The organism is Pseudomonas sp. NPDC087804 (genome assembly GCF_044742965.1).
GTDB lineage: Bacteria > Pseudomonadota > Gammaproteobacteria > Pseudomonadales > Pseudomonadaceae > Aquipseudomonas > Aquipseudomonas rustica.
This window is the reverse complement of record NZ_JBIUVN010000002.1, coordinates 73317-129510: the sequence shown is the minus strand read 5'-3', so window position 1 is coordinate 129510 and position 56194 is coordinate 73317. Positions and strand designations below refer to the sequence as shown.

General features: G+C 56.5%; 59 protein-coding genes and 1 pseudogene. 34 read left to right on the top strand and 26 right to left on the bottom strand.

Annotated features, from left to right (window positions below; genetic code table 11):
* Positions 1-632 precede the first annotated feature (632 nt).
* The gene (locus tag ACIOMO_RS07700) at positions 633-1574 is read left to right on the top strand and encodes a hypothetical protein (protein WP_401239656.1); all 942 of its coding nucleotides are present in this window, start codon (positions 633-635) and stop codon (positions 1572-1574) included.
* A 54-nt stretch (positions 1575-1628) separates the two neighbouring features.
* Here ACIOMO_RS07700 and ACIOMO_RS07695 read toward each other — a convergent pair whose 3' ends face one another.
* Both ACIOMO_RS07695 and ACIOMO_RS07690 read right to left on the bottom strand, forming a co-directional pair.
* A complete protein-coding gene (locus ACIOMO_RS07695; protein ID WP_401239654.1) occupies positions 1629-2672 on the bottom strand; it encodes a phage portal protein in 1044 nt (347 codons plus the stop codon).
* The gene (locus tag ACIOMO_RS07690) at positions 2672-4426 is read right to left on the bottom strand and encodes a terminase ATPase subunit family protein (protein ID WP_401239651.1); all 1755 of its coding nucleotides are present in this window, start codon (positions 4424-4426) and stop codon (positions 2672-2674) included. The genes ACIOMO_RS07695 and ACIOMO_RS07690 overlap by 1 nt, the downstream gene beginning before the upstream one ends.
* Before the next feature lie 154 nt (positions 4427-4580).
* On the opposite strand from ACIOMO_RS07690, the gene ACIOMO_RS07685 reads away from it, so the two are divergent.
* The 20 genes and pseudogenes from ACIOMO_RS07685 to ACIOMO_RS07590 all read left to right on the top strand — a co-directional run bounded on the left by ACIOMO_RS07685 (position 4581) and on the right by ACIOMO_RS07590 (position 17004).
* Positions 4581-5441 (top strand): GPO family capsid scaffolding protein, encoded by an 861-nt coding sequence (locus ACIOMO_RS07685; RefSeq protein ID WP_401239648.1) that lies wholly within the window; start codon positions 4581-4583, stop codon positions 5439-5441.
* Between the two features lie 30 nt (positions 5442-5471).
* Positions 5472-6479, top strand: a complete 1008-nt coding sequence (locus ACIOMO_RS07680; protein ID WP_401239645.1) for a phage major capsid protein, P2 family — start codon at positions 5472-5474, stop codon at positions 6477-6479.
* Positions 6480-6482: 3 nt separating this feature from the next.
* Entirely contained in the window at positions 6483-7184 is a 702-nt protein-coding gene (gene gpM, locus ACIOMO_RS07675) for a phage terminase small subunit (protein WP_401239643.1), read from the top strand.
* 100 nt (positions 7185-7284) lie between these two features.
* Entirely contained in the window at positions 7285-7749 is a 465-nt protein-coding gene (locus ACIOMO_RS07670) for a head completion/stabilization protein (RefSeq protein WP_401239640.1), read from the top strand.
* Entirely contained in the window at positions 7749-7958 is a 210-nt protein-coding gene (locus tag ACIOMO_RS07665; protein WP_401239638.1) for a tail protein X, read from the top strand. The genes ACIOMO_RS07670 and ACIOMO_RS07665 overlap by 1 nt, the downstream gene beginning before the upstream one ends.
* Before the next feature lie 60 nt (positions 7959-8018).
* Positions 8019-8342: a phage holin, lambda family gene (locus tag ACIOMO_RS07660; protein ID WP_401239635.1), complete on the top strand. Its 324-nt coding sequence runs from the start codon at positions 8019-8021 to the stop codon at positions 8340-8342.
* Positions 8339-9178: an N-acetylmuramidase domain-containing protein gene (locus ACIOMO_RS07655; RefSeq protein ID WP_401239632.1), complete on the top strand. Its 840-nt coding sequence runs from the start codon at positions 8339-8341 to the stop codon at positions 9176-9178. The genes ACIOMO_RS07660 and ACIOMO_RS07655 overlap by 4 nt, the downstream gene beginning before the upstream one ends.
* On the top strand, positions 9175-9381 hold the full coding sequence (locus tag ACIOMO_RS07650) for a hypothetical protein (protein ID WP_401239629.1): 207 nt from the start codon (positions 9175-9177) through the stop codon (positions 9379-9381). The genes ACIOMO_RS07655 and ACIOMO_RS07650 overlap by 4 nt, the downstream gene beginning before the upstream one ends.
* A pseudogene (locus tag ACIOMO_RS07645) lies at positions 9378-9743 on the top strand (LysB family phage lysis regulatory protein); the annotation flags it as partial. The gene ACIOMO_RS07650 and the pseudogene ACIOMO_RS07645, both read left to right, overlap by 4 nt.
* Positions 9664-9930 (top strand): Rz1-like lysis system protein LysC, encoded by a 267-nt coding sequence (gene lysC / locus ACIOMO_RS07640; RefSeq protein ID WP_401239626.1) that lies wholly within the window; start codon positions 9664-9666, stop codon positions 9928-9930. The pseudogene ACIOMO_RS07645 and the gene lysC, both read left to right, overlap by 80 nt.
* Positions 9914-10450 carry a phage tail protein gene (locus ACIOMO_RS07635; RefSeq protein ID WP_401239623.1) on the top strand — a complete coding sequence of 179 codons (537 nt, stop codon included), beginning with the start codon at positions 9914-9916 and terminating at the stop codon, positions 10448-10450. The genes lysC and ACIOMO_RS07635 overlap by 17 nt, the downstream gene beginning before the upstream one ends.
* Positions 10443-10898 (top strand): phage virion morphogenesis protein, encoded by a 456-nt coding sequence (locus ACIOMO_RS07630; protein WP_401239621.1) that lies wholly within the window; start codon positions 10443-10445, stop codon positions 10896-10898. Before ACIOMO_RS07635 ends, ACIOMO_RS07630 begins: the two co-directional genes overlap by 8 nt.
* 202 nt (positions 10899-11100) lie before the next feature.
* On the top strand, positions 11101-13305 hold the full coding sequence (locus ACIOMO_RS07625; protein ID WP_401239619.1) for a hypothetical protein: 2205 nt from the start codon (positions 11101-11103) through the stop codon (positions 13303-13305).
* A 122-nt stretch (positions 13306-13427) separates the two neighbouring features.
* Positions 13428-14000, top strand: a complete 573-nt coding sequence (locus ACIOMO_RS07620; RefSeq protein ID WP_401239616.1) for a phage baseplate assembly protein V — start codon at positions 13428-13430, stop codon at positions 13998-14000.
* On the top strand, positions 13997-14341 hold the full coding sequence (locus ACIOMO_RS07615) for a GPW/gp25 family protein (RefSeq protein ID WP_401239614.1): 345 nt from the start codon (positions 13997-13999) through the stop codon (positions 14339-14341). The genes ACIOMO_RS07620 and ACIOMO_RS07615 overlap by 4 nt, the downstream gene beginning before the upstream one ends.
* Positions 14338-15249, top strand: a complete 912-nt coding sequence (locus ACIOMO_RS07610) for a baseplate assembly protein (protein WP_401239611.1) — start codon at positions 14338-14340, stop codon at positions 15247-15249. Before ACIOMO_RS07615 ends, ACIOMO_RS07610 begins: the two co-directional genes overlap by 4 nt.
* Positions 15246-16010 carry a phage tail protein I gene (locus ACIOMO_RS07605; RefSeq protein ID WP_401239608.1) on the top strand — a complete coding sequence of 255 codons (765 nt, stop codon included), beginning with the start codon at positions 15246-15248 and terminating at the stop codon, positions 16008-16010. The genes ACIOMO_RS07610 and ACIOMO_RS07605 overlap by 4 nt, the downstream gene beginning before the upstream one ends.
* A 26-nt stretch (positions 16011-16036) precedes the next feature.
* Positions 16037-16339, top strand: coding sequence for a hypothetical protein (locus ACIOMO_RS07600; protein WP_401239606.1), 303 nt, complete (start codon positions 16037-16039; stop codon positions 16337-16339).
* A 38-nt stretch (positions 16340-16377) separates the two neighbouring features.
* Entirely contained in the window at positions 16378-16515 is a 138-nt protein-coding gene (locus ACIOMO_RS07595; protein WP_401239603.1) for a hypothetical protein, read from the top strand.
* A 213-nt stretch (positions 16516-16728) separates the two neighbouring features.
* On the top strand, positions 16729-17004 hold the full coding sequence (locus ACIOMO_RS07590) for a pyocin activator PrtN family protein (RefSeq protein ID WP_401239600.1): 276 nt from the start codon (positions 16729-16731) through the stop codon (positions 17002-17004).
* Position 17005: 1 nt separating this feature from the next.
* On the opposite strand, the gene ACIOMO_RS07585 is transcribed toward ACIOMO_RS07590, so the two are convergent.
* Positions 17006-18130 (bottom strand): site-specific integrase, encoded by a 1125-nt coding sequence (locus ACIOMO_RS07585; RefSeq protein WP_401239597.1) that lies wholly within the window; start codon positions 18128-18130, stop codon positions 17006-17008.
* 101 nt (positions 18131-18231) lie between these two features.
* Between ACIOMO_RS07585 and dusA the strand changes: the two genes are divergently transcribed.
* The gene (gene dusA / locus ACIOMO_RS07580; RefSeq protein WP_401239595.1) at positions 18232-19242 is read left to right on the top strand and encodes a tRNA dihydrouridine(20/20a) synthase DusA; all 1011 of its coding nucleotides are present in this window, start codon (positions 18232-18234) and stop codon (positions 19240-19242) included.
* 49 nt (positions 19243-19291) lie between these two features.
* Here dusA and ACIOMO_RS07575 read toward each other — a convergent pair whose 3' ends face one another.
* Positions 19292-20125 (bottom strand): undecaprenyl-diphosphate phosphatase, encoded by an 834-nt coding sequence (locus tag ACIOMO_RS07575; protein ID WP_401239592.1) that lies wholly within the window; start codon positions 20123-20125, stop codon positions 19292-19294.
* Between the two features lie 572 nt (positions 20126-20697).
* Here ACIOMO_RS07575 and ACIOMO_RS07570 point away from each other — a divergent pair.
* From ACIOMO_RS07570 to ACIOMO_RS07560, 3 genes are all read left to right on the top strand, one after another.
* On the top strand, positions 20698-21435 hold the full coding sequence (locus ACIOMO_RS07570) for a winged helix-turn-helix domain-containing protein (protein ID WP_053122001.1): 738 nt from the start codon (positions 20698-20700) through the stop codon (positions 21433-21435).
* 279 nt (positions 21436-21714) lie between these two features.
* Positions 21715-22365, top strand: coding sequence for a helix-turn-helix domain-containing protein (locus ACIOMO_RS07565; protein ID WP_053122003.1), 651 nt, complete (start codon positions 21715-21717; stop codon positions 22363-22365).
* A gap of 388 nt (positions 22366-22753) precedes the next feature.
* Positions 22754-24148, top strand: a complete 1395-nt coding sequence (locus ACIOMO_RS07560) for an undecaprenyl-phosphate glucose phosphotransferase (RefSeq protein WP_053122004.1) — start codon at positions 22754-22756, stop codon at positions 24146-24148.
* A gap of 466 nt (positions 24149-24614) precedes the next feature.
* Here ACIOMO_RS07560 and ACIOMO_RS07555 read toward each other — a convergent pair whose 3' ends face one another.
* From ACIOMO_RS07555 to galE, 6 genes are all read right to left on the bottom strand, one after another.
* On the bottom strand, positions 24615-26693 hold the full coding sequence (locus tag ACIOMO_RS07555; RefSeq protein WP_053122006.1) for a YjbH domain-containing protein: 2079 nt from the start codon (positions 26691-26693) through the stop codon (positions 24615-24617).
* On the bottom strand, positions 26690-27451 hold the full coding sequence (locus ACIOMO_RS07550; RefSeq protein ID WP_401239587.1) for a capsule biosynthesis GfcC family protein: 762 nt from the start codon (positions 27449-27451) through the stop codon (positions 26690-26692). Before ACIOMO_RS07550 ends, ACIOMO_RS07555 begins: the two co-directional genes overlap by 4 nt.
* Positions 27448-28113 carry a YjbF family lipoprotein gene (locus ACIOMO_RS07545; RefSeq protein WP_159815505.1) on the bottom strand — a complete coding sequence of 222 codons (666 nt, stop codon included), beginning with the start codon at positions 28111-28113 and terminating at the stop codon, positions 27448-27450. The genes ACIOMO_RS07550 and ACIOMO_RS07545 overlap by 4 nt, the downstream gene beginning before the upstream one ends.
* Before the next feature lie 12 nt (positions 28114-28125).
* Positions 28126-29187, bottom strand: a complete 1062-nt coding sequence (locus ACIOMO_RS07540) for a polysaccharide biosynthesis/export family protein (RefSeq protein WP_053122149.1) — start codon at positions 29185-29187, stop codon at positions 28126-28128.
* 144 nt (positions 29188-29331) lie between these two features.
* On the bottom strand, positions 29332-29568 hold the full coding sequence (locus tag ACIOMO_RS07535; protein WP_007910552.1) for a hypothetical protein: 237 nt from the start codon (positions 29566-29568) through the stop codon (positions 29332-29334).
* Positions 29569-29801: 233 nt separating this feature from the next.
* Positions 29802-30818: a UDP-glucose 4-epimerase GalE gene (gene galE / locus ACIOMO_RS07530; protein ID WP_212551151.1), complete on the bottom strand. Its 1017-nt coding sequence runs from the start codon at positions 30816-30818 to the stop codon at positions 29802-29804.
* Between the two features lie 389 nt (positions 30819-31207).
* Here galE and galU point away from each other — a divergent pair, with 389 nt between their 5' ends.
* Both galU and ACIOMO_RS07520 read left to right on the top strand, forming a co-directional pair.
* Positions 31208-32041 (top strand): UTP--glucose-1-phosphate uridylyltransferase GalU, encoded by an 834-nt coding sequence (gene galU / locus ACIOMO_RS07525; protein WP_158955768.1) that lies wholly within the window; start codon positions 31208-31210, stop codon positions 32039-32041.
* 35 nt (positions 32042-32076) lie between these two features.
* Positions 32077-32487 carry a mannose-1-phosphate guanylyltransferase gene (locus ACIOMO_RS07520; RefSeq protein ID WP_401239581.1) on the top strand — a complete coding sequence of 137 codons (411 nt, stop codon included), beginning with the start codon at positions 32077-32079 and terminating at the stop codon, positions 32485-32487.
* Between the two features lie 121 nt (positions 32488-32608).
* Here ACIOMO_RS07520 and ACIOMO_RS07515 read toward each other — a convergent pair whose 3' ends face one another.
* The 8 genes from ACIOMO_RS07515 to ACIOMO_RS07480 form a co-directional block, all read right to left on the bottom strand.
* A complete protein-coding gene (locus ACIOMO_RS07515; protein WP_401239579.1) occupies positions 32609-33739 on the bottom strand; it encodes a GDSL-type esterase/lipase family protein in 1131 nt (376 codons plus the stop codon).
* Positions 33740-33945: 206 nt separating this feature from the next.
* Complete coding sequence (locus tag ACIOMO_RS07510; protein ID WP_401239577.1) at positions 33946-34992, bottom strand: acyltransferase family protein; 1047 nt, start codon at positions 34990-34992, stop codon at positions 33946-33948.
* 12 nt (positions 34993-35004) lie between these two features.
* Positions 35005-36108, bottom strand: coding sequence for a hypothetical protein (locus tag ACIOMO_RS07505; protein ID WP_053122025.1), 1104 nt, complete (start codon positions 36106-36108; stop codon positions 35005-35007).
* The gene (locus tag ACIOMO_RS07500; RefSeq protein ID WP_401239574.1) at positions 36099-37331 is read right to left on the bottom strand and encodes a phosphoribosylaminoimidazole carboxylase; all 1233 of its coding nucleotides are present in this window, start codon (positions 37329-37331) and stop codon (positions 36099-36101) included. Before ACIOMO_RS07500 ends, ACIOMO_RS07505 begins: the two co-directional genes overlap by 10 nt.
* Entirely contained in the window at positions 37328-38440 is a 1113-nt protein-coding gene (locus tag ACIOMO_RS07495) for a polysaccharide pyruvyl transferase family protein (RefSeq protein ID WP_401239571.1), read from the bottom strand. Before ACIOMO_RS07495 ends, ACIOMO_RS07500 begins: the two co-directional genes overlap by 4 nt.
* Positions 38441-38455: 15 nt before the next feature.
* On the bottom strand, positions 38456-39538 hold the full coding sequence (locus ACIOMO_RS07490; RefSeq protein ID WP_053122031.1) for a glycosyltransferase family 4 protein: 1083 nt from the start codon (positions 39536-39538) through the stop codon (positions 38456-38458).
* A 40-nt stretch (positions 39539-39578) separates the two neighbouring features.
* Positions 39579-41807, bottom strand: coding sequence for a polysaccharide biosynthesis tyrosine autokinase (locus tag ACIOMO_RS07485; RefSeq protein ID WP_053122037.1), 2229 nt, complete (start codon positions 41805-41807; stop codon positions 39579-39581).
* Positions 41808-41846: 39 nt separating this feature from the next.
* Positions 41847-42287 carry a low molecular weight protein-tyrosine-phosphatase gene (locus ACIOMO_RS07480; protein WP_053122039.1) on the bottom strand — a complete coding sequence of 147 codons (441 nt, stop codon included), beginning with the start codon at positions 42285-42287 and terminating at the stop codon, positions 41847-41849.
* 292 nt (positions 42288-42579) lie between these two features.
* Between ACIOMO_RS07480 and ACIOMO_RS07475 the strand changes: the two genes are divergently transcribed.
* Together ACIOMO_RS07475 and tal are read left to right on the top strand one after the other, a co-directional pair.
* Positions 42580-43536 carry a glycosyl hydrolase family 5 gene (locus ACIOMO_RS07475; protein WP_401239567.1) on the top strand — a complete coding sequence of 319 codons (957 nt, stop codon included), beginning with the start codon at positions 42580-42582 and terminating at the stop codon, positions 43534-43536.
* A 202-nt stretch (positions 43537-43738) separates the two neighbouring features.
* The gene (gene tal / locus ACIOMO_RS07470; RefSeq protein WP_053122043.1) at positions 43739-44665 is read left to right on the top strand and encodes a transaldolase; all 927 of its coding nucleotides are present in this window, start codon (positions 43739-43741) and stop codon (positions 44663-44665) included.
* A 213-nt stretch (positions 44666-44878) separates the two neighbouring features.
* On the opposite strand, the gene rssC is transcribed toward tal, so the two are convergent.
* Positions 44879-45361 (bottom strand): anti-sigma factor antagonist RssC, encoded by a 483-nt coding sequence (gene rssC, locus ACIOMO_RS07465; protein ID WP_042560140.1) that lies wholly within the window; start codon positions 45359-45361, stop codon positions 44879-44881.
* Positions 45361-46542, bottom strand: a complete 1182-nt coding sequence (gene rssB / locus ACIOMO_RS07460; protein WP_053122045.1) for a two-component system response regulator RssB — start codon at positions 46540-46542, stop codon at positions 45361-45363. The genes rssC and rssB overlap by 1 nt, the downstream gene beginning before the upstream one ends.
* 273 nt (positions 46543-46815) lie before the next feature.
* Between rssB and ACIOMO_RS07455 the strand changes: the two genes are divergently transcribed.
* Positions 46816-47115 (top strand): PilZ domain-containing protein, encoded by a 300-nt coding sequence (locus ACIOMO_RS07455; RefSeq protein ID WP_401239565.1) that lies wholly within the window; start codon positions 46816-46818, stop codon positions 47113-47115.
* A gap of 54 nt (positions 47116-47169) precedes the next feature.
* Here the strand turns inward: ACIOMO_RS07455 and ACIOMO_RS07450 are convergent, their stop codons facing one another.
* Positions 47170-47859 carry a VacJ family lipoprotein gene (locus ACIOMO_RS07450; protein WP_053122049.1) on the bottom strand — a complete coding sequence of 230 codons (690 nt, stop codon included), beginning with the start codon at positions 47857-47859 and terminating at the stop codon, positions 47170-47172.
* Between the two features lie 196 nt (positions 47860-48055).
* On the opposite strand from ACIOMO_RS07450, the gene ACIOMO_RS07445 reads away from it, so the two are divergent.
* Entirely contained in the window at positions 48056-48676 is a 621-nt protein-coding gene (locus tag ACIOMO_RS07445; protein ID WP_401239562.1) for an HAD family phosphatase, read from the top strand.
* Between the two features lie 109 nt (positions 48677-48785).
* Positions 48786-49049, top strand: coding sequence for a DUF4404 family protein (locus ACIOMO_RS07440; RefSeq protein WP_053122053.1), 264 nt, complete (start codon positions 48786-48788; stop codon positions 49047-49049).
* 174 nt (positions 49050-49223) lie between these two features.
* Here ACIOMO_RS07440 and queF read toward each other — a convergent pair whose 3' ends face one another.
* Together queF and ACIOMO_RS07430 are read right to left on the bottom strand one after the other, a co-directional pair.
* Positions 49224-50054 carry an NADPH-dependent 7-cyano-7-deazaguanine reductase QueF gene (queF, locus tag ACIOMO_RS07435; protein ID WP_159814267.1) on the bottom strand — a complete coding sequence of 277 codons (831 nt, stop codon included), beginning with the start codon at positions 50052-50054 and terminating at the stop codon, positions 49224-49226.
* A gap of 61 nt (positions 50055-50115) precedes the next feature.
* Positions 50116-50643, bottom strand: a complete 528-nt coding sequence (locus ACIOMO_RS07430) for a plastocyanin/azurin family copper-binding protein (RefSeq protein ID WP_401239558.1) — start codon at positions 50641-50643, stop codon at positions 50116-50118.
* Positions 50644-50808: 165 nt separating this feature from the next.
* Between ACIOMO_RS07430 and ACIOMO_RS07425 the strand changes: the two genes are divergently transcribed.
* A complete protein-coding gene (locus ACIOMO_RS07425) occupies positions 50809-51489 on the top strand; it encodes a heavy metal response regulator transcription factor (protein ID WP_159814271.1) in 681 nt (226 codons plus the stop codon).
* A complete protein-coding gene (locus ACIOMO_RS07420) occupies positions 51489-52838 on the top strand; it encodes a heavy metal sensor histidine kinase (RefSeq protein ID WP_401239555.1) in 1350 nt (449 codons plus the stop codon). Before ACIOMO_RS07425 ends, ACIOMO_RS07420 begins: the two co-directional genes overlap by 1 nt.
* A gap of 173 nt (positions 52839-53011) precedes the next feature.
* Here ACIOMO_RS07420 and ACIOMO_RS07415 read toward each other — a convergent pair whose 3' ends face one another.
* The 3 genes from ACIOMO_RS07415 to ACIOMO_RS07405 form a co-directional block, all read right to left on the bottom strand.
* Positions 53012-54256 carry a lipoprotein-releasing ABC transporter permease subunit gene (locus ACIOMO_RS07415; protein WP_053122062.1) on the bottom strand — a complete coding sequence of 415 codons (1245 nt, stop codon included), beginning with the start codon at positions 54254-54256 and terminating at the stop codon, positions 53012-53014.
* Positions 54257-54319: 63 nt separating this feature from the next.
* A complete protein-coding gene (gene lolD, locus ACIOMO_RS07410; protein WP_008087731.1) occupies positions 54320-55018 on the bottom strand; it encodes a lipoprotein-releasing ABC transporter ATP-binding protein LolD in 699 nt (232 codons plus the stop codon).
* Positions 55011-56194 (bottom strand): lipoprotein-releasing ABC transporter permease subunit (locus ACIOMO_RS07405; RefSeq protein ID WP_401239551.1); only part of this gene is annotated, 1184 nt, incomplete at its 5' end. The genes ACIOMO_RS07405 and lolD, both read right to left, overlap by 8 nt.

Below are 56194 nucleotides of genomic sequence, written 5' to 3'. Positions count from 1 at the left end.
AAAAATCAATGACATGAAAATTACTAACCTCAAACATAACCATAACTTACCTTTCAAAGTTAGCTCCCGAACCCAATAAATACGAGGCTTATACAGCTCTTCTTCCCTCATTTTCAAAAACTAACCCTTTTCCCTAGCAAGCTCTCAAAACTGCCTCCGGACTGCCCCTCAGCAGATCGCTCAAAACAACCTACCTTCGCAGGGATTCGCAGGCTTTTCCCCTCCTTCAATATCAGGACAAGCCCAGACAGGTTTGACAGGCAGCACCCGCAGGTGTGCAGAAAAAAAGGCACATTTAGCCCGCAGGCGTGGCGGGGGGATGACTGCGCGCGCCAGGTACGACTACGTCACTCGCTGGTCGACGGCGCGATTCTGGGGGGGGGGGGAGTGCATGCGAGCGGAGGTGGTGGTAGTAAAGTAGGCACCGACGATTCAGTATCTATATGAACCAAATTTCCATACAGATACTGATCAGAGGGACAATGGACGGCTGAAGACTGGGAATACGGAAAGTGCCTTGGGGGTGTTGACGGCTTGCCCCCCTACACTGAAAGCCTACCCTACTAACATCGCCATAACTACTCAGACTTCACAATCACTTATTCTCAACAACCAACAAAATACGAGAGATCATGCTCACAATTATAACGAACTGGCTATCTGACTCTAAAAACTGGGGAACACTTTTGGTAACTGCCCCAATAGCCATAATCGCCTTAATAGTTGCAATAAAAAACTATAAACGCAAATCAGGCATCGCAATAAACGGAGGCATTGGAATCGCATCAAGTTCTAGATGTGAAGAAAACTATGTATCTCATATTGTTTTGGAAAACTTAAAAGATCGGGCTGTTACTATTTATGGCATATTCCTAAAGGTCGGTCACAACTTCTACATTGAAATTGAAGACCATGACGACACACCGTTCATTTTAAAACCATACGAAACCTACCACAAAAAGATGGGTGAGATACTTTTCTACTCGGTCAACATGAACAAAATAAAAATGGATAAACTACTAAGGAATGACAAGGTAAAAAAACGCATTGTGCTTTCGACGAGCGAGGGTAAATACACAGTTCCAAAAGAAGTCAAACGATGGTCGCCAGTCGGTGAATTCTTCAATAACTACCTGACTGGAGTAATCAGAACAAACAGAACATCTCATAACGGAAAAGATGTTGGTGGGAACGTACGATTTATAGTCGATATAAAAAACAAAGAAGGCCGAACAGAAAGCATTCACTTAATGCCAGATGATTACCAACTAGTAATTTTCGATAAATTCAATCTCTCTAGAGAATGCCTACTATCAAAAGAATCCCTAGAAATATTTCTAGAAGAAAAACGCGCTAGTAATTTGATAAGCGAGACATCGACTATCACAGTCTATGATTTTCAGGACTTCGTAAAAGAAGTAAGTAGACACTACTCGAACAAATCACTTGAAGCAAAAATGTGGAGCGCTTTCTATTATTATGTATTTGGTAGGCTTTACACATTACACTCAAACCTAAAAACAAAAATTACGAACAGGCGCAATCAAAAAAATTACAAAAAACGCAAGCCTTAGAACCTGTAGATTAAATATAGGGCTGTGTTCCAGCCCTCCTTCTGGCCGGATTTCCTACACAGTTTTACCATCCTCATAGGGACGAAAACTCACGACTTCCTCTCCCAACCAATCGTTGATTTGTAGCAGCCTAGCTTGTTCAGGTTCTAGTTCGTTGACCGCCCACACCTGCGACGCATCCCGGATCGATCCAAACCCCCCAGCGTTTTGCGGAACCACACCCATCAGCTGAGGAGGGATTCGCAACATCGCGAGTTGGTCATCACGACTGATGTTTTTGATCGCCCCGAAGTCATCCTTTGCCGCAACCTCGGAGATAGGGATTAATTGCAGGCCGTCCTTCTTGCCTCCTGGTGCATACATGAAGAGGTTGCGGAAATTGCCCGGGCCTTTGCTGTTCTTCATTGCTGATCTCAAATCGTTGACGAAATCCTCGTTTTGGGCCGCATCGGTCATGTACATGATGAAACCCGCATGACTTCCGTTCTGGTAGTACTTGCGGCGGAACAGCGTGGCACTCTCGTTGAGCAACGCGCTTTGCAAGGCCGGCAGCCACTCGGGCAATCCATAGATTTCCTGGTTGATGTCCGCAACGCGCAAGTGGCACACACTCCGAGGCTTGAACTCGTGTTCGTCCTGCCAGCCTTGCACCTGGTAATAGGTTTCCATGTCGACGCCTCGACGCATGTACTTCGCAAGACAGGGTTTTAGGCCCATTGCCTGGCGGAGCATGTTGTCGCGTTTCTCCAGATAGAGATTTCCCGACCATCCCCAGTCCATCACGATTTGCTCGAAAGCCTGTCGGCTCAACAGCCGGTGTGGGATGAAGGTGCGTGCCAACGCATTTCGCTTGAAGATCAATCCCGACTGCAGATAAACACTCGCTTTCGAGGACTTCGCTAATCCATCCAGCGGAACAGGTGGCTCGTACCAGCGGCCGTTTGACCAGCACTCGAGATAGTCGAGAATATCCCTGCCATCGAGTACCGGTACAGGATCTCCGAAGGTGAACGCCATCGACTGGCCGCCCCCGGTTTTGGCTGGAAGTTCACCTTTAATTAGCTGCGACGAGGTCGCCTGTTCCTGGGGGCTGCTCATTAGAAAAACTCCATTAATCCGGTGTTGGCCACGGTCTGGCCCTCCAGCGGCTCGTTATGCAATGCGTGAAAGAGTGCCCATGCCAGATCGGCGTGGCCGGTGTTGTCAGTACGTCCGGCGGTGTAGGTGAACTGACGCCCGCCTGCAGTCACGGTTTTGCGGATAGCCATCAGCGACTGGGCCAGATCCGTCCAGCCGGCATCAAACTCCAGTCGCCCTTTGCTGATCACGTCCCAAGCTTTCATCACCAGACGGGTCTTGACCTCGGGGCTGTAGGAGAACGTCCGTAATGCGGGGAAGAATTGGCGAACCAACTGCGCCACGGCGCTGCCAAGACCGGTGGTGTCGATACCGATGTAGGTGACCCAGTAGCGACGGGTGACTTGGCGAATAGTCTCTGCCTGAGCGGCGAAGTCCATGCCACGGAATTGGTGTCGCTCCAGCACGCGGAATTTTCCACCTGGTACCAGCGGTGGCGCGACCACGATCAAACCGGCTGTGTCGCCCGACTCTGCCGGGTCGTACCCCACCCAGACCTGCCGATCTGCGAATGGTTTGGCGGCAAAGGGTTGGTAGTCAGTCCAGATTGACCAACTGTCCACCATGCATGGCTGCAACATGTTCAGCGGAAAGATGCTCGCGCCGTCGTCTACGAACTGGCACATCAACAAATTCTGAAACGCAGCCGCGTCATACTCGAGCCGCAACTCGTCGATATCGAACAGGTCGCAGCCCCTTTCCTCTGCGTCTAGGATGGTGACGATCTGACGCCAAATCCGATCATCACAAAGTTTGCCCTGCTGCAATGCATCGTGGCTTACATCCAGTTTCAACTGCTGAGCGGTGGGTTTCCCCTTGTTGAAGCGCTCTCCAGTCCAGAAGGTGTAGGCCTCGTGCGCCATCGAGCTCGGCGTCGAGAAGTACGTCCGGCGATATTGCTTCTGCATCGCCATTCCGGAGGCGACCTTGTTCAGCTCGTTGAACTTGAAAGTCCAGAAGAATTCGTCAAAGTAGAAATTGCCGTGGTAGCCCTGAGCCGTCCTTGCATTGGTACCGAGGAAGTGCAGCTCAGCACCGTTTGGAAGAATGATCGGATCGCCGGTGAGATCAACCCCCACCACTTCGCGGGCGAAGGCTTGAATGTAGGCCTTGAAAATGTGGGCCTGCGCCTTGCTGGCTGACAGAAATATCTGGTTGCGACCGGTGGTCAATGCGTCGATCAAAGCCTCCCGAGCGAAGTAGTAGGTCGCGCCTATCTGGCGACTTTTCAGGATGGCTCGGGTGCGCTGATTGCCTGCGCGGTACCAGTCCTTCTGGTAGTCGAAGCAACCATCAAGAAACGCTTCGATCAACTTCTCGACCGCTTCATCTGGGATGTCGTTACGCTTCGGCTTACGCTTCTCCCCGGCGTTGCGTTTAGCCAGTTCGGGGTTGAGATCGGTTTCGGTACCGCCATCCTGGTATCGCTGGATTCGGGACTGCCTCTCTAATTGTCGGTGGAGCAGGTCAATTTCCTTGTAGTCAGCGCCAGACTTGGGATCCTTGAGGATCAGTTGCACCAGGCGTGCTTCAGTAGCTGCCTGAATGCGCTCGAGAGGCGTAGCCCGATCCCATTCATCACGAGCTTTCCAACTGTGAAGGGTCTTTTCCTTCTCGCCGATCAACTCGGCAATCTCGCACACACGGTATCCCTGCCAATACAGATGCTTGGCATGCCGGCGGTGATCAGTAGGTAGTTCGACGATAGTGCTCATGGCGCAGATGCTGCCGTTCGCGCGCGTGTAGCCCTAACACCGCGCCCTGTAACTCGCACCGATACAAGTCCCCCACGTTGCCGCGCCATCGCGCGATGCCGACCATGCCCTCAACGCAACGGCAACCGTCGCCACCGCATCGAGGACAGCCCGCATGGCCGCAAGCACCGCATCCGCAAAAAAATTCCGCTCCAACTGGTTTCGCGTAGCCGTCGAAGGCGCCACCACCGACAAACGCAAAATCGAACGTTCTTGGCTGGAACAGGCAGCAAAAAACTTCAACCAGAATACCTACGGTGCCCGCGTTTGGCTGGAACACTTCCGCAGCCTGCTCCCGGATAGCCCCTTCAAGGCTTATGGCGACATTACTGCCGTTAAAGCTGAAGAGGTTGAGATCGCCGGGCAGAAGAAGCTTGCGCTCTTTGCCCAGATCGAACCGACCGACGACCTGGTGGCTATGAACAAGGCCAAGCAGAAAATCTACACATCCATCGAAATCGACGAGAGCTTCGCTGACAGCGGTGAGGCGTACATCGTTGGTCTGGCAGTAACCGACTCTCCCGCCAGCTTGGGTACCGATGTGCTTGCGTTCTCAGCACAAAAGCCCGATGCAAGTCCGTTCAAGGATCGTCACTACTCCGCGACCTCCATGTACACCGAGGCCCTCGAGGCTGAACTCAAATTCGAAGAGCTGGCTGACAGTGAGAATAAGGTCGCCGGCCTGTTCAAGCGCGTCACCGATCTCATCGGCAAGAGCAGGGACAAAACCGTCAAGGACGACGCCCAATTTTCCGAACTGAGCGAAGCCGTCGAAACCCTTGCCTCGTACGCCAAGGATCAGGGCAGCGCCTTCACCGCCGAGCAAACCAAGCTCGCGACCCTGAAAAACGCCCACGAAAAACTGGCCGGCGAGTTTGCCGACTTGCTCAAGCGTTTGGGTGATACCGAAGACCACAGTCAGAAGCAACGACCGGCCACAACCGGCGGCGATGGTGCCGTGCTGTCTGCCTTCTAAACCACCCGACCGATCACCGGAGAATCATCAATGCGTAACGCAACTCGCCTCGTATACAACGGAATGCTGGCCCACATCGCCAAACTTAATGGCGTGCCGAACGCTGCCGAGAGCTTCAGCGTCACCCCTTCCGTCCAACAAAAGCTTGAAACTGCGGTTCAGGAGTCCAACGACTTCCTCACCCGCATCAACATCATCGGCGTCAATGACCAAGAAGGTGATGCCATTGCCTTGGGCGTAAACGGCCCGACCGCCAGCCGCACCAACACCGCTGGCGGGAACCGCCGCAACCCAGCGAACGTGACTGATCTGAAAAAGGACAGCTACAGCTGCAAAAAGACGGACTTTGATACGTCGTTCCCCTATCAGTTGCTGGATGCCTGGGCCAAGTTCCCCGACTTCCAAGTGCGCCTGGCCAACTCCATCGCTCAGCGTCAAGGCCTAGACCGGATCATGATTGGCTTTAACGGCACCAGCGCCGCAGCTGCCACCGACCGAGCGACCAATCAACTGCTCGAAGACGTCAACGTCGGCTGGCTGGAGAAAATTCGCGTCGCAGCACCGGAGCGCGTTCTCGATGAAGGCGCCACTGCGGGCAAGATCACTGTGGGCGCCACCGGTGACTACAAGACACTCGACGGCCTCGTCTTCGATGCCATCCAGATGCTGGATCCATGGCACCGCAAGCGCACGGATCTCGTCGCAATCGTCGACCGCGCCCTGCTGCATGACAAACAGTTGGCCGCTGTCGAAAAAGGCGCAGCCTCCAACCAGGAAGAGAACGCCGCCGACGAGGTCATCACCAAGGGTCGCGTGGGTGGCCTGAAAATCGAAGATGCGCCGTACTTCATCGAAGGCGGTGTGTTGATCACCACCTTGGCCAATCTGTCCATCTACTGGCAAGAAAGCGCGCGCCGCCGCCATCTGAAGGACGAGCCGGAGTACGACCGCGTTGCCGACTATCAGTCGTCCAACGATGCCTACGTCATCGAAGACCTCGGCCTTGTTGCCCTGGTCGAAAATATCGAGCGGGTGTAACCCATGGCCCTAACCCTTGCCCAACGCAGCCAGCTGCGCAAACGCGCAGCCCGGGAGGCGGCAGCTGCCGCCCCTGCCGCTCTGATGGACGGTGCCACCGGTTATGAAGTGATGCTGGCCAAGCTGCAGCAGGATCAATTCCGCCTGAAACAAGTGCAGTCCCAAGAGGGCAAGGCAAAACTCAAGACCAAAATGCTGCCTGATTACGTGCCTTACATTGATGGCGTGCTCTCGGCTGGTCAGGGCGCCCAAGACGATGTGGTCACAACCATCATGGTCTGGCGTTTCGATGCCGGCGACGTTGCTGGAGGCCTGCAGATCGCCGGGTACGTCCTGAAACACGGTTTAATGATGCCGGATCGCTTCAATCGCACCACCGGTTGCCTGGTGGCCGAAGAAGTAGCCACAGCCGCACTTAAGGCTCAAAAAGCTGGCGGAACCTTTCCGCTGGAAATACTTACCGATACCGCTGTGCTAACCGTAGAACAGGACATGCCAGACGAAGCGCGGGCAAAGCTCGTGCTCGCCTTAGGTCGCGCAACTTTGGAAGGCATCGACGACTTGAAGCCTGGGCAACCGGGTCAATTGCAAGCCGGTATCGACCTGCTCAAACGAGCCATCGAATTGCACAGCAGCTGCGGTGGCAAGAAAGACCTGGAGCGAGCTGAGCGTCTTCTCAGAAAACACACTGGCCCGGCCAGTTAACGAGCGTCCCACGCACCCCGGCGGCTCGGGACGGATCAGCGGGTTCCTCCTTTCCTTGCTGTGAAGTCCCGACCACCGCCGACCTATTCGAGTGACAAGCATGAGCGGATTCATCGCCGGCGGCATTCCAATGACCGCCTTCCCAATCGGCAACGGCACCTTCTGGCCAGAGATTGATGGCCAGCATTTGCGCGCCGCCATGCGCATCACTGATGTCGTCACCGATGACCGCCTAGAAGTCGCGACCGTCAACGCCATGATCGAGGCAAACCGGGAGCTTGCAGGCTACCGGGCTGCTCAGCAGAGCCAAGGCATTTCCACTTTGTCCGACGTGCCTGCCGAAAGAATCAAAGACGAAAGCCAGCTGATGCACCTCTACCGCCGCGTTATTTATTGCAGCGCGCTGGCCGAGCTGGTGGAGCGCTACAGCAGTTTTGATGCAACCAATAGCGGCGAGAAGAAGGTCACCGAAGAAGAAAGCAGTGCGGACCAACTGCGTCGAGATTCGCGCAAGGCGTTACGCAGCCTTCTTGGTATCAGCCACACCACCGTGGAGCTGTTGTGATGCCCACTGTGATCGCCAACCAGGGCGACACTGTTGATGCCATCTGCTGGCGCCAATACGGCCGCACCGCAGGCGTCACCGAAGCCGTGCTGGACGCCAACCCCGGACTAGCTGATCTCGGAACAATCCTGCCGCATGGCACCCGGGTGCAGTTGCCGGAAGTAGCCCCCCAAGCTGAACAAAGACGGATGGTGAACCTATGGGACTGATTCAACGTTTCACCTCCCAAGGGACTCTCCAGCTTCCTACCCTCAACCCTGGACAGCGGAATGAAGCGCATGCCTGACAAACCGGACACTTGGGCCTGGCTCGCCACCTGGCTCGAACAAAACTGGCCCGCCCTCTACGCTGGTGCGTTGGCATTCGCCATCGCAGCGCTGCGGATCATGTATGGAGGTGGAACCCTACGACGCGTTGCGCTAGAGGCCCCTTTGTGTGGAGCCCTCGCGTTGGCGGGCAGCCATGGTCTGTCTTTGCTCGGAATCCCTACCTCAACCAGCCCGTTCTTCGGCGGCGTCATTGGGTTGCTTGGCGTAGAAGGCACCCGAGCACTGGCCAATCAATTCTTCAAGCGCAAGGTGGACCAACTATGACGACCCTTCGCCATGGCGATCGCAGCCAAGATGTTCGGACACTGCAGCAGCGCCTCAATCTGGCAGGCGCCTCCCTGTTCGTAGACGGCTTATTTGGTGATGCCACCGAGAGCGCGGTACGCGCATATCAATCGAAAAGGGGACTGGTTGCGGACGGTATCGCCGGCTCCAAAACCCTCGCCGCGCTGACCGGCACTGACTGCTCCGCGCTTCTACGCAATGCAACGCTGACGACAGGAGCTGCGCGCCTAGGTGTAGAACTGGCGACCATCCTCGCGATAAATGAAGTGGAAAGCCTGGGCGTAGGGTTTCTCGAAAACGGAAAGCCAAAGATCCTCTACGAGCGGCACATCATGTACCGCCAGCTCGCCCGCCCGCGCAGCCCGGAAGACGACATTATTGCGCTGCGGGTTCACGCTGATGACTTGGCAGCCAGCCAACCTAATTTGGTCAATGCACGCGCAGGTGGATATGCCGGCGGTACCGCCGAACACCAACGCTTGGCACACGCCCGGCTCATCGATGACACCTGCGCGTTGGAATCCGTTAGTTGGGGCGCCTTCCAGATCATGGGCTTTCACGCCTTACGTCTGGGCTACTCCAGCGTGCAGGACTTTGCCGCCTGCATGGCCAAAGATGAAAACGAGCAGTTCGAAGCATTCGTGCGCTTTCTCGAGGCCGATCCCGCGCTTTTGAAAGCGCTCAAGGCGAAGAAATGGGCTGTGTTCGCCAAGGGTTATAACGGCCCCGATTACCAACGCAACCTGTACGACATCAAGCTGGAGCGCGCCTATGAACGACACGCCGCCGGCTGCCCTATACCGGAGGCTGCATGATCGATTTCGACGCATTGCAACAACTGAACGTACAGGACGGCGATCTGTTGGTGGTGCCACCGGATAGCGATCAGCACGACATGGAACTGCTGATCAATGCGCTTTACGTCCAAATGCCAGGTCGTAAAGTCATCATCATTCGCGGCCCGGTACAGCAACTAGACGTCGGCGACATGAACAAACTCGGCTGGTACCGCGCATGAGCACGTTGCGCCAGGCGATGTATGGCTTGGCCTTGTTTGGCGCCTTGGCGTTATTGATTTGGGGCCAGGAGCAGCGCATTGCGATCGCCGACAAAAACACCGAGCTGGCAGAGAAAGACCTCAGGACTGCCCGCGACGAAGCTGGTCGCAATCTGGCCACTGCGAACAGTCTGCGTGACACGCTGCAGCTGGAGCGCAATGCGCAGACAGGCCTACGTACCCAGCAGAATCAACTGCGCCAAGGTCTGGCCAGCCGTGAACGAACAATCGAGGCTTTGAAGCGTGAAAACACCGAACTACGTGATTGGGCTGTCCAGCCTCTGCCTGATGCTGCTCGCAGGCTGCGCGAGCGCCCCGCCCTCACCGGCGCCGACGCTTATCGTCAGTGGCTGTCCGGCCGTAGTGCCATGCCGCCTACCGGCGACGGAACCAGACAGTAACGGCGCATTGCTCACCGACCAGGATAGTGCCGAGGCCGCGTGGGCTGACTGTGCCGCCCAAGTCGATATGGTTTACCAATACCAGGTACAACATGAACAAGCCCGATAGTCTCCGAGTTCATCTGCTGGCTGCCATTCCAGAGCTCAAGCAGAACCCCGATCGTCTGTTGATCTTCATCGATAACGGCAAGATCCGTTGCACAGCGGCTACCGGCCTGTCCTTCGAATATGCCTACGACCTGCAGATCATCCTCACCGACTTCGCTGGCCATCCCGACAGCGTGATGCTTCCGCTGCTGGGCTGGCTGCGTGTGAACCAATCTGAACTGCTTGTCAACCTGGACAAATCCGCCAACGGCATCAAGTTTGAAGCCGATGTCATCGATCACAGTAAGGTAGATATGAGCCTGACCTTGCCCCTGACCGAGCGTGTCATCGTGAAGAAACAGGACGACGGTACGTTCACCGCGAAACATGCTGCCGAACCACAGTACACGCCGTATGAACTGATTGACGGCCCAATTCAGGTATTTGCCGATGGCCTGTTGATTGCCGAATGGCAGTCAACACAACCTACCGATGCAGTGGCGTTGGCCAGCCCGCATCCACAGCGCTCCGTCAATGAGTGACCTGCAAGTCCTGGAAGACTGGGCCGGTGCACTGCTGCAACGGCTAGAGCCGCAAGCTCGCACCCAGTTGGCCAGAAACATCGCCCAGCAACTACGCCGCAGCCAGCAGCAGCGGGTCACCGCACAACGCAATCCGGACGACAGCCACTACGCAGCTCGCAAATCCCGTGATCTGCGCGGCAAACAAGGCCGCGTCCAACGCAAAGTAAAGATGTTTCGTAAGCTGCGCACCGGGAGTTACCTGAAAGCCCGAGGCGACAGCAACCACGTCAGCGTTGGATTCACCGGACGGGTTGCCCGCATCGCTCGCGTTCACCAATATGGACTCAAGGATCGAGCTGAGCCCGGCGCGCCAGATGTGCGCTACGATCAGCGCCAAGTGCTAGGCTTTACAGCCGCAGACGTCGACGTGATCCGAACGACGTTGCTGGCGCACCTCACTAAATAATCGAGCCAATTTGCTTGATGGAAGCGCCAATGTTGCCTTCACATTTCATGCGGCAAAAGAACATCCAAAACCAGAACAAAACATAATATTAAAGATATGGAAGTGGCACATGGCAAGTACGATGCGAGTTGATGTTTGCTACAGACCTTTACGGATAGGCTGGGCAGTACGCGATGGGGATATAGCATCGATAAGGCAAGCCATGAAATATTCTCACGCCCTATGGGGCGGTAGATTCAACCCCATAATTGTTATAGATAACGAAGAAGAAGCGAGAGCACTAGTCGAGCGCTTTCGAATTGACTTAATATTTCCGGTTGGCAACGACCCCAAAATTAAGGAATTTGTAGAAAAACACCCCCACTTAGTCTCTCCATTCCTAGGAGACTCTATATTCCTCAAAGACAGCCAGTACAACCACCATTATTCACAAGTCTTAGACATAGTTAATGCAATGGTGCATTGGCAATCAACACCTGAGTGGAGACACATTAAAGATAGAGGAATACGTCAATATCATTGGAAAAAAGAAGATCCTCTATCCGACGTATTTCTCGCACAGCTTGGAGCATACCCTTCTCCTGAAGAGACCGGCACGGATTATTGGGATATGTTCCACCAAGGCGCAGAGCCAACAAACGTTGAAATAATACCTGGAGATCGAATATCCGCAGACCTCCCTCATTATGATAATTTGACGATATTTGGTGATTTGGGGCTAGATCGCCACATTTCTCTACATTCTAATTTGGACATTCCCGGTTTTTTTATCGGTAGTGCGAACGATAGTGCCGATTTAGTGTGTCATTGGAATCTGCGCGCTTGCGATATTGACGTATGGTTTATTGATCCATCACACCTAGACCGTTATGTAGACCTAATACCCGAGCTAGAAAAAAATTTCAGCGCGATGGTTGAACATCGTAAACATAGATTTGAGCGCTCGCTGGGGGTTTGGTCACGAACGGCAGGCAATGCGGGATCGGAAATATTTAAAGGGGATATATTCAACTTCCATATATCTGATGAATTTTGGCGAGAGAGCACAGTTCTACCTCCACTGATGCATTTTGGAGAGTCCTCAACGCTCGGAGTTGTGGATGAGAAAAAGAGCAATCCAAGAGTAAACTTTGCACTTTCAAACAAGCCTTTTGACAGTACCTTTTATCATCAACGCCTCGTCGCATCTATTGCCTTTGGAGGGGTTAATGACTCAGAACAATTTACATTTTCGGTGCCATTCATACCCGAACTTAATGAATTCTACGCCCGCAACATGCACTTTGCTTACAACAAATTACGAATCGAACCAGATAGAATTGGGCTAATAATAAACACTACCGAACACGATAGTTTTTTAAGCTCACTACCGACCGATAAATTGTTTAATCAATTATTTTTTATGGCTGGGTTTGAAAGCAAATTAAGCAACAGTGGAAGAATAGTCCGCCAGCTTCTTACTCAACTCGGCGGACTTCAAGGAGCTCGTGTATTCAAAATCCCGGGCGCGCGGGAACTGATAAAAAAATTCGGCCCTCGTAACTCATTCGCTCGTCGTACGGCATACGATACCATCACAGACAAGAAGCAAGGGTTACCTGCAACATTTTCGGCACATGTCGACTTATATTTAACTCCGCGCGATCACGATTCGAAACTTACTCCCCCCGATGTATTCAGTCACATGGTGGAAAAAGGACTGTTTCGAATCGGCGCAGATTTAGAGTGTGAAAAGTGCGGAATGTCGAGCTGGACTACTCTTGACAATCTTAAGCAGCATTCTGCGTGCGAGCTTTGCGGGTACACTTTCAATGCCACTCAGCAACTTATGAAAAATGAATGGGCATTTCGTCGATCAGGATTACTTGGGGCGGAGAGAAATATTCAAGGTGCTATTCCGGTTGCATTAACACTTCAACAACTCGACACAACTTTCACCCATGGTTTTTCCCGCAGCTCATATATAACCTCGCTTGACCTCATACCGCTTCCTGAATCGGGCCAGACAAAGTGCGAAGTAGATTTCGTTTGGTTACTTAACGGAAGAGAACTAAAAAAATCTGATCTAATAATTGCAGAATGTAAAGATCAGGGCCCTATCAGCCAAGAAGATTTCCAACGCGATGTGGAAAATATGCGTCGAGTTGCGGATGCACTGCCAAGACATCGATTTAACGTATACATATTATTCGTAAAGCTGGCGCCTTTCACTAATGAAGAAATCGCTATGGCTCGTTCTTTGAACAGGCAATATGAAAGTCGAGTTATTTTGCTTACAGCACGCGAGCTAGAGCCCTACCATATTTACGAACATCTTGGAGAAGAACATGGCATCAGAAGTTATGCGGGCTGGCCAAAACAGATGGCCGAAATAACCCAACGGGTCTATTTCGCAGAGCCTCGTTAGCTTGTCGTGAGTCCTATTTAGCTACTTGGCAAGCTTCTCAGTTTTAAGGATAAAGGTGTAAACCGCTTCCCTACAAGGAACCGGAGCTGCACAACTCATTTTGAATAGACACCATCGGCGATATGACCAATATCGCCGCCCTCTCCCGCCTGCTGGAAAATCTCATCCGCTTCGGCACAGTTGCCGAAGTTCAGATGCAGCCACCGCGTGTGCGCGTAAAAACCGGCGATTTGCTAACCACTTGGCTGCCATGGATTGCCCTTCGTGCGGGCCTGGACAAAGACTGGGATCCACCCACCGAAAACGAACAGGTCATTCTATTCAGCCCATCTGGACAACTCGCCAATGGGGTGGCTCTTACCGGCGTTTTCAGTACTGAAAATGAGGCCAATGGAGACCGGGTCGGTTTACATCGTCGTACTTACCGCGACGGCGCCGTTATCGAATATGACTGCGTTGCCCATCATCTACGCGCAGTGCTCCCTGAAGCCGGCACCACGCAGCTGATCAGTCAGGGGGGTATTCATTTCGTCGGGCCAATCACTCATGAAGGCGACTACACCCAAACCGGCAATCAAAACGTCACCGGGAAAGTCACTGTCTCGGTGGATGTAATCGCTGCGGGTATCAGCCTGGTCAACCACCCGCATGGCGGCGTCAAAGCAGGCCCTGATCAGTCAGGAAAACCCGTATGAACCGAGAGACTGGAAGCACCATCGGCAACTTGGAACACATTCGCCAGTCGATCACGGACATCCTGAACACCCGCATCGGGACTCGGGTTATGCGCCGCGACTACGGCAGTTTGCTGCCCGAATTGGTCGACCAGCCGTTCAACGACGCCACACGGCTTCGCGTGTACGCCGCCACCGCGATGGCCTTGCTGCGCTGGGAGCCGCGCATCAACCTCAGTCGCGTGCAGTTCAGCGGAATCACTCTGCAGGGTGAGGTTGTCTTGGAGCTGGAAGGCGCAGAAGTCGATAGTAATCAACAGCACAACCTGAGTATCCCGCTACAGCTGGGGGCCAGTGTATGAACACCTTTGTCCCGATCGATCTCAGCCAGCTCCCACCTCCACAGATCGTTGAGCAAATCGACTTTGAATTGATTTTGGCTGAGCGCAAAGCCTATGCCATCAGCCTATGGCCGGCGGACGAGCAAGCGATAATCGCTGCACGACTCGAGCTGGAGTCGGAGCCGCTCACCAAGCTGCTCGAGGAGAACGCCTACCGCGAGACCATTTGGCGACAACGGGTCAACGAAGGCGCCGTAGCGAACATGCTTGCTCTGGCCCAAGGCGCCGACCTCGAAAACCTGGCGGCAAATTACAATGTCGAACGCTTGGTTGTGCAGGTCGGTAACCCGAGCGCCGTGCCGGTGATTCCCGAAGTATTGGAGAGCTACGACAGTTTGCGCGAGCGCGCCCAAATGGCTTGGGAAGGCCTCAGTACTGCAGGCCCCCGCAACAGCTATATCTTCCACGCTCGTGCTGCCGATGGCCGCGTGGCCGACGCCACAGCTGAAAGCCCAAGCCCTGCCGTGGTGATTGTTACGGTGCAATCGTTGCTGGGAGATGGCAGCGTTGACGCGAGTCTGCTCAGCATCGTCAACGCCTACCTCAGCGACGAAGACCGCCGACCGGTAGCGGATCGCTTGACGGTGCAGAGCGCCGTTGTCATCCCTTATCAGGTCACTGCCAGGCTGTACCTTAAAACCAGCGGCCCAGAGTCCGAGCCGATCCTTTCCGCTGCCAACCAACGCCTGCTGGCCTACGTACATCAACGTCGCCGGCTGGGTATGGAGGTGTCCGAATCCGCCATCCACGCAGCACTGCATGTCGAAGGTGTGCGCAAGGTTGAGCTGGATCACTGGATCGACATCGCAGCCACGCCGTACCAGGCGCCCTATTGCACCAACATCACTCTGACACAGGGATTGGAATGATGGGGGCAGCGTCGCTATTACCGCGTAATGCCAGCCAGTTGGAATATCTGGCGGCACAAGCACTAGCGCAAATTCAGCGCACACCGATTCCCCTTCGAGAGCTTTGGAACCCCAACAAATGCCCGGTGGAATTTCTTCCCTATATGGCTTGGGCTTTCTCCGTTGATCGTTGGGACAGTGAATGGACGGAAGCGACCAAACGCTCCGCGATCAAAGCATCGTTCTACATCCACAAGCACAAGGGCACGATCGGCGCGATACGCCGGGTGGTCGAGCCGCTGGGTTACATCCGTGTGGAGCGAATCAACAAGAACCACGCTCAATTGCTCGCTCTGCTCGACTGCCTGCGCCTGGTGTTGCCCCTCAGCGAAGCACAAATCAGCCACACCCGGACTCAGATCATCCGCATGGCCATAGAGCGCCAATCCTCGATCAGCTCGGATCATCCGGTAGTGACTGAATTCTGGGAGGTTTATGAGTACCTCGAAGGCCTGGATGCTGACGGCCCGGTGGTCAACCACAGTAAGAAAGAACACACCATCGCCATCAACCTAAACGACTTCGTCAAATGCGCAGCCGAGCACCGCCAGAAGGTTGCCGATATCAGCGAACTGAGAGAGCGCCTTAAAGATTCCCGCTCTCGGAAGTTGGTCGACACGAACAAGGCAACCGACAGCGCGGTACGTGCACACCAGTCCAAGCACTCCAGCGCGACCATCACCAAACAACCCATCGTGAAGTGCTGGATTTTTCAGGCCTGACAGCCGATCGCCGACAGGACGGATGAATGCAAATTCAAATACTCGCGGGAAGTGACAAAGCGATACCCCTGCAGGATCGCGTCACCGAAGTAATGCGCCAGATTGGCAACGATCACAGGAAAACCGTACAGGCAGACGCCTATGGTGCTGATGGTCTCGTCGACATCCTAGAAGTGCGCGCAATGAACGGTCAGCGAGAGATTTTGGTATTGAGCTGCTCCCGCAAGCAGATCCAGGCAGTGCTGGATTGGCAATCGAGCACTGAGGACAGCAACGAATTTGAAGGCTTGGAGCTGCACCTGGTGCGAACGCCAGACAGCGACATGTAACGCCGGCTGCAACCGGCAACTACTGAGAGGAGAGAGCCATGCAACGCACCAACGATACAGAGCAACGAGGCAGTAGGGAGTTGTTGATCGGCCTGTTCAGCACGATTGCAACCGTAGCACTGATTGCTGTCACAGCCCTTCAGGTACCCGACCTACTGATCTGGCTGACCAGGTAACGATGTAATTGGAAGTGGTACCGAGGGGCTGCAACCCCTCGGCACCGACCACCACTGAAAGGAGAGAACCATGCAAGCTCAAACCAACAATGATGGCAATGTCGAGGCTATCACGAACACGTTTTCAGTTGGCAGAAGTACTACACGCCCCTGCCCAGTCGCCAACCTGGGACGCAATGAACAGACTGAAGCTATTCATGAGGGAACAAAGCCATGAAAACGCTCTTCGTGCTTCTCGCGCAATACGACGGCCAAGTCATCATTCCATTGGCGCGAGTCTGCAGTGACTATTTCACGCACCTCACCACCGATATGTTTCAACGTAAGGTGCTTGCTGGGCAAATAAAAATCCCAATTACTCGATTGGAACCAAGCCAAAAGAGTGCAAAAGGAATACACATCACGGATCTCGCTGAATATCTCGATGCTCAACGCGCAGCAGCTATTAAGGAGAGCAATCAGCTGAACAGCGCACCGCGAGGAAGGTGAACTACTTCAATGTCCTAGCGCCCAATTTCACGGGCGCCTGCAGAACCTTTGCCAACCACTTCCAATTTGCATAGATGTCGCCGCGACCGCGCAGATGGGTGTAACGGCGCATCGAATTCCAGTCCCTGTGTCCCGAAACGCTGGCGACTCGCGGAATATCCCAGTCCATCTCAAACAATCGACTGACACCGTCATGGCGCAAGTCATGGAAGTGTAGATCTTCAATGCCCAAGATCTTGCACGCCCTGGTCCAGGAAGTGGACACTGACTCAGCGCTGTAGGGAAAAATCTCGGATAGCGACTTCGGCATTGTTTGAATAATTGCCCAGGCTTCTGGCGGCAAATGACACCAAACATCGTTGCCGATTTTCTGGCCGGGATTCTTCATGTCACGCACCAACACACGTTGACCTTCCTCATCCAGATCCGCCCACTGAATGCGCGTAATCTCTTCTTGTCGACGAGTTGAGAACAATGCAAACGCTGTCATCTTGAGCATATTGATCGACGTTGGTCGTCGGGCTTGAATCCCGCGAAAGTGCGTCAGGAGTTTGTCAAACTCCTCTAGGGTAGGACGGCGGTCGCGCTCTCGACTTTTCATGTTGTAGCCAAGCTTCTTCAGCACCTTTCGGGCGTTCACCATTGCGTGAGGATCAACCTCATACCCCCATGCAGGCCGGGCAATCGAAAGCACCGCACCGAGATGGGCGAGATCATTACCGGCCGTCTGAGGTTGGACGCTTCCGCCCTCTTTGCCCATCCGCCACAAGGCATACTCCACCAACTGCTGACTGTTGATGTCCTGGTCGTTGAGTTTGCCCAGGTACGACTCGCTGATAGCCTTGAGCGTTGCCAGTTTGGTTTTACCCAATGGACGGACTTTTTCCATTTCGACCAGGTAACGGTCGATCATTTCCTTGACCGTGGCGCTATGGCGGTTGGCCCGCTCAATGGCGCCTGGCTGATCCAATTCAGTTTCACGTTTTCGAACCCAAACCTGCGCGGCCTGTTTTCGGGCGAAGGTCTGGCTCTCTTGGTAAACTTGCGCTCCATCGCGAAACAGGCGTATCTGTGCCGTGTAACTGATGCTGCCGTCGGTGCGTTTACGTGCTCTGATCGTGGCCATGGTCAACTGGTACAATTGTGAAAGGGGTTGGTACATTGTACCAATGACCTCTTGAAAACGCCCATTTACCCCCGAAAACCCGCATAAACGCGTAGAGTAAAATGGTACAGAAATCAGCTACATCCCCAGCAAACTCAAGCTCTACGCTGTCCCGGCGGTTTTCCGTTGCGCCCATGATGGATTGGACCGATAGGCATTGCAGATACTTCCTACGCCTCCTATCGAAGAACGCCCTGCTCTACACCGAAATGGTCACCACCGGCGCTCTCCTCAACGGCGATCACGAACGCTTCCTCCGTCACAACGAAGCCGAGCATCCTTTGGCGTTGCAACTCGGCGGTAGCGTCCCTCTCGACCTGGCCGCCTGCGCACGCATGGCGCAGGAGCACGGCTACGACGAGGTAAACCTCAACGTCGGCTGCCCAAGCGATCGCGTACAGAACAACATGATCGGCGCCTGCCTGATGGGTCACCCACAGTTAGTGGCGGATTGCGTCAAGGCCATGCGTGACGCGGTGTCAATTCCGGTCACGGTGAAGCACCGCATCGGCATCAATGGTCGCGACAGTTACGCGGAGCTGTGCGATTTCGTCGGCACCGTCCGCGATGCCGGGTGCACGAGTTTTACCGTGCATGCGCGGATTGCGATTCTGGAGGGGTTGTCGCCGAAGGAGAATCGCGACATTCCGCCGTTGCGTTATGACGTGGCGGCGCAGTTGAAGGCGGATTTTCCGGAGTTGGAAATTGTGCTGAACGGCGGGATCAAGACGATGGAGGCTTGCCATGAGCATTTGCAGACGTTCGACGGCGTGATGTTGGGGCGCGAGGCATATCACAATCCGTATGTGCTGGCGGAGGTGGATCAGCAGTTGTTCGGCAGTTCGGCGCCGGTGATCAGTCGGGCTGAGGCGTTGGCGCAATTGCGTCCTTATATAGCCGAGCATTTGGCGGCCGGCGGCGCGATGCATCACATCACGCGGCATGTGCTGGGCCTGGGCACGGGGTTCCCGGGGGCGCGTAAATTCCGTCAGTTGTTGTCGGTGGATATTCACAAGGCCAAGGATCCGCTGGCGTTGCTGGATCAAGCCGCCGAGTTGCTTGAAGGGCGTTGATGTCCTCCCCCAGTTTCAATCAGGCGGTTTGATCCGCCTGGCTTGACCTTCACCCCGCCGCTGCCGCTGTCCAGTTGACCCAACCAAACGCCCACGTCGCCAGAATCAGTAAACCAAACGCGATCCGATACCACGCGAACGCGGCATAGCTGTGGTTGGCAATAAACTTGAGCAAACCGCGCACGGCGATCATCGCGAAGATGAACGCGGTGATGAAGCCGAGCGCGAACACCGGCAGGTCGTTGGGCTGAAACAAGTCGCGGTATTTGTAGCCGGAATACACGGCGGCGCCGACCATGGTTGGCATGGCGAGGAAGAACGAGAACTCGGTAGCGGCTTTGCGTGACAGGCCGAAGAGCAAGCCGCCGATGATGGTCGAGCCGGAGCGCGAAGTGCCCGGAATCATCGCCAGGCACTGTACGAAACCGACCTTGAGCGCGTCAGACCAGCGCATGTCGTCGACGTGCTCGACGCTGATCACATGACTGCGTTGTTCGGCCCACAGCATCACCACGCCACCCACCACCAGCGCCACGGCGACGGTGATCGGGTTAAACAGGTAATGATGGATGGTGTCGGCGAACAGCACGCCGAGTACAACGGCGGGTAGAAAGGCGATCAGTAAGTTGACGGTGAAGCGTTGTGCATTGCGCTCAGTGGGCAGGCCTTTGATGATTTCGAAGATCTTCGGGCGGAACTCCCAGACCACGGCGAGGATGGCACCCAGTTGAATAATAATGTTGAACGCCATGGCGCGTTCGCCACCAAAGTCGAGCAGGTCGGCGACGATGATCTGGTGGCCGGTACTTGAGATGGGCAAGAACTCGGTGAGGCCTTCAACCGCACCTAATATCAACACCTGGAAAAAAGTCCAGAAATCCATTAATCCTCCGTCAGAGCGCTCGTGTGAGCGACCGGGTAATAACACTCAGGGCTTGAGTATCTGCAATTAAACAATTGACCAAAATGAAAGATCAAAAGATCGCAGCCTTCGGCAGCTCCTACATTTGAAATGCATTCCCCTGTAGGAGCTGCCGAAGGCTGCGATCTTTTGATCCCGAAAGAATAGGTCTAATGAAATGCCACACTCAAGCCATGTTAGTAATCGTCGGACGACGAACTACGCAGAAAATATTTAGGGGCTGAGTGGCAAAAAGTTAGTCCAGCCAATAAAGTGTGATGAATCTCACATTCACGCAGATGGCCAAACAATGGCAATTGGACATTAATAAAGCGATGGCCAGCGATTCAAAATAGTGGCACCATTGCATATCGCCACCATCTAAGCGCTAGTTCACCTATCTGACAAAATCAACTAAAAGCTTGAAAAGCTTAATTATTGTTAGAAAACTCGGGAGCCACGTCTAAAAAGCGCGTGAATGTTACCAATTGTCAGTCACAGATGAGAACCGGTGCTTTAACATCCCGATGTCAGCACTTAATTCGAGTCAATGCATGATGCTCTCTGGGAACTTAGCGACTAGAAGTCCGCGCCCGCAAAACGACGACCCCGGTGTTCTCACTTTGGGTCGTACCCGTGGCGTGGCCGAACATTTTAGAACGCTGGTGGCCAGGCATGTGCGTAGCGATATGGCACTAGAGGTCGATGCGTACACGCGTTCATTTCAGCAGAATGATTATTCTGGCTATCGCGCCATTTTCCTGGTCATCGACAGCCCTCAGGCCCTCGAAGACAATCTTGCGCTGGTGCAAAGCGTTCGCAGCGACAACTTGAAACCGATCATTTGCGCAGTGATCACTGGGCGCGGCGCCTTCAACAAGATCAAGTATTTTCTGGCCGGCGCTGACTTTTGTATCAAACTCAATACCCTTTCTGAGGACAGCGTCGAGTTGCTTGCCGAGTTCTTCAACAGTGAAGAGTGGCAACGCGATATCAATCTGACACTCGACCCGACGCGCATTTGCCTGATGGGCTCCCGCCAGAAACTTGATATCTCGTTTGCCGAAATGAAGATCCTCGAAGCCTTTGCGCAAACTCATAACCACATTCTGAGCCATGATGAAATTGCCAACATCATGGGCCTCAACCCCAATTTCTACGACCCTCGAGCGCTGGAGAAATCGATCAGCCGCTTGCGTGGAAAAATCAAGGACATGTATGGTACCAACGCGATTCAGAGCATCCGCGGCCATGGCTATCGCCTGCTGCGGGGTCTGATATCGACTGCCTGATTCAATGGCAGCCATCCCTTTTGCATACGTACGAAGGATCGTCCCATGCAACGCTATCGTTTTATCTGTACTGCACGCCTATTAGAAATCCAGCGACTGAATGAGCGCGACAACACTAACCATAACAATAACTCCATAACATAGCAGCAGATCGAGTGGAACTTATCGAGGGCCATCATTGGGCCCAGACCCTGCCTATCGATTACTTCCGAGGAAGTCATTGCTCGCCTGCCGATTGACCCTTTTTAGCCAATTTTGGTGTGTATTCAGGAGAGAGACATGGAAACTAGTACAACCCTCCCAAGAAAATATTTTGTTGTCGTGACTAATAGCACAACGTCGCAACGTGAACTGGAAAGCATTTTGTCCAGTGAACGCTTCAATTCATTTGGCACGTCTCAGGCACAAATGTTTATTGAAGGCTCCGCTTCGCCCTCTTCCGCCCCGACCGTGATGGAGTTCACATACCCAAGCGTTAGTCGAAAGAACGTCGCACGCACGATTGAATATGACACCCAGAAAATCATCGCCACCCTCGAATCCGAATGGCGAGCCGCGCAAATCGCTAATCCCTTTCAGAGCAATCCATCGGTAACCGGCGAGATAATTCCCGCCAATGCTGACGATACGCCTGGCAACGAAACCTGGCATCTGGACAACGATCAAGGCGCACTGGTCAAAGACGATGTCGAGATCAGTCTCACCGGACTTGAAACAGCACTGGTCAAAAAAATGCTCAGCCATGAAGAACGGGTTGTCAGTCGAGACGAGTTGATTCTGAGCATTGGCCGAGAGCCGGAGCAATATCGCGGACTGGAGATGTGCCTGAGCCGCCTGCAAGACAAGTTCAAAATGGCCAGTAAGGGTGAACGCCTGTTCCGCGCGGTCAGAAACCGTGGTTATTGCCTCATCCAGGAAGTCGTCGCCTAAACACAGCCGACCGCCCAAACCAGATAAACAGATAAAGTGCGATTACAAAAACAACAAGAGCACTCTGTTTGGTTTCAACTCCCTCCTTTAATTAACACTCCCTGCCTCCACCCCTCCAACAGTAACAAATACGACATCCTTTATTCACCCCCTGCTATTCGACCTTTTCTAACAATCAGCTTTTAAATATTTAAAAGTTGGCACTGTGCCATCTTGTTAGAACTCGTCAGACACCCTTATCGCCAATAACTTAGTCTATTGACTGACGACAGTTCGACCTATCGGCGTTGTTACCTCAGGACACTCGCTACAACAAAAACAATAAGCCTGTTTAACAACTCGGATTTCAACTGTTGAAACCTGAATGGACGTCTTTTGGGGATATCGTATGGATCTTTCTCTTAGTATCAATCGAAGCACGGGCCTCAAGGGACTGACCTTTTGGGGCCAATGGGCGCTGGCGCAGGGTTTTGTGGTAACGCTGTTGTTCGTACTGGCTGAACAGCACACAGGAAGCGTCGCGTTCTATTACCGGATGTGCGCAACCCTGGCGGTTTTGGCTTCGGTGCCGGCTTATACGTTTAGCGGTGTTTATCGCAAACGCGACAATTACCTGACCGGGTTGGGTCGGTTGTTCATGGGTTGGTCGATGACCATGGCAGCGCTGGCCTGCATTGCGTTTGTCTGCCAGGCCGATGAGTTGTTTTCGCGCCAGGTGATTCTGAGTTGGGCGGTCTACGGCTTCCTCGGTCAGGCGTTTTTGTACGCACCGTTGCATGCGTTTTCGAAGTACTACCAGCGCTCGCGTAAAAGTGAGCACAAGACGCTGATCGTTGGCACTGGCGAACTGGCGCTGGGCTTGGCGAAGAAGCTCAGCCTCTCGGAAAACCTGCCGCTGGTGGGACTGGTGAGCAACGGCACCCTGCCCGCTCTGGCCTCGGATGCACCGCGCGTCGTTGGCGCTCAGGAGCAGTTGCTGGAGCTGATCGAAGCACACGATATCCGCCGTTTGTACATCACGCTGCCGCTGTGCGAAGCAGCGCAGATCGAGGCGATGTATGTCGATTTGCTCGGCGCCAACGTTGATGTGGTGTGGGTGCCGGATCTGAACGCGCTGACGCTGCTCAATCACTCGGTGAAAGTCGTGGATGGTTTGCCAGCGATCTACTTGAACGAGAGCCCGCTGACCAGTCGCCCGACCGCTGCGTTGAGCAAAAGTCTGGTTGAGAAAACCGTGGCGTTGCTGGCGATCATCGCGTTGAGCCCGATCCTGCTGATCATCGCTCTGGCGGTAAAGCTCAACTCGCCGGGGCCGGTGTTTTTCAAACAGGATCGTCATGGCTGGAACGGCAAGGTGATCAAGGTCTGGAAATTCCGCTCGATGAGCGTGCACGACGACCGCGAAGTGAAACAGGCCAGCCGTAACGATTCGCGCATTACTGCGGTTGGACGCTTTATTCGCCGCACTTCGCTGGATGAATTGCCGCAGCTGTTCAACGTGCTGCAAGGGCATATGGCACTGGTCGGGCCGCGTCCACATGCGGTGGCGCACAACCACTTCTACTCGGGGAAAATCCTCGCGTACATGGCACGCCACCGGATTAAACCGGGGATCACTGGGCTCGCACAAATCAGCGGCTGCCGGGGCGAAACGGACACGATCGACAAAATGCAGAAGCGTGTCGAGATTGACCTGCAGTACATCAACAGCTGGTCGTTGTGGCTGGATCTGAAGATCCTGGTGAAGACACCGTTTACGTTGTTGTCGAAGGATATTTACTGAGGCCGGTTGCGCAAATGCACGGGGACGAAAGTCCCCTTTTTTGTGTCTGGGATTTGGGTTGGGATAGGGATTTTCGGTTCGGCCAATATCCCATGTGAGAGCGGGCTTGCTCGCGAAAGCGGTGGGTCAGGCAACATCGATATTGAATGTGCCGACGCCTTCGCGAGCAAGCTCGGCTCCTACAGGGGATCGCGGCCGGATCGAGATTTGTGGCGTCATACATATCCAGCGTGGGAGCCAGCCTGCTGGCGAAAGCGGTGGGTCAGGCGAAGTAGGTGTCGACTGGTCTGACGCTATCGCGAGCAGGCTCACTCCTACAGGGGATGTGTGGTCGGCTCAAGATATTTGGCGTGGCACAACCCTTGTAGGAGCCGAGCTTGCTCGCGAAAGCGGTGGGTCAGGCAACATCAATGTTGGATGTGCCGACGTTATCGCGAGCAAGCTCTGCTCCTACAAAGATCACGGGTTACTCGGTGATTTTCTCGAAGTTGCGATAGAACATGTCCCCTTCCCGGCTATCCGTCATCGAGTGCAGCTGGAAGCTGCGGCTCAGTCTGGCGCCACCGTCTCGGGTCAACGGGGCCCACACCAGGTTGGCGCGGCGCATGGTCGACATGCTCATCATTTCGTCGAACGGGATCGACAGGTACAGGCCTTTGTCGAAGCTACCTTCACCGTATTCCGCGCTGTTGGCCGTGGTGATCGTCGCCCACGCACCAAAGCGCACGCCGTTGAAAAACTCTCGCGAGATATCCACCGTACCGCCCCAATCCCCCGCCAGATAACGACCGACACTGACGGCTGCTAACGTATCAAACGGCAGATCCGTGTAACCGGTGATATGCCCGGTCACCACCGAGTAATCACGCAAACCCAAACCCTGATCAAAATCACGCTGGCGCACCCAGTTCAGATCCGCGCCCACCGACCAGCGTTCACCGGTCGGGCGGAACAGCACCTCCCCGCCCACGCCAGCAAACATCGACTCCAGATAACCGCCGTACACCATGCCGTAGAGGTCTTTATCCAACTGCTCGGCATGGCTGACCTGGAACAGCGGCATGGTCACATCGGAGGTGGTCAGGTACTGGCGCAAATCCGTGCGCACACGCGGTAATCCGCTCGGTGCGTCGTAGGTGAATTTGTCGAAGTTGTTCGCCAGATTGGCGCTGAGCAGACCGCTCCACCAGGTGTTGCGATTGAAGCGATATTCGGCGTCGGCATCGGCGCTGAATTGATAGAGCAAACCATCCGGGCCGCCGACGTTCTGTTTGAAGCCCAGACCGACGCCGTAACTGAAATGCTGCGGCGCCTCGGTGTAGAGGGTTTTCTCGTTGTGCGGCATCGCCGGGTTGATCTCGGTGGTGCGGTGCAGCGACTGCAACGGCTCCTCGTTGTTGATCACTTCGCGGAAGGTCTGGCGCGGCACGCTGGTTTCTTCCAGCGGCAAGTCGTAGCGCTTGTTGACCACGGTGAACCAGTCGATATCGTCGTTGACGCTGTTATCGAGAATCCGGCTCGCACGCCCGACTGCCTTGGACGAATGGAAGTAACGCTGCTGCTCGCCATACACGATCAGCTCGGAATCGCGCTGGGCAATGCGCTCGACTTTGTAGCCGGCATTCTGCTGCAAACGCTGCGAGACGTTGGCCCAGTCAACCTGCTCCATCGACGTGGTCGGTGCCTTCGCCGGCAGCGGTTCCGGGGTCGGGTCGTAGGTTTTCGCCGGCGCTTTGCGGCTGACGAAATTGGTGTGAAAAGTCACGCCAAACATCGCCGTATTACCGCGCTCCCACGCCGCGCTGAGGTCGATCGAATCAGTGACTTTGAACACTGCGCCGAGGTTGATCGGCGAGTCCTGTTTGATCTCGTTGTCCTTCGGCTCGTTCTTGTAATCGTTGCCTTCGTATTCGAGCTTCAGGCTAAGACGATCCCACGGCGTCTGATAGCTCACACCGCCGAACAGCGAAGGCCGACCACGAAAGTACGAACCCGCGTTGACGTCACCGGTGCCTTCGGTTTCCGGACGGGTTTTGAAGCGATCACTGGCGAAGCCCAACGGGTTGTCGAAGTCGCCGCGATTACCGATGTAACCCCAGGCGATGCCGGCGCTGAAATCAAAATTGTCGAAGCGTTTGTTGGCGACGAAAAACTCACTGGAGAACAAACCGGTACCGCCGATATCTCGGAAGCCCAGCGCCACTTCCGGCGCCCAGTGGCTCTCTTGCCACAGCCGGACTTTGGCGTCGACTGCCTTATCCTTATAGCTTTGGCTGCCGCTGAGGGCCTCAGAGCCGTACGGCCGGTTGGTGATCGCGGTGTAGCGAAACGAGCCTTCGAGCCAGTCCAGCGGCTGCAACGAAACGCTGTAGCGGCTGTACGGATCGGTGCGGTTGGCGTTGACGCTCAACTCGCCGGCCGGGGCCATGCGTGCGGTCGGCGTCTGCCACAGACCGGCGCCGCCGAAGTCATTCTGGGTAATGCGCGGCTCTGCATGAGCCAGACCACAGGGCAATAACAACACAGCTGCAAAACGTAACTTCAACGAACCACCTCGGCCAGCTGCGTGGCAATAAATTCGGCCAACTGCTGATTCAGCTCAGGGATAGGCGGATCAAGATCATCATTTTTCAGCGGCACCAGAATCTTGCTGCCGGCCACGGGAAAGTGCCCGGACTCGCGATTCCAATGCGCGATGCCGACGCGCTGCGAAGCGCCATTGGGCTGGATCAGCCACAGATAATCGGCCTCGGCATCGCTGGAAATCGCACAGCCTTGCAGATACTCGCGAGCTTCCTGCAACGGCTGATACGGCAGGTGACACGGCGCGTCGACAGCGCCCACCACTTCCACCTCATCGACGCGCGTCGGGTAGATCAGCCGATCGCCATCGTCGAGACGGATGTTGCGGGCGAAGCCGACTTCCAGCGCCACCGGATCGAGATCGGCAATCTGCCGCCCGGTCACCGGCATCTGCCGAACCTCGTCGGCAACACGCTGCGCCAGCGCCGCCCGGCTCGGTCTGTCGAAGAGCAACGCCATGCGCCGCAGCACATCGAGATCAAACAGCACGCCGACCTTCAGCCGCGTCTGTTGCTCAATCAGCGATTGGCGCAGCAAGCCGCCCGCCAGCCAATAACCTTCGGCATTCGGTACGGCAACGCTGATCACATCGAGCAAACGCCCACCCGCCGGCAACTCGACCGGGCCCGGGTTGGCCACATCGCCGCTGACGGTGACGGCGGCCTGACTCGCACTGGCGATCAACAGCAAAAAAGCGGAAAAAACCCTCAGGCGCTTCACGGCAGATGCCTGCGATCTGGGGTCAGTTGCACGAGTTTCACACGCAGTTGCGAAGTGAGTTGCTGCTCGCTCTGCACGATGAAACCGTCACGCGGATCGACCCAATAACGGTTGGTCGCACTGAGACCAATGGCCGGCGCATCAATCTGCTCGTCGACACGCAGCACGGCGTAGTCCTTGTCCAGAATGGTCAGGGTTTCAGTGGCGCGGCGGGTGAAGCGACTGTTGACGATCACCCCCACTTCCTGGCCCTTGTAGAGATCGATCCAGCGCCGCGTGGTAAAACCATCCGGCACTTGATGCAGGCCTCGTTTGAACGGCGAGTTGTCAGCCAGGCGTGTGCCATCGAGATCGCCTTCCAGACCAAGGCCAATGCTGCGCACGGCGAGGCCATCGCGCAGCAACAACACTTGTTTGCCGGAGGCAACCCAGAACTGCAGATCCTCACGCTCGCGCACCAACGCCAAAACGCCAGAGCCGGACGGTGTGGTCAGTTTGAGTTGCGGGTAATTGACCCCGGCCACTTCGGCGGGCGTCACCTCGACTTCATCCGGGCCGACGACCGCGGCCTTCAAGTTGTTCAGCGACGCGCTCATCAGGGGGTTACAGCCGCACAGCAACGCGGCCGCCATCAGGCAGACGCCGATTTTCAATATTTTCACGGACGGGCGGCCTTATTTGCTGTTGTTGCTGTATTCGCTCCAGTTCTTCGCAGCGGAAGCGCCGGTGCCGACAATCGATGCCGACGGCACCAGTTGGCTGATCAGACGGTTCCAGCGAGTCACGTTGGCAGGGCCGACATACACGACGTCCTGAGGACGCACTTCGAAGTGCGAAGCGAGCGCCATGGCGGTCGGCGATTCGGCTTCGAGTTGATAGATTTTTGCCGGCTCGACATCGAGGTTTTCCACGCCGCGAATGACGTACACCGCGTTGCCGTTGGAGGTGGTCTGGCTCAAGCCGCCGACCGAACCGAGTACGTCGGAAAGGTTCATCGTCGCGGTCTTGAAGCTCAACGCGCGCGGCTGATTGACCTCGCCCATCACGTAGATGCGCTTGTTATCGTTGTACGGCAGATACAGCTGATCGCCGCCCTTGAGGTAGACGTTCTGCAACTCGGAATCCGCTTGATTGAGCGAATCCAGATTGAGCGGATACACCCGGCCCTTGCGGTTGAGCAGCAGCCCGGACAAGTCGGCATTGTTGGTGTCGATGCCGGCAGTGCCCAGCGCTTCGACCACGCTCAGCGGGTTGGTGGAAATCGCTTGTGGGCCAGCCTTGGTGACGGCGCCGGTGACCACGACTTTCTGGCTGGCGAAACGCAACACCGCGACATCGACCTGCGGCTCGGCGATGAACGCCGACAGCCGTTGTTCGATGTCCGAGCGCAGTTGCTGGATAGTCCGGCCGGTGGCCTGAACTTCCTTGATAAACGGGTAGTACAGCGTGCCATCGGAGCGCACCAGGCGGCCGTTGGCATCGATCTGTTGTTGCGCGCCGGAGGGTGCGGTCAGTTCCGGGTGATCCCACACGGTGATGTACAGCACGTCGTTGTTGCCGATGCGGTATTCCGCGGGCGTCGCCAACAACTCTGCCGGCAGCGACTCACGTTTCTGCGTGGCGCGGTTCATGGCAATCAGCTTGGGCGTGATCGGAATCAGCTCGACCCGGCTGCTTTCACTGGCACCCTGACGCGTGATGTCCTGGGTGCTCAGGTATTGACCGGGGGAAAACATGCAACCTTGCAAAGCGAGACTTGCCAACATTAAAAGATAAACACTACGAGTCATAATGGCACTACGCTATTCAAGGGCGAATCCAAAAACAAAGTCACCCGACTCACGTCGGGCGACCTTGTACTGCACTAACAGAACTTCCTGTTAGTTATGCGTGCCGGTTGTACCGGTGGTACCCGTTGTACCGGTGGTACCGCCGTTGGCACTGCCACCGCTGTTAGACGCCGCGACTGCACTGGCGACCATTGCAGTACTGGCTGCCGGCGCTTGAGAAGCCGCCACGTTGCCACCTACATTGGTCACCGCAGTAAGCGGTGCTTCAGCGGCGGCAGCCCAGTTGCTCAACATCGTCAACAGGGCAACTGCCATCACTTTTTTCATAACAACTCCTTTCTAACATTCAGCCTGTTAAAAAACCGGCGTGTGTTAGAGGTGGTAGCGTTCAAGCTCGCAAATAGCGCGAACAAGATCCGTTGTTCTTTCACAGTCTTACCCAACTGATAAAAGTCGAACGGCAGGTTTATATCTACGGACTTGCAAAAGGCATTGCCAGTGTAATTTCCCGACGGAATCTAACAACCTGACTGAAAATAACATTGGACTTTAAATGGCCATCATCCCAAGTAACCATTGGGATGCGTGGATTGCCAGCGCCAGGTGTCGGTGACCATGTCCTGCAAACTGCGCGTGGCTTTCCAGCCAAGTTCTTTGGCAGCCTTGGAGGCGTCGGCCCAACTCTCGGCAATATCGCCGGAACGACGCGGCATCATCCGGTACGGCACCGGTTGCCCGCAGGCCAGTTCGAAGGCATGGAGCACTTGCAGGACGCTGTAGCCGTCGCCGGTGCCGAGGTTCCAGGTGTGAATGCCAGTGCGTCCGGCAATCGATTGCAGCGCCTTCAGATGGCCGTCCGCCAAGTCGACCACATGGATGTAATCGCGCACCCCGGTGCCATCGATCGTCGGGTAGTCGTTACCGAAAATCGACAACTCTTGAAGGCTGCCGACCGCGACCTGACTGATGTAAGGCACCAGATTGTTGGGGATACCGTTGGGGTCTTCGCCCATCTGCCCGCTGTCGTGGGCGCCGATCGGGTTGAAGTAGCGCAGCAAAGCGATGCTCCAGCGCGGTTCGGCCTGGCTGAGGTCGCGCAACACGTTCTCGACGATCAGCTTGGACTGGCCGTAGGGATTGGTCGGATTGCCGGTAGGAAAATCTTCGCGAATGGGCATCTGCTCGGGTTCGCCGTACACCGTGGCGGACGAACTGAACACCAGACGAAATACCCCCGCCGCCGCCATTGCCTGACACAGCGTGATGCTGCCGCTGACGTTAGTTTCGTAGTACTCCAGCGGCTTGCGCACGCTTTCGCCGACAGCCTTGAGACCGGCGAAATGCAGCACGGCCTCAATGTTGTGTTCGCGGAAAATCCGGTCGAGCAAGGCCCGATCACAGACATCGCCGCGAATCATCCAGGCACTCTTGCCGCAGATGGCTTCTACGGCATGCAACGCCGCATCGCTGCTGTTGCAAAGATTATCCAGCACAACAACTTCATAACCTGCTTCCAGCAACGCAAGTGTGGTATGCGAACCGATATAGCCGGCACCGCCGGTCACGAGAATCTTCATGGCGCGATCCGTCATTTGATAAATGCCAAGTAGCGTGTCAAGCCCGACTGCATGAATATGTGTCGCAATCCACACAAACGAACGACAACAACCGAAAACAAAACTAGTTCAATGACTGGCAATAAATATTTTTGCAGGTCACACTGTATTGCCCGCTACTTATTAGCACTGCAAGTGCACGAATCACTATCAACAGATACCGACTAAAAATAACTAATCACGCACTCACCGACATCTCATAACATTGTCGGGTTTTATCCTCATGAACAATTGCCATTAATAACCTGACTCAGGTATTAAAGTAAGCCTTCAATCATCATTGAAACTTGCAGACCGACGTTATGGCCTGCATGCGTCGCCTGTGTTCCATGACTGTCCAGGATACTTTTATGATTCGTAAATGTTTGTTCCCCGCTGCCGGCTACGGCACGCGTTTCTTGCCGGCCACCAAAGCCATGCCGAAAGAGATGCTGCCGATCGTCAACAAGCCGTTGATCGAATACGCCGTTGAAGAAGCACGGGACGCTGGCCTGCAACACATGGCCATCGTCACCGGCCGGGGCAAGCGTGCGCTGGAAGACCATTTCGATATCAGCTACGAACTTGAACATCAGATTCGCGGCACCGAAAAAGAGAAGTTTCTGGCCGGCACTCGCGAGCTGATCGACACCTGCACCTTCTCCTACACCCGTCAGGTGGAAATGAAGGGCTTGGGCCACGCGATCCTCAGCGGCCGCCCCTTGATTGGCGACGAGCCGTTTGCCGTGGTACTGGCCGATGACTTGTGCTTGAACCTTGAAGGCGACGGCGTGCTGACGCAGATGATTCAGCTGTACAAGAAATTCCGCTGCTCGATCGTCGCGATTCAGGAAGTCCCGGCCGACCAGACCCACAAGTACGGCGTCATCGCCGGCGAGCTGATTTCCGACGGCATCTACCGCGTCAACAACATGGTGGAAAAACCGGCGCCGCAAGACGCACCGTCGAACCTGGCGATCATCGGTCGCTACATCCTCACGCCGGACATTTTCGACCTGATCGCCGATACCGAACCGGGCAAGGGCGGCGAAATCCAGATCACCGACGCGTTGATGAAACAGGCGCAGAACGGTTGTGTGCTGGCCTACAAGTTCAAAGGCCTGCGCTTCGACTGCGGCGACGCCGAGGGTTACTTGCAGGCGACCAATTTCTGCTACGAAAACGTCTACCTCAAGGGCCGCTGAGACGGCTCCCTCCTATTCATTTCAGGCAGGCCACCATGAACATTGCACAACATTCCGTAGAGATTGAACGCGAGGTGGGCAACCTCGGGGTGATGAGTTGGTTGTCACGCCATCAGCCGTTGCCCAGCGCCAACGAAACCTGGCTGGGCACGATTTTGCTGGTGGAGCGGATTGGCGTGTTCCCGGCGTCCGGGGATATCCGCCGGCCGCTGCGCGATCCGTATCCGCTGCTCGCGCATTTGAAGAAGCGCTATGGCGAGCAGGCGCTGGAGGTGGATGACAGTGATGGGCTGAAAGTGATCTTCAGCGACTGGCGCTTCCGCGTGCGGATTTGCTGCAACGACCCGGCGATCATCATCAACGTGGAAACCCGTTGTGATGCACGGTTGATGCCGCAGAAGCTTGCGGAATTGCTCGATCAGATCGACACCTTCACCGACGCCTGAACTGTCCCCTGCTGATCATTCCCACGCTCCGCGTGGGAATGCCGCCCGGGACGCTCCGCGTCCCTACGCCGAATGACGCAGAGCGTCACAGGATGCATTCCCACGCAGAGCGTGGGAACGATCATTGTGGGGCGGCATCGCAGCGATTGTTGGCGCCAGTGATCCAGCCATAAAAGTAATCCGCAATCACCTTCCCGCCCGTTGCCGGCAGCGGATGAATCTTGTCCGGGCCGATCATCGCAGCAGCGTAGCGCTTCACGTCAGGGCCGAATGCACATTGCAGGTTGGCGTAACCCAACCGCTGCTCCCGCGCCCAAGGCTCAAGCACCTGCGCATACGCCGACATCGGATAAGCGCTCGAACGCGTGGTGTCCTGACGCATGATCAGGTTGATACTCGCCGCCGGTTGAATCTCGCGGAGCATGCCCACCAGACCTTGAACGTTCTGCAGATACTGCGCGGGTTTCACGCCAAAGCCCTGATCGTTGCCACCGAGCATGATCAGGTAAACATCGGCAGGGATCTTCGACACGGCGGCTTTCCACTGGGTCTGCCATTGCGCATCGTTGTGATAGAAGTCAGCGGATGCAGCGCCGGACGCTGCGAGTTTCGAGACGCGCACGCCGTTCTGATCGCTGCTCATCCACAGGCCGAACAGGGTTGGCGTGCCTTTGGTAACTTCCAGTTTGAACGACCAGTCCGCTGCTGCCGAAAGGCCCGAGAGGGTTGCTTCCTGAACGCCAGAACCTGCCAACGTCATCGGCTGCCAATCTTCTGAGGGTGACCAGCGATAGCGGATCTCGGCAGGTTCGCCATTGCCCAGGTAAAGCAATTTAGCCTGATTGACGGCGGTGTTGATCGCCGGTGTCGGGCTGGCGTCGACTTGCAGCCATGCACCTGGCCGGCCCTTCACCGTGCGGCTGTCCGGACTCGCCTGGCCCAGACCTGAAACCGTCCAGTCCCCGCCGAAGTATTTTTCACTGCTGCGGGTGTATTTGAAATGCGTGCCGCCGAGCGCGGCGCCGTGATTGAAGCCGATATAGCCGGGCCCGGCAAAACCTACTTCCCCGGCCACGCGCTGCACCAGTTTGTTCAGATAGAAATCCTGGCCGGCGCTGTAACTGTCGCCGATCACCGAGACCGACAACACCTTGCCGGCCTTGCCTTCACGCCACTGCGCAAACCGCTCACGCGCGTCGCCCACCTCAACCACCGACGCTGCAACGGGTTGAGCGTCATTCACTGCCAACATGCAAAATTTCCTTCCGTCCGTAAGGGCCCCTTCGCGAGCAAGCCCGCTCCCACACTGGATCGGCGTCATACACAAATCCCCTGTAGGAGCTGCGGCACGCTGCGATCTTTTGCTCTTTAGAAGCAACAGCAAAAGATCGCAGCGTGCCGCAGCTCCTACAGGAGATCTCGATATCCACTGTGGGAGCGAGCCTGCTCGCGAAGCTTTTAGCTATTCTGAACCGGCACCACCGGGGCAATGACCGCCACAGGTTTCTTAGTCGCCGCACGCTCACCAAGAAACAACACCGAGGTGAAATTAAACCGGCTGAACACCATCGACAACACCACCGGGCCCAGCAGCCCAACGCTCAACCCACCCAGTACCAACAAGCTCTCATCCTTCACACCCAACCGCCCCAGCACCACCCGCGACGTCGCCGCAAACAGCACATGAAACAGAAAAATCGCATACGAATACCCACCCAACCACGTCAACGCCTTCGAGCGCATGCCACTCGACAACAACGCAAAGCAAGACACACACCCCACCGTCAAACCGATCAAGCTACGGCGATCAACAATCAGCTCACGATCCAGCGCCGCCACATACAGCAACGTCAGCGAAATCAGCACAAACACCACCGGCCCGATCATCGCAAACCGTTGCTTCAGCGCCTCGACATTCTCCTGCCCGATCATCCCCGCAACAAAAAACGGCAGCAGGTAGATCGCGCCATTAATCCCGAACGCATCGAGCTTGAACGGCGGCAGCAAAAACAACAGCGCCGCAAACGCGAACAACCCATACAAGCGCGTCGCCGAACGCAGCATCCCGCGCCACTCCAGCAGCCCGACGAACATGAAAATGATGAACACCGCCTGCAAGAACCAGAAGTGGTTGATCGGCACCCAGAACGACAGCAACGCGTCGATCACACCGACATCCTTGTTCACCCCCGGCCCCACCGCTTGCAGCACCGAAAACGGTACACCGACGCAAAACAGCGGCACGATCAAACGCCGCACCTTGCCGCTGAAAAACGCGGAAAAGTCGTTGCCACGGATTTTGTAGATCGAATAGATATACCCGGAAATAAAGGTGAACAGCGGCATGCGCACGTACACCATCGAGTCGGCGATCACCCGGAACGGCGAGCCGATATCGATCTTCAACCCACCTCCCAACGGCCCGATGACGTGGTAAAGCACCAGCAGCAGGCACGCCAGACCGCGCAGGGTTTCAATCTCCAGGGACTTTTTCTTGCTCGACATAAAGCACCTGCCTCAATTCAGAATTCTTGATTCAACCTGCACCGGTTTGTTCGCCCGCAGCATCAAGCCCAGCCCCACGAACAGCACCGGCACCACCATCGAAAAGTGCCGGGCGAAAGAGCCGAAGTCAGGCTCGAACAAACCCTGCACCAACAGAAACGCCAGCGGAATCGCGATCAGTTCCTTGGGTTTGGTCTGGATCGGCGCGCCTTTGTAATCGGTCGAAGTGATGACTTTGAACAGCAGCAGCGCGGTCATGATCATCAACGCCACGAAGATCACCTGCCCCGGCCCGGACAGCAGAATCAGCTCCACCGGGAACGACAAGCGGAAGAAGATGATCATCGAGTCCAGCGCCTGCGAAACGAAGTCGCTGCCGGTGAGCCACGAGACGATCAGCGACTTCGAGCCCTCCTCGCCCGCCGTGCGCAGTTCGTTGTTGCTGGCGCGAATCGACGACACCGGGAAGCCCAGCGCCAGCTGAATCGCCATGGCCACCGCGAGATAGAACAGGAACAACATCAGGAAGAAAGTCGTGCGCGACACGTACTTTTTCATCACGCAGACGCCGACCCACGACAGCGAAAACAGAATCCAGTACGGCCGGATCAGCACGCCGTAGATCACCGCTGACAGAAAGAATCCGCCACGATATTTGCGCGTCAACGAGCTGAGCAAAATGCTCAACACCGCCACCGACACAATGATTTCCTTGGTCAGGTTCTCAAGGAAAAAGGAGCGGACGATGCCCCACAGACACAGGGTGCCGAAGATCGCCAACGGCATGCGCCGAAACACCACCACCGGAATCGCCGTGAGGAAGAAATTGCAGAACATGCCGTAGGCCCAGGCATTGGTCAGGTTGATCCCGGTGGGCCGCAGCAGGAACGCCGAACACTCGTAGGACGAGCGATCGGGCGAGAACGGGTTCCAGAAATTGCAGTTGTCGGCGCGCGCGTAGGACGACCACAAGGTCATCGCATCCGGGCCCGGATCGCGAGGGATCAGCAGCGGCATGGCCACTGACAAAAACAACCCGGTGAACAGAATCAGGAACGACACGTACGAATCGAGTCGCTTGCCGCGAAACTCGATGCACGGCAGCTTCAGGCCCATGACACGGCAGCCTTTTTCGCAGCGGTCACGCGCGTCAGAACGGCAATAACGCCGAGCTGCACGATGATCGCGAAAACATTGCCCCATGCCGCGCCATAAATCGAATAGTGCTTGATCAACACATAGCTGACCGGCACCGAAACCAGCAGGCAGATCGCCGCGCTGGCAAGCGATACACGGCTGTTTTTCGAGGCAATCAAACCGCCCCAGACGATGTCGCCAATCGCCCGCAAAGCGAAGGAAAAGATCAACACGCCAAGAATCGCATTGTCCGGACGCGGCACGCTGGTGGCGACGTAATCGAGCACCACGTTGAAGAACAGATAAATCGCCACCGCCACCGCCGCTGACACCACCAGCGAACGCATCACCCATTTGTTGACGAACAACTGCTTGACCGTAAACGCCTGCTGATCGGCCTGAAACCGCTTGGCCAACACCGGAATGCCAACCACCGCGACCACCGCATACGACAAGGCTTGCAAGGTGTTCGCCGCCGACCACGCGTACACATATTTACCGAGGCTGGCGTACGGCTCCAGATCGATAATCAGGAACCGCTCGGCGTACTGACTCAGCGCGATCAAACCGGTACCGAGATAGAACGGCAACCCGGCCTTCCACACCGCGCCCGTCGCCAGCGTCGAGCTGTCGCGGCCCTTGTGCACGTTCACCACAATCAAGTATCCGGCGACAATCACCAGCACATTCGCCGCGACCCACAACCACAAGACACTGGCGATCCCCGACACCCAGCCGAGCATCATCCCGCCCACCGCCAACACCGCCCACAGGCCGGTCTTGATGAAAAACAGCAGTGCGCCGGCCGTGGCTTTTTGTGCGGAAAACACGAACGAGTTGATCTCGAACGACAGGTGCTCGGTGAGCAAAACCAGGGTCACGCAGAGGATCAGCGTCGCCGTCGCTTCAACGGTCTGGAACAGTGAATAAATCAGCACCGTCACCACCGACAGCACCAGTCCCACCGCCAGGTACAACAGCAAAACCTTGTCGACCACGCGGCGCGAACTGCCGCCCACGCTGATCAAGCGATTGATCTCGGAACTGAAACCGACGCTGTAAAACTTCGAGGCGATCAACGATGCGGCGACCACCACGCCGTAAAAACCTAGCGCCTCATAACCGAGGTAATGAGTGATCGCCAACACCAGCAAAAACTTCGCGCCCAAAGCTCCGCCGCGAAGCAGCAGCCGAAATATCATCGAACGACACCCTTGATGATCTCGTCCATGGCCACAGTTTTCGCTTCAATTTCACGGCAGGTATCGGTCAGGCGCTGGCCGAAATTCGACAGCGCGTTCGGCGCGTAAACCGTGTTGATGATGGTGTCGACATCGATGTCGCCGCCATTGATCACCCAGTCCTCGACGCCCATGTCCTGATAGGCGCCGAAGCCTTTGCGCTCATAGCTGATGTGGTACGCCGGCACGCCGGACAGCAGCGATTCGATCGCGCCGTGCAGGCGCACGGATATCACCAGATCGGGCTGATATTTGGCGATGGTCGCCTTCAACGACAGCAGGTCTTCAGTGATGCCCAGTTCGCGATAGAACGCACCGTCATCGTTGCCACGCACGGCGCTCTGCACGGCGCAGACCACTTTGCTTTTTTGCTTCAGGCGTTGCAGCAGCAACTTCAGATTGGCCACGTAGGCGACCTTCTTGTCCTTGCTCCACTCCGGCGGTTTGCGCAGTACCACGCACACCGTGGCTGGCGCCGCAGCGCAACGGGTGAACTTCGGTTGCTGGAGGATTTTGCTCGCCAGCGATTGCACCGCCAGATCCGGCGCGCGGTAGACGTTTTCGCAAGCATCGAAAATCGCCGAGGAACGGTTGTCACGCACGAACACCGCATCGGCGTTGGCGTAGTGCTCGACGATTTTGCTGCTCTCGCCATGGAACGGGCCGATGCTTTGCGGCAGGTACACCGACGGCACTTTGCTGAGGATCGCGGTCTCCAGTTGCTTGGCGTGACCGAGCTTCAACTTGATGTGTTCGAAAGCGCTTTTCGAGCGCATGTAGCCGCCGCCAACGCCGACGATCAGATCGGTTTTCTGCAACAGCTCCGCCAACCCGGCGTAGGACTGATTGAGAAACACCGCTTGCTTGACCCGGCCCAGGCCCTTGGCCGCCATGACCGGCGCGTCGAAACGCGGGTGCGGCAGATAGCTGAAAGAATCCGGATCGGAGGCGACCACGCTGATCGCGGTGTCGTCGCCAAAGTTGCGCTGCACCAAGGCAATGGCCAGATCGACGAGCAGGCCGTCACCGGAGTTGGACGCACTGTAGCCATGCAAAATCGTTACGTTCATATGCTTGAGTTCTACTTAAAAAGTGGGAGCGCGATACAGGTCGTAGGTCTGGCGAATCATCAACGCGGCGCTGAAACGCTCGCGGACGATGCTGCGCCCTTCGCTGCCGAGATCGAGCAAGCGCGGCTTCTGGATTTGCGCCAGCACATCGGCCAGCGCCTGGTGATCACCGGACGGAAACACGTAGCCAGACACGCCGTGCGTGACCAGTTCCGGCAGCGAGGTGCAATTGCTGGCGATCACCGGCAGCCCCATGGCCATGCCTTCCAGCGGCACCATGGCGAAACCTTCCCAGCGACTCGGCACAATCAGCGCATCGGCTTTCTGGTACAGCGCCTGCACTTCGCTCGGCGTGACCCACGGCAGGTATTCGACCGAATCCATCGGCGGACACTCCACCGAATCTTCGTTGACCGCGCTGCCGACCACCGTCAGTTTCAGGTCATTGCGCTGCACATTGGCGAAGGCCTTGAGCAGCACGTCGAAGCCTTTCTGGTAATCGAGACGGCCGACAAACAGCAGATGAATCGGCTCGGGACTCGCGGCTTTCGGCGCGTCGTCCTTGTGATGAATGCCGTTGTAGATCAGCTTCATGCGTTTGCGCTCGATGCCAAAGCGCGCGGCTTTATCGAGTTCGTACTGGCTGACGCAAATGATCACGTCGGTGACTTTTTGCAGCACGCGCTCGATCCACGCATAGACCTTCTGCTTGATTGGCGAGCTTTCCATCAGGAACGAAAACGCGTGCGGGCAGTAGACGATTTTCGGCTTGCGCCACGGACGCAACAGCACGCAGACGCAGCGGCCAATCACCCCGGAAAAAGTGCTGTGCAAATGCACCACATCGGGTTTTTCCTTGAGCAGCACTTGCGTAAGACGCCAGGCGAAACGCAGCAACGACGGCACATTGCGCCCGGTACGCGGGAAGGTGCGGATCTGTTGCGCGCCGATGCCGTGCAGTTCTTTGGCCTGATCCTCCGGCACCAGATACACCAACTCGTAGTCGGCCGCATCGCCTTCCGGCGACGCCGAAATCGTCCGAATAACGGTCGCGACGCCACCTTTGATCGTCTCTGCCACGTGCAGTATTTTTTTCACAACTCACCCACTTCAAACAGGAAAGGACAATCGCCAAAACTCAGGATTTGTCGGACGCGTATTCGTAGTTGTAATAGCCGTAGCCGCCGTTGCCGTAGTAGCTCGCGGCACGCTTCTCGACGCCGTTGAACACCGCGCCTTTCAACTCGATACCGTTCTGCGCGAAGCGGCGGATGGTCAGCTCGATCTCTTTGGCCGGGTTCACCCCGAAGCGCGTGACGATCAGGCTGATGCCCGCTTCACGGCCGACAATTGCCGCATCGGTCACCGCCAGCAGCGGCGGCGTATCGATGATCACCACGTCGTACATCTCGCTGAGTTGCGCGAGCAATTCGCGGAAGTTCGCGTGCATCAACAGCTCGGACGGATTCGGTGGCACCTGACCACGGCTGATGAAATGCAGGTTGTCGACTTCAACTTTGTTGATCGCCTGATCGATGCTGCAGCGCTTCACCAGCAGGTCGGACAAACCGTTGCTGATTGGCGTGTTGAGGGTTTTGTGCAGGTGCCCTTTGCGCATGTCGGCATCGATCAGCACCACGCGCTGACCGCTCAAAGCCATGACTGCGGCGAGGTTGGACGAGACGAAGGTCTTGCCGACCTGCGGGCTCGGCCCGGAAATCATGATGCGGTTGTTGGTCGAATCGAGCCCGGCGAAGTGCAGGCAAGTGCGCAGGCTGCGGATCGACTCGATCGACAGATCGGTCGGATTGCGCAGCGCCAACAGGTACGCCGGTTTGTCGACGCCATCGCGGGCGCGGCCCTTTTTGTTGTCCTCTTCCTGTTGCAGCGCGCTGTACGGAATCGACGCGTACACAGGCAAACCGAGTTGCTCGATGGCTTCGGGGCCTTCCAGCCCACGGCTCAGGGATTTGCGCAGCAGCACCAGCGCCACACCGACGAAGGCGCCGAAGAAGGTGGCGATCAACACGATCAGGGCTTTCTTCGGTTTGACCGGACTGGTCAGGTCGACGTCCGCCGTATCGACCAGACGCACGTTGCCCACCGCACCGGCACGAACGATGTCCAGCTCCTGGGATTTGTTGAGCAACTGCGTGTAGATCTGCGAGGCGACTTCGACATCGCGGGTCAGGTTGAGCAGTTCTTGCTGGGTGGCCGGCAAGTCCTGGACTTTGCCTTCCAGCGACTTCTGCTGCTGGGTCAATTCACCGATCTGGCTCATCAACGCGCGGTAGGCCGGGTGCTGTTTGGTGAACTTGCGATCCATTTCCGCCTGCTGCATTTTCAGCTCGGAAATCCGCGTTTCCAGCGCCACGGACTGACCGAGCACCGATTGCGTTTCCAAGGAAATGTTCACGGTTTTGCCGTGGGTCTGATAGGCGTTGAGGGCATCGCTGGCCTTGGCCAGATCACGTTTGACCTGCGGCAACTGACTTTGCAGGAAGGCCAGACTCTGCGCCGCTTCCGCCGAGGTACGGCGTACGTTTTGCTCGACGTAGAGCGAGGCAATCTTGTTGAGAATCTTCACCGCTTCAGGCGCGTCGGCACTGGCGAGGGCCAGACGAATGATTCCCGACTCTTTGCCTTGTTCAGAGATATCCAGTGCATCCTGATAACCCTGAATCGTCACGATGCGTGGGTTGCGCACCACTTCGAAACGCGTGCCGGGATTGGCCTGCAATTGAGTGATCAAGCCTTCCACGCCATCCTGCGCAAAGGCTTCGCCCATCGCGCCCTCGGCCAGCAGGTTGTCGTTGTCATCGAGCAACTGGAAGCGATGTTGTTCGCCAGCGATCAGCGTGAGTTTTTTGCCGAGCAGTTCTTTCGGCAGATTGAGCCGGGCAAACTCCAGCCGCTCACCGCCCCAGGCGTAGCTGTTCAGGCCGAAACGCGGCGCGGCGACGCTGGTGTCGGTTTCGCCGCGATAACGTCGGGCGAGAAAACCGCCGATGAGCGGAAAGGTGTTGGGGCTGACGTCGATGTCGAGGCGCAGGTCGTCGACGGTTTTGCCGATCACTGCGCGGGATTTGATGATGCCGATCTCGGTCACCGACGGCGATTGGCCGCCGAGCATGCTGTTGAGGTCGGAGAAACCGAGCATGTCGTTCTTTTTCGGTTCTACCTGCACCAGCGCGTTCGCCGAATACACCGGCGTGGCCAAAACCGCATAGGCAATGCCGGTGACCATAAACGCGCCGGTGAGCGCGCCAATCAACCATTTCTGATCGATCAGGCTGCCAAAGATGCCGAGCAGATCAATGCTGTCTTGATCATTGTCACGGGTGCCGATTACGGACGGTAACTGCATAAGTCTGTTCTTACCATTCACTGTTCTGAAGAATATTCGTCAATGCCCGAGGCGCTGCGCCCATGAACTAACTGCGTCTTCAATCAATGCATGCGCATGGATAAAAGCGGCTTTACCTTGACGATACGGATCGTGTATTTCGCGCTCGCTCTGCCACTTGCCAAGCAGAAACACTTTGCCCCGCGCATGCGCGGCAATCTTCAGTACTTGATTAACGTGTTGTTTTTCCATGACCAGAATCAGGTCTGATTCATTGACGATGTCTGATGTCAGTTGCCGAGCCTTGAACGTTTCGGCGCTGTGGCCGTGATCTTCGAGCACCTGACGCGCCGACGCTTCGACACCCTCGCCGACCCGCGCCGCAAGGCCTGCGGAGGTGACGGTGATCGCTGACGAGGCCAGCGCGTTACGCAGCAACAGTTCTGCCGTCGGACTGCGGCAAATATTGCCCACGCACACAACAAGGATCTTTCTGAACAAGGTTTTACTTTCCCGGGTAATGTCAAACGGCCAACATGCCAAAGGATTGCAATGAACCCTGTGGATCTTTCTGCACTCAGAAATAGAATCGCCCTGTTAGTACTGGAGCATTAAGTACCACAGCGTTTTAAAGGCGCCCAACCACTATTAGCGGACTAAAAATAACTGTGATTTTCGGCTGATTGTTTTCCGACTAAAAATAACATTCGCGCACTAAGTGCCATCACCTCACTCGAAAATTGAGAAAAGAGATCATTCTTCGTAGTTGTCACTTCTCTTCGGGAGAGCAGACATGAAATCGACACCTCTGCAACAACTTGGCGCGCTGACGTTGGCGCTTGTCGGCGCCACCAGTCAGGTTCACGCCAGTGAGCTGTTCCCTAACCTCCCCGCCAAAACCATCGGCGTGCAGGTGAAGATCCAGAACTTCACCGCCGCCGATGCCGCGCAGATCAAAGCGGCCGGGTTCAGTTTTGTGCGCTTCGGTGTGTGGAGCGACAGCCTGAGCGCCAAGGCCTATCAGCAGCAGGTCAGCGCTGCCTTTGCGGCGGCGCGATCAGCGGGGTTGCCGGTGCTGTTGACGGTGCGTGCGATCAAGCCGTTGCCTGCCTCGTCAGGCAGCGAACTGGCGACGGCGGGCGAAGCGTTCGCCAATGCCGTGACAAGCCTGGAAACGTCCTACAGCGCGCAACTGGTGGCGATTGAGCTGTGGAACGAGCCGGATCTGCCGACCTACTGGCCAACGGGCAATTTCGACACGACGTTCGTGCCGTTCATGAGTTCGGTGTGCAAGACGTTGCAGGGCAAGCCGCCGGCGACGCCACTGGTGGGATATGGCTTCGCGCGGCCGCCGACCGCTGGTTCCGCATCCACCGTGGCGCTGAACCGCATCGTCAGCGAATACCCGAAATGCCTGAGCGCGGTGTCGTATCACCCGTATGGCATGACTGCTGCGCAGATCAGCAGCGCGCAGGCATTCATTCAGCAGAATTTCCATTTGCCGGGTGTTATCAGTGAGTGGGGCGTCTCAGCGCTCAGCTCTAATGGTGGCGCCGATGGTCAGGCGAGCAAGATCAACGCCTTTATTGGCGATGTTAAAAAACTGCAGATCCCGCTGACGTCTATCTATGAATGGAAGAACAGTGAGTCCGGCAGTAACGATCGCGAGAAGAACTTCGGCCTGTTGACCTCTGACGGTCAGCCGAAACCGGCGCGAATGTCGGTCGAAACCCTGTTGAACGCTGAGTAGTCCGTGCGCAACCGATCTGTACGCAGGTCGGTTGCTTTGAACCTGTGCGCTGTTTTGGCATCGTATTCATCGATAGCCCGCCCCACCTTTCAAACAATCGTTTTCAGGTTGTTGCCGCAGGGGCCATCGATACACGTCCACGCCCTTGAGTGACCGTCAGCGCTCGGGTAATGTCATCAGACCCATAGGATAGAGCACGCCCATGACTTCCAAGCTGGAACAACTCAAACAATTCACCACCGTAGTGGCCGACACTGGCGACTTCGAAGCGATCGCCCGAGTCAAACCGGTCGACGCCACCACCAACCCTTCCCTGCTGCTCAAAGCCGCGGCCATTTCCGGCTACGCCGAGCTGCTGAACGCTTGCGTCAGCGACTGCAAGGGCGATGTCGGCCTGGCCAGCGACCGTTTTGGCGTCGCGGTAGGTCAGGAAATTCTTAAAGTGATCCCAGGCCGTATCTCCACCGAAGTGGATGCACGCCTGTCGTTCGACAAAGACGCTGTGCTGAAACGCGCGCATCGCCTGATCGAGCTGTACGACAAGGCCGGCATTGGCCGCGACCGCGTACTGATCAAGATCGCTTCGACCTGGGAAGGCATTCGCGCCGCTGAAGTGCTGGAAAAAGAAGGCATTCAGACCAACCTGACCCTGCTGTTCTCCTTCGCCCAGGCCGCAGCCTGCGCCGACGCTGGCGTGTTCCTGATTTCGCCATTCGTGGGCCGCATCTACGACTGGTACAAGAAGGCCAACGGCAACGACTACACCGGCGCCGATGATCCGGGCGTACAGTCGGTCACGCGCATCTACAACTACTACAAAGCCAATGACTACAAGACCGTGGTCATGGGCGCGAGCTTCCGTAACCTGAATCAGATCGAGCAACTGGCCGGTTGCGACCGACTGACCATCAGCCCGGATCTGATCGACAAACTGGCAGCGGATAACGGCAAGCTGGAACGCAAACTGGCCCCAGGTCACGCCGGTGAAGCCCGTCAGAGCCTGAACGAAGCGCAATTCCGCTGGTTGTCCAACGAAGACGCGATGGCCACCGAGAAACTGGCTGAAGGCATCCGTCAGTTTGCTCGCGACCAAGAGAAGCTTGAGGCGCTGTTGCAGGCCAAGCTGTGATTTGATTGTTTGAAATGCAAAAAGGGCGAACCTGTGAGGGTTCGCCCTTTTTTATGGCTGGGAAATATTCGGTGTTCTTGCGAAAGCTATCGCGAGCAGGCTCACTCCTACAGGGGATCTGTGGAGTGATCGCGATTATGTGGCTAATGAAGAACCCTGTAGGAGTGAGCCTGCTCGCGATAGGGCCAGCCGCCCTACCCTCAGCTCAAACTATCAATGCCGCTCGAGGGCATTCACCAGGTCATGAAACGCTTCGCGATTGGAATCGTTCAGGCCCATGAGGATTTTGTGTGCTTCCAGCACCTTGATCCGCACCACTTCTTCCGACTGATCCTGATCTGGCAGGTCGTCCAGGCACTCCGGGCATGGCACCGGGTGGTTGACGATGTTGAACACCTGCTCAAACCCCATCGATTGCAGCAGGCGGGTGATGTCATCGTGGGTGGTCACGACAGTCGGCAGCAGGCCGACCTTTTGCCGCGACAGGATCGACAATTTGGCCAGCAAGCCCAAGGTGGTGCTGTCGATGCTGCGGGTTTCGGTCAAATCGATCACGATCGCGTTGAAATTCAGCGCGGTGAAGATTTTCTCAATAGTCGCATCCAACGCCGAACACAGGGTCAGGCGAACTTCACCGACGAATTTCAGGACGAAGGTGCCGTCCTGCTCGGCGAACTGGATTCTACCGGTACTCATTAAAGATTCCTGCTCAACACCAACAGGGCGATATCATCCGGCATCTCCCCTAGCGTGGCCAATTCAAACACTTGCCGCAGACCATCCAGGCTGCCGCCCGCCGACTTCACCCGTTGGGGCAAAGCAGCTTCTTTTTCTTTGAGCGTGGGTTCTGGCAACAGATCCAGAATGCCATCGGACATCAGCGTCAGGCTGAACGTCGGCGGCAGCTCAAGCACGTGGTCTTCATAGGTGGCTTCATTAAAGAGGCCCACCGGCAAACCGCGCCCTTCGAGATAACGAACACTGTCAGGCGTGTACAACACTGGCAAAGGCAGATGACCGCCGATGCTATAGGTCAACAAACCGGTCTCCTCGTCGATGACTCCACCGACCATTGTGACGTGTTTGCCCAGCTTACAACTGATCAGCCCCCGGTTGATATGACCAAGGACTTCTGAAGGCTTGAATTCCGGCAATGTGCCGTTGCGCTTGGATTCGAACAGCAAGCGCGTGGTCATGAACTTCAACAGCACCGTGACGAAGGCTGACGAGGCGCCATGCCCGGAAACATCCGCCAGGTAAAACGCAACCCGGCGCTCGTCGACACGGAAATAGTCGACAAAATCACCCGACAGGTACAACGACGGGATGATCTGGTGGGCAAACTTGAACTCGTCGATGCTCCACGGACTTTCCGGCAGCATGTTCATCTGCACCTGGCGACCGGCGTTCTGGTCTTCCTGGAGCAGGTTCAGGCTGGCGGCGAGCTCACGATTGGCCTTTTCCAGCTTCTCGCGGTAGCGCTGGTTTTCCAGCAGCAGACGCGAACGATCGAGGGCCCGGCGCACAGAGTGCTCGAGCACAGCCAGATCTTCGAGAGGCTTGATCAGGTAATCCGCCGCGCCCAGGCGCAAGGCCTCGACCGCGTCGTTCATCACGCCGGCACCCGATACCACGATCATCGGCGTCTGCGGCGACCGCTCGGTGACCTGGCGAATGAATTCGAGTCCGCCCATCTGCGGCATGCGCAGATCGCAGATAACCAAATCGGGCTGTTCTTGCTCGAATACCTTGAGACCCTGTTGGCCGTTGCTGGCCTGCAGGACGCTGAAACCACTGTCTTCCAAATAGGCCGCGAGGCTCGCGCGCACTACTTCGTCATCATCGATTATCAGCAGCGTGGCACTGGTTTTTGGCATGTGGGCAAACGGCGCCAGAATTAGGTTGGCGTAGTGGGCAAGGTAACAACCCTGCGCGGACTACTGGATTCGCTTTCTAGCCTCTCTGTTGCACCGCTTTCGAGCATAGGCCGAAACGCGGTTACTTCAGAGGTGCCCTTCTAAGGCGCAGACGGTACTCCCATCCGCAGAGCGTTTCAAGCATGCGCCGATGGTCGCTTGACGACTTTACTTGTCAAATCACTGGGAGTTATAAGAACAGCTCAAACCGTAACCCAATGGAAGGACGAAGGCATGAGTCAAACCGGTCGGGACTACAGCGAAAAGCGCGATTTCATCCGCATGCGAGTCGATGCCGATGTCGTGTTGATTCATGAGGGTGATGAGGTTTCAGGGGTGTGCATCGACCTCTCGAGCAGTGGCATGCAGGTCGAAGCACCCAGACAATTCGCGATCGGCGACCGTTTGCACGTGCGGATCGACTCCGACCATGCAGCGCTCACGGGCCTTGAGGCCGAGACCGAAGTGGTCTGGGTCAGCGCACAAGATGGCGGCGCTCAGAAGCTCGGCCTGACCATTTTGAAGATGAAATAAGCGCACACAAAAAAGGCGACCCGAGGGTCGCCTTGTTGTTTCTACAGGTCGAGATTAAAAATCGTCTTCAACCTGACCATCTTTAACTTTGAACTCGCGGTTCTGCAGGTAAGCGTTGCGGATGAACGTGTACTTGTCGCCGCTGATCAGCTTCTCGCTCGACAGCAGGCTGGCGCGGGTGTCGACGATGTTCAGACCGAAGATCGAGTTACGCGCCGGCACGTCGTCGATGTAGCGATACATGCCGGTGAAGCTGTCGACGTACTTGGACGGCGCGTCACGCAGGGTGCTCGGGCCCATCAACGGCAGCATCACGTACGGGCCGCTGCTCACGCCCCAGTAACCGAGGGTCTGGCCGAAATCTTCGTCGCTGCGGTGCAGGCCCATTTTCGTGCCGACATCGAAGAAACCGAGCAGACCGAAAGTGGTGTTGAAGATCAGACGCGCCGTATCAACGCCAGCGGCAGCCGGTTTGGCTTGCAGAATGTTGTTCGCCAGGTTGGTGACGTCGCCAACGTTCTGGAACATGTTGTGGATGCCGTCTTCAACGAACTGCGGCGTCACGAACTGATAACCCTGGGCCAGCGGCTTCAGCGCGTAGGTATCAACGAAATCGTTGAACTGGAAGATCGGACGGTTAACGCTTTCCCAAGGGTCTTCTTCCGTCGCAGCGTTGGCGGCGAACGGAACCAGCATGACACTGGCGCATACACAAAGCTGAGCGAGAGGATTGCTCCAGCGCATAGAAAACTCCTTGGATTTGATTCTGGCACGGGCAGCTGAGGCCACGCGTAAGAACGCTAGTATAAGCGCAATCGGCATTTTGGGCAGTCTGGCATGAGACTGTCTGTAGGAAGTTTCCTTCATTCCCTTCCGCAAGCCCTGTCATCCAACTGTCATTGTCGCGCCCTAGCCTTGACGCTATTTCAGGGACGCTTCCATGTCACAGGCCGAAACCTTACCGCTCGCCACACCCAGCCTGACCGCCGTGCTGTTCGGGCTCAGTGGCTGTCTGGTGGATTTCGGCGCACGTGCGCTGCAACTTGGCGGCAGCGACCCGGAGCACGCCATAACGACTCCCGGCGCACTCGATAGCCTGCTCAGCTTGCAACGCCGAAAAATCCCCTGCGCATGGATCGATGAGCTGCCCCCTGCCCTCGCGAAACCGCTGTTGGCCGCTTTACCGGAGTGGATCAAACCTTCGCAACATTCAGCAACAAACAATCCATGGCCTGCGCCGAATGCTTGCTGGCAAGCATTGATGGGACTCAACGTCGATCGGCTCGATGGCTGCGTGCTGGTCAGCGGCGAACCTCGTTTGCTGCAAGCCGGGCTGAATGCCGGATTGTGGACGATCGGCCTCGCCTCCTGCGGTTCACTGTGCGGTCTGGCGCCGAGTGAATGGAAAGCGCTGACGCAAAAAGAACGCGAACAACTGCGGGGCAAGGCAACGGTGCAATTGTTCGGGCTTGGCGTGCATTCAGTGATCGATCACTTGGGCGAGCTCGACACCTGCCTCGCCGACATTAGCCTGCGCCGCCTCAAAGGCGAAAAGCCCTGATCGGGATCATGCAGTTTGAACGAGAGTGGATTAATCTAAAGGTCAGCCACAGACCTTTGGCGCGCGGCTGCGGTCAATGCCAGTGCCTCTCGATAAAAGGAAAACACCAATGCCGGCCCAAGAACTGCAAAAACAGCTCGAAACCCTGCGCGAGCAACTGGAGCAGAATCCGCCACTGTCGGAAGCCGAACGTGAAGATCTGCGCGTGTTGATGGCGCAAATCGAGTCTGAAATCCAATTGGAGAACGCTACTCAGGACGCCAGCATCGCCGATGGCGTGAACCTGGCGGTCGAGCGCTTCGAAGTCGAGCACCCGGCGATCGCCGGCACCCTGCGCAATATCGTCAATGCGCTGGGTAGCATGGGGATCTGATTTACCCTGATACATAAAAAAGCCCTGCCATCACCGGCAGGGCTTTTTCATTTCTAATTTGGCAACGCATTCCCTTGTAGGAGTGAGCCTGCTCGCGATAGCTGACTAACATTCAACGATGATGTCGACTGCTATACCGCTATCGCGAGCAGGCTCACTCCTACATTGGGTAATTTATTGACGCACGAGCCGGTCGTTCGGCAGTTGTACGCTTTCGGTGCTGCGGTACGGGTTGATGTCCAGACCACCGCGACGCACATACCGCGCAAACACCGTCAGCTTCTCCGGCTTCAACAGTCGCTGCAGATCAAGAAAGATCCGCTCCACACACTGCTCATGAAAGTCCGAGTGCTGTCGGAAACTCACGATGTACTCCAGCAAACTGGCGTGATCCAGCGCCGAGCCGCGATACTCCACGACCACCGTGCCCCAGTCCGGCTGACTGGTCACCGGGCAGTTCGATTTAAGCAGATGACTGTAAACAGTCTCCTCGACGATCCGCGACTCATCGCAACGCAGCAGCTCCGGGCGCGGATGCTCATAGTTGCTGACACTGATATCCAGATCATCGATGCACACGCCCGGCAACGCCACAACGCCTTCGGCTTCAACGTCTTTCAAACTGCGCACCCGCACGCCCACCGGTTTCCCGGCAGCGGCCGAGAGGTCCTTGACCAGCGTCGCTTCCAGCGTGGCGACGTCAGCAAACGGCGTCTGATTCAACGAGTTCAAGTACAGCTTGAACGACTTCGACTCGATGATATTCGGCGAATCCGCCGGAATGCTGAACTCGGCAATCGCCACCACCGGTTTGCCCGACGGCAACAACCACGACAGCTCAAAGCAGTTCCAGAAATCCACACCTTTATAAGGCAGGGTCTCGGCGGTCAGCCCCAGCTCCGCCCACTTCGCAGTGCGCGGAATCGGGAACAACAAGGACGGCGTGTAAGTGGCGATGTATTCGCTGGACTTGCCCAGCGGCGAATGTTCGGCTGCGGGATGCATGGCGGAAACCTGACTGAAGAATCAGCGGATTCTACCAGCCTTTGCGCGCGGCTTTGAGTGGTTACTGACTGACAGTCAACTTACCCACCATCCCCGCCTGATAATGCCCCGGAATATTGCAGGCAAATTCCAGGCTCGTCGCCTTGCTGAACGTCCAGGTCAGTTCCGCTGTTTTACCCGGTTCAACCAGCACGCTGTTCGGGTCGTCATGCTTCATGCCGTGGCCCATCGCGGCGTGATCCATACCGGCCATGTCGTGGGACATTTCCTTCATGCCGGTAGGCGTAAGCATGCCGCTTTGCTGCATCTGCAACATTTCCTGCTGGTGTCTGGCATGCATCGCTGCGTCACCGAGGTTGAATTCGTGCAGCAACTGGCCTTTATTCACCAGCACAAAACGCACGGTCTCACCGGCCTTGACCTGAATCGCCTTGGGGTCGAATGACATGTCGTTCAGCACCACTTCAACGCTGCGCGTGGCTTGGGCAGCAGGCGCTGGCTGGCCGAAGTCGTAAGTGTGCGCGGGAGCCGCCCATACCGGCGAGCTCAACGCCAACAAACACAAGGCCAGGGATTGGCGTAAAAACATGGTCGTTCTCCAACAAGATAAGGTTCAGCCTGTGGGAAACTTTAGCCGCCCTGCACTGGCATCAACCTGACAGGCAGATTACAACTTTGTCAGGTTGGCGCTCGCCGCGTGCTCTCACGGTATAAAGCCTTCACTGAATCATCCCCGAATAACCCCGAGTCGCCCATGAAACTGTTGATCGTCGAAGACCAAGCGAAAACCGGCCAATACCTGCGTCAGGGCCTGACCGAGGCCGGGTTTAATACCGAACTGGTGGCCGACGGCAACAGCGGTCAGCAATTGGCATTGAGCGGTGATTATGCGCTGTTGATCCTCGACGTGATGCTGCCCGGTCGCAGTGGCTGGCAGATTCTGCAAGCGGTGCGCAGTGCGGGACTGGACACACCGGTACTTTTTCTCACGGCTAAAGACGCGGTGGAGGACAGGGTTCACGGCCTCGAACTCGGTGCTGACGATTATCTGGTCAAACCGTTCGCCTTCTCCGAGTTGCTGGCGCGGGTGCGCAGTCTGTTGCGTCGTGGCAGTGCCACGCCTCAGGAAACCAGTCTGCAACTCGCCGACTTGCGTCTGGATCTGATTCGTCGCCGTGTAGAACGCAGTGGCCAGCGCATCGACCTGACCGCCAAAGAGTTCGCCCTGCTGGAAATGCTTCTGCGTCGCCAAGGCGAAGTGCTGCCGAAATCGCTGATCGCCTCGCAGGTCTGGGACATGAATTTCGACAGCGACACCAATGTCATCGAAGTGGCGATCCGCCGTTTGCGCCTGAAAATCGACGACGAATTCCCCAACAAACTGATCCACACCGTGCGCGGCATGGGTTACGTGCTTGAAGAGCGCAGCGTCTGATGCGCCGTTTGTCCCTGAGTTCGCGCCTGGCATTGTTATTCGCCGCTTGCACCGCGGTGGTCTCGCTGTTCGCCGGGGTGCTGTTCAACCGCGCCAGCGAGGCGCATTTCATTGAGCTCGACCAGCAACAACTGGATGGCAAACTGATTGGCCTGCGCCGCGCGCTGCAGGACGTTCAGCCGGCTCAGCGGGAAGCGCGACTGGCGGATGAGCTCAGCCGTCAGGCCGATTTGTCGCTGCGCATCACCGGTGCTGACGGCCAGCGCTGGTACGACAGCTCGACGCAGATCCCCAAGGATTTGCCGTCGCAAACCGGGCTGTCGACGATCAGCACTGACGGCACCGATTACCGCGTGCTCAATGCCCCGCTCTACCCGGACAAAGCCGATTCGCCGCACTTGAGCCTGTTGCTCGACATCACCCATCACCAACACTTCCTGCAACGCATGCAGCATTTGATCTGGCTCACCGTCGGCCTCTCGGCACTGGCCACGGCGTTGCTCGGCGCGTGGGCAGCGCGTAGCGGCTTACGTCCATTACGGCGCATGAGCGCGGTGGCGCGTGGGATTTCTGCACAATCGCTGAATGCCCGACTGCCGGAAGCGCAAATGCCGCCAGAGCTTGCGGAAATGGCCCACAGCTTCAACGCCATGCTCGGCCGTCTCGACGATTCGTTTCAGCGACTCTCGGCGTTTTCAGCCGACATCGCCCACGAACTGCGCACGCCGCTGTCGAACTTGCTGACTCACACCCAGGTCACCCTCACCCGCCCCCGGCCGATCGAGGATTACCGCGAAGCGCTGCACAGCAACCTCGAAGAACTGCAATGGATGGCGCAACTGGTTAACGACATGTTGTACCTGGCCAAGGCTGACCACGGTTTGCTGATGCCCAAGCGTGAGCCGCTGGAATTGGCGGATGAGACCGATGTGTTGCTGGAGTTTTTTGCGCCGCTGGCGGAGGACGCCGGCGTCACGCTGAGCCGTGAGGGTAACGCGCAGATCGAAGGGGATCGCAATATGTTGCGGCGGGCCTTGTCGAATTTACTGGATAACGCGTTGCGGTTTACCCCGGCGGCGGGCTCAGTGAGTTTGCGGATCGCTGAATTACCGGGTGCTGTGCGGGTTTCGGTTGAAAACACTGGGGATGGGATTTCTGCGGAGTTGTTGCCACGGCTGTTTGACCGATTTTATCGGGCCGATCCAGCGCGGCAGGAAGGCAGCAGTGAGCATGCGGGGTTGGGGTTGGCGATTACTCAATCGATTGTCCGCGCGCATGGGGGGCAGATTCGTTGCGAATCAGAGGCGGGGTGGACGCGGTTTGTGATTGAGTTGCCCAAGAAGGATTGAGGCCAGTAGTTCCGGCCTCTTCGCGAGCAAGCCCGCTCCCACATTGGATCTTTGTTGATCAGGTATCTGTGATTCAACTCATCCTGTGTGAGAGATAGCTGCCACACATTGGATCTGTGTCGTTCACAAATCCCCTGTGGGAGCGGGCTTGCTCGCGAAAGCGGAGTATCAGATTACGAATATCTGAGTGCGTGAGCCGGCTCGATCTTCGCCGCTCGCCACGCCGGATACACCGTCGCCAGGAAGCTCAAGATGAACCCCGCCGAGCAGATCAACAGCACGTCCCCGCCCTGCAATTCCGACGGCAGATTGCTGACGAAATACACATCAGAACTGAAGATATGCTGCCCGCTCACGCGCTCGATCCAGCCGACGATCTGACTGACATTCAACGCCGCAATCACGCCCAACACGCCGCCAATGATCGTACCGACAATCCCGATCACCGTGCCCTGCACCATGAAAATCGCCATGATCTGCCGGGGCGTCGCGCCGATGGTACGCAGGATCGCGATGTCCGCGCCCTTGTCGTTCACCACCATGATCAGCGTCGCGATGATGTTGAACGCCGCCACCGCGACGATCATCAGCAGCAACAGGCCGATCATGGTTTTTTCCATCTTCATCGCACTGAACAAGCTGCCCTGAGTGTGCGTCCAGTCATCAGCCTTGAACTCGGCGCCCAGACTGGCGGCGATGTCTGCGGAGACTTTCGGCGCCGCGTACAGGTCTTTGACTGCCAGACGCACGCTCTGTACCTGATTCGGTTCCCAGTGCTGCATGGTCGCGGCATCGGCGACGTGGATCAGGCCCATCGAGCCGTCCAGTTCAGCGCCAACCTTGAACACGCCGACCACGTTCAGCCGCTGCATGCGCGGGGTGATGCCACCCGGCGCGGTGCTGACTTCCGGGACGATCAGGGTAATTTTGTCGCCGACGTTGAGACGAAAACGTCGCGCAGTGATCTCACCGATCACCACACCGAACTCGCCCGGTTTCAACGCATCGAGACGGCCCTGCACGATGTGCTGGGCAACGATCGAGACCTTGCCTTCCTGCGCCGGATCGACGCCGCTGATCTGGATCGGCTGCATCATGCCTTTATAGGAGAGCATGCCTTCCATTTCGGTGAACGGCACAGCGGCAGTCACTTCGGGATTTTTCATCGCGGCGGCGGCCACTGGCTGCCAGTCATCAATCGGCTTGACGCCAACGATGGTCGCGTGCGGCACCATGCCGAGGATGCGCGAGCTCATTTCGCGCTGGAAGCCGTTCATCACCGACAACACCACGATCATTGCGAGCACGCCGAGGGCGAGGCCGATCATCGAGGTCATCGAAATGAACGAAACAAAGCGATTGCGGCGCTTGGCGCGGGTATAGCGCGTGCCGATAAAGATCGATAACGGTCTGAACATTCGCAGGGGCACCGTATAAAAATAAAAGACCCGACGCCTTTGCAGGTGTCGGGTTTCAGCCAATCAGATAGGCGTGAGGCGACCTTCTTGCAGGTGCAGTACGCGATCCATCTGACGGGCCAGGTTCATGTCGTGAGTCACCACCAAAAACGCGGTGCGCATCGAGGTGCTGAGTTCCAGCATCAAATCCTGAATGCCCTGCGCGGTGTGGGAGTCGAGGTTGCCGGTCGGCTCGTCGAGCATCACCAGGCCTGGCTTGTTCACCAGGGCGCGAGCGATGGCCACACGCTGACGCTCACCACCGGACAGTTCCGAGGGTTTGTGCTCAAGGCGATGGCCGAGGCCGACGCGCTCCAGCAAAGCGGTCGCACGCTGACGCGCTTCAGGGATCGGCGTCTTGCCGATCAGCAGCGGCATGCAAACGTTTTCCAGCGCGGTAAATTCCGGCAGCAAATGATGGAACTGGTAAACGAAACCAAGTGCACGGTTGCGCAGCAGGCCGCGCTTCTTCTCGCTCAGCGCCGACAGTTCTTCACCGTCGAGCCAGACGCTGCCCTTGGTCGGCGTATCCAGTCCACCGAGCAGGTTGAGCAAAGTACTTTTGCCCGAACCCGAGGTGCCGACAATCGCCACACGCTCGCCCGGGTGCAACTCCAGTTGCAGACCGGCCAGCACTTCTACCGACTCCGGGCCTTCCTCGTAGGATTTGCCCAGGTTGCGGCAGCTCAAGATTGCTTGTTCACTCATGCCCGACTCACTCATAACGTAGCGCCTCCGCCGGCTGGGTGCGCGCGGCACGCCAGGCGGGATACAGGGTGGCGAGAAAACTCAGAACCAACGCCGCCGCGCAGACCATGACCACGTCCTGGCTCTGCACCTGCGACGGAAGATAATCAATGAAATACACGTCAGCATTAAGGAATTTGTGGCCGATCAGCCCTTCCAGTGCCGAGATCGCCGCGCTGACATTGAGCGCCGCGAAAATCCCGACCACCGCGCCAATCGCCGTGCCGACTACACCGATCACCGTGCCTTGCACCATGAACGTGCGCATGATCGTGCCCGGCGTCGCGCCCAAGGTGCGCAGAATGGCGATGTCGCCCTTCTTGTCATTCACCACCATCACCAATGTGGAAATGATGTTGAACGCGGCTACGGCGACGATCAGCAGCAACAGCAGGCCAATCATGGCTTTTTCCATACGGATCGCCTGATACAGATTGCCGTGGGTGCGCGTCCAGTCGCGAGCGTAGTAATGGTCTTCGCCAAGTTGCTGGGCGATGTTCCATGCCACACGCGGTGCCTGGAACAAGTCGTCGAACTTCAGGCGGATGCCCTGCACCTGATCAGGCTTCCAGCGGTGCATCTTCGCCAGATCCTGCAGGTTGGTAACGCCCAGATAGCCGTCGAGCTCGCCGGCGCCGACATGGAAAATGCCGACCACGGTGAAGCGCTTCATGCGCGGGAACATCCCGGCCGGGGTCACGCTGACCTCTGGCGCGACGAAGGTGACCTTGTCACCGATGCCGACGCCCAGCTTGGTCGCGGCCTTGTCGCCGATGACGATGCCGAAGCTGCCCGGCGTCAAATCGTCGAGTTTGCCCTGCTTCATGAAGTTGTCGATGATCGACACTTTGCGCTCGAGCGCAGGGTCAATGGCATTGAGCAACACCTTGGAGACCTGACCGTTGTTGGTCAGCAGGCCCTGCATCTGGGTGAACGGCGCAACCGCCGTCACCTGCGGGTTCTGCTTGACCTTGGTGGCCAGGCTTTGCCAGTCGTTGATCGGCTCAGTGGATTCAATGGTCGCGTGGGGCACCATGCCCAGCACGCGGGTGCGCATCTCATGATCGAAGCCATTCATCACCGACAGCACGACGATCATCACGACCACGCCAAGGGCGAGCCCGATCATCGAAGTCAGGGAAATGAATGACA

What these genes read in the sequence shown, in the direction of transcription:
- ACIOMO_RS07515 (WP_401239579.1), bottom strand. Translation starts at nt 33,739, where the DNA reads ATGTTGGCAGTGAATGACGCTCAACCCGTTGCAGCGTCGGTGGTTGAG.
- ACIOMO_RS07595 (WP_401239603.1), top strand. Translation starts at nt 16,378, where the DNA reads ATGCAACGCACCAACGATACAGAGCAACGAGGCAGTAGGGAGTTGTTG.
- ACIOMO_RS07500 (WP_401239574.1), bottom strand. Translation starts at nt 37,331, where the DNA reads ATGATATTTCGGCTGCTGCTTCGCGGCGGAGCTTTGGGCGCGAAGTTT.
- ACIOMO_RS07485 (WP_053122037.1), bottom strand. Translation starts at nt 41,807, where the DNA reads ATGCAGTTACCGTCCGTAATCGGCACCCGTGACAATGATCAAGACAGC.
- ACIOMO_RS07600 (WP_401239606.1), top strand. Translation starts at nt 16,037, where the DNA reads ATGCAAATTCAAATACTCGCGGGAAGTGACAAAGCGATACCCCTGCAG.
- gpM (WP_401239643.1), top strand. Translation starts at nt 6,483, where the DNA reads ATGGCCCTAACCCTTGCCCAACGCAGCCAGCTGCGCAAACGCGCAGCC.
- ACIOMO_RS07605 (WP_401239608.1), top strand. Translation starts at nt 15,246, where the DNA reads ATGATGGGGGCAGCGTCGCTATTACCGCGTAATGCCAGCCAGTTGGAA.
- ACIOMO_RS07680 (WP_401239645.1), top strand. Translation starts at nt 5,472, where the DNA reads ATGCGTAACGCAACTCGCCTCGTATACAACGGAATGCTGGCCCACATC.
- rssB (WP_053122045.1), bottom strand. Translation starts at nt 46,542, where the DNA reads ATGCCAAAAACCAGTGCCACGCTGCTGATAATCGATGATGACGAAGTA.
- ACIOMO_RS07415 (WP_053122062.1), bottom strand. Translation starts at nt 54,256, where the DNA reads ATGTTCAGACCGTTATCGATCTTTATCGGCACGCGCTATACCCGCGCC.
- ACIOMO_RS07620 (WP_401239616.1), top strand. Translation starts at nt 13,428, where the DNA reads ATGACCAATATCGCCGCCCTCTCCCGCCTGCTGGAAAATCTCATCCGC.
- ACIOMO_RS07520 (WP_401239581.1), top strand. Translation starts at nt 32,077, where the DNA reads ATGAACATTGCACAACATTCCGTAGAGATTGAACGCGAGGTGGGCAAC.
- ACIOMO_RS07445 (WP_401239562.1), top strand. Translation starts at nt 48,056, where the DNA reads ATGTCACAGGCCGAAACCTTACCGCTCGCCACACCCAGCCTGACCGCC.
- ACIOMO_RS07625 (WP_401239619.1), top strand. Translation starts at nt 11,101, where the DNA reads ATGAAATATTCTCACGCCCTATGGGGCGGTAGATTCAACCCCATAATT.
- tal (WP_053122043.1), top strand. Translation starts at nt 43,739, where the DNA reads ATGACTTCCAAGCTGGAACAACTCAAACAATTCACCACCGTAGTGGCC.
- ACIOMO_RS07495 (WP_401239571.1), bottom strand. Translation starts at nt 38,440, where the DNA reads ATGAACGTAACGATTTTGCATGGCTACAGTGCGTCCAACTCCGGTGAC.
- ACIOMO_RS07665 (WP_401239638.1), top strand. Translation starts at nt 7,749, where the DNA reads ATGCCCACTGTGATCGCCAACCAGGGCGACACTGTTGATGCCATCTGC.
- ACIOMO_RS07450 (WP_053122049.1), bottom strand. Translation starts at nt 47,859, where the DNA reads ATGCGCTGGAGCAATCCTCTCGCTCAGCTTTGTGTATGCGCCAGTGTC.
- ACIOMO_RS07660 (WP_401239635.1), top strand. Translation starts at nt 8,019, where the DNA reads ATGAAGCGCATGCCTGACAAACCGGACACTTGGGCCTGGCTCGCCACC.
- lolD (WP_008087731.1), bottom strand. Translation starts at nt 55,018, where the DNA reads ATGAGTGAGTCGGGCATGAGTGAACAAGCAATCTTGAGCTGCCGCAAC.
- ACIOMO_RS07585 (WP_401239597.1), bottom strand. Translation starts at nt 18,130, where the DNA reads ATGGCCACGATCAGAGCACGTAAACGCACCGACGGCAGCATCAGTTAC.
- ACIOMO_RS07650 (WP_401239629.1), top strand. Translation starts at nt 9,175, where the DNA reads ATGATCGATTTCGACGCATTGCAACAACTGAACGTACAGGACGGCGAT.
- galE (WP_212551151.1), bottom strand. Translation starts at nt 30,818, where the DNA reads ATGAAGATTCTCGTGACCGGCGGTGCCGGCTATATCGGTTCGCATACC.
- galU (WP_158955768.1), top strand. Translation starts at nt 31,208, where the DNA reads ATGATTCGTAAATGTTTGTTCCCCGCTGCCGGCTACGGCACGCGTTTC.
- ACIOMO_RS07610 (WP_401239611.1), top strand. Translation starts at nt 14,338, where the DNA reads ATGAACACCTTTGTCCCGATCGATCTCAGCCAGCTCCCACCTCCACAG.
- ACIOMO_RS07570 (WP_053122001.1), top strand. Translation starts at nt 20,698, where the DNA reads ATGATGCTCTCTGGGAACTTAGCGACTAGAAGTCCGCGCCCGCAAAAC.
- ACIOMO_RS07615 (WP_401239614.1), top strand. Translation starts at nt 13,997, where the DNA reads ATGAACCGAGAGACTGGAAGCACCATCGGCAACTTGGAACACATTCGC.
- ACIOMO_RS07535 (WP_007910552.1), bottom strand. Translation starts at nt 29,568, where the DNA reads ATGAAAAAAGTGATGGCAGTTGCCCTGTTGACGATGTTGAGCAACTGG.
- ACIOMO_RS07565 (WP_053122003.1), top strand. Translation starts at nt 21,715, where the DNA reads ATGGAAACTAGTACAACCCTCCCAAGAAAATATTTTGTTGTCGTGACT.
- ACIOMO_RS07655 (WP_401239632.1), top strand. Translation starts at nt 8,339, where the DNA reads ATGACGACCCTTCGCCATGGCGATCGCAGCCAAGATGTTCGGACACTG.
- ACIOMO_RS07540 (WP_053122149.1), bottom strand. Translation starts at nt 29,187, where the DNA reads ATGTTTTCCCCCGGTCAATACCTGAGCACCCAGGACATCACGCGTCAG.
- ACIOMO_RS07700 (WP_401239656.1), top strand. Translation starts at nt 633, where the DNA reads ATGCTCACAATTATAACGAACTGGCTATCTGACTCTAAAAACTGGGGA.
- ACIOMO_RS07510 (WP_401239577.1), bottom strand. Translation starts at nt 34,992, where the DNA reads ATGTCGAGCAAGAAAAAGTCCCTGGAGATTGAAACCCTGCGCGGTCTG.
- ACIOMO_RS07590 (WP_401239600.1), top strand. Translation starts at nt 16,729, where the DNA reads ATGAAAACGCTCTTCGTGCTTCTCGCGCAATACGACGGCCAAGTCATC.
- ACIOMO_RS07670 (WP_401239640.1), top strand. Translation starts at nt 7,285, where the DNA reads ATGAGCGGATTCATCGCCGGCGGCATTCCAATGACCGCCTTCCCAATC.
- dusA (WP_401239595.1), top strand. Translation starts at nt 18,232, where the DNA reads ATGGTACAGAAATCAGCTACATCCCCAGCAAACTCAAGCTCTACGCTG.
- ACIOMO_RS07695 (WP_401239654.1), bottom strand. Translation starts at nt 2,672, where the DNA reads ATGAGCAGCCCCCAGGAACAGGCGACCTCGTCGCAGCTAATTAAAGGT.
- ACIOMO_RS07505 (WP_053122025.1), bottom strand. Translation starts at nt 36,108, where the DNA reads ATGGGCCTGAAGCTGCCGTGCATCGAGTTTCGCGGCAAGCGACTCGAT.
- ACIOMO_RS07685 (WP_401239648.1), top strand. Translation starts at nt 4,581, where the DNA reads ATGGCCGCAAGCACCGCATCCGCAAAAAAATTCCGCTCCAACTGGTTT.
- ACIOMO_RS07455 (WP_401239565.1), top strand. Translation starts at nt 46,816, where the DNA reads ATGAGTCAAACCGGTCGGGACTACAGCGAAAAGCGCGATTTCATCCGC.
- rssC (WP_042560140.1), bottom strand. Translation starts at nt 45,361, where the DNA reads ATGAGTACCGGTAGAATCCAGTTCGCCGAGCAGGACGGCACCTTCGTC.
- ACIOMO_RS07440 (WP_053122053.1), top strand. Translation starts at nt 48,786, where the DNA reads ATGCCGGCCCAAGAACTGCAAAAACAGCTCGAAACCCTGCGCGAGCAA.
- ACIOMO_RS07635 (WP_401239623.1), top strand. Translation starts at nt 9,914, where the DNA reads ATGAACAAGCCCGATAGTCTCCGAGTTCATCTGCTGGCTGCCATTCCA.
- ACIOMO_RS07425 (WP_159814271.1), top strand. Translation starts at nt 50,809, where the DNA reads ATGAAACTGTTGATCGTCGAAGACCAAGCGAAAACCGGCCAATACCTG.
- ACIOMO_RS07575 (WP_401239592.1), bottom strand. Translation starts at nt 20,125, where the DNA reads ATGGATTTCTGGACTTTTTTCCAGGTGTTGATATTAGGTGCGGTTGAA.
- ACIOMO_RS07430 (WP_401239558.1), bottom strand. Translation starts at nt 50,643, where the DNA reads ATGTTTTTACGCCAATCCCTGGCCTTGTGTTTGTTGGCGTTGAGCTCG.
- queF (WP_159814267.1), bottom strand. Translation starts at nt 50,054, where the DNA reads ATGCATCCCGCAGCCGAACATTCGCCGCTGGGCAAGTCCAGCGAATAC.
- ACIOMO_RS07630 (WP_401239621.1), top strand. Translation starts at nt 10,443, where the DNA reads ATGAGTGACCTGCAAGTCCTGGAAGACTGGGCCGGTGCACTGCTGCAA.
- ACIOMO_RS07475 (WP_401239567.1), top strand. Translation starts at nt 42,580, where the DNA reads ATGAAATCGACACCTCTGCAACAACTTGGCGCGCTGACGTTGGCGCTT.
- ACIOMO_RS07690 (WP_401239651.1), bottom strand. Translation starts at nt 4,426, where the DNA reads ATGAGCACTATCGTCGAACTACCTACTGATCACCGCCGGCATGCCAAG.
- ACIOMO_RS07420 (WP_401239555.1), top strand. Translation starts at nt 51,489, where the DNA reads ATGCGCCGTTTGTCCCTGAGTTCGCGCCTGGCATTGTTATTCGCCGCT.
- ACIOMO_RS07560 (WP_053122004.1), top strand. Translation starts at nt 22,754, where the DNA reads ATGGATCTTTCTCTTAGTATCAATCGAAGCACGGGCCTCAAGGGACTG.